This window comes from Nostoc sp., from assembly GCF_036917815.1.
Classification (GTDB): domain Bacteria; phylum Cyanobacteriota; class Cyanobacteriia; order Cyanobacteriales; family Nostocaceae; genus Nostoc.
The window spans coordinates 230,687-288,357 of record NZ_JBALEK010000065.1; the positions used below are offsets into that span (position 1 = coordinate 230,687).

Below are 57,671 nucleotides of genomic sequence, written 5' to 3' on the forward strand. Positions count from 1 at the left end.
TATGTTTGACTGGTATTTTTGCTCGTGTTAGTATCAAGCCACAGTGACAGACAAACAGGGAAAGCTAGTTTATGACTCAGGCAATCACAACCCAAACCCAAACCAGCACTGCCTACTTTCAAGCCTTGAAGTGTAAGGAATGTGGTGCGGAATATGAACTCAAGGCCAGTAATGTTTGTGAATTATGTTTTGGACCGTTAGAAGTCAAGTATGACTACAACGCCTTACGCCTGACTGTCACTCGTGAAACAATTCAAGCTGGTCCCAATTCCATTTGGCGCTACCGTCCCTTTTTGCCCGTCGCCACTGACAACGTTATAGATGTGGGAACGGGTATGACTCCCTTGGTTCGTTCCCACCGTCTTGCCCGTCGCCTGGGTCTAAATAAGCTTTATATAAAAAATGATGCCGTGAATATGCCCACCCTGAGCTTTAAGGATCGGGTGGTGTCAGTTGCTTTATCGAGAGCGCGAGAGTTAGGTTTCACTACTGTTTCTTGCGCTAGCACTGGTAATTTGGCAAATTCTACAGCTGCGATCGCAGCTCACGCAGGTTTAGACTGCTGTGTATTCATCCCCGCAGATTTAGAAGCCGGTAAAATTATTGGTAGTCTGATCTACAGTCCCACCCTGATGGCCGTCAAGGGCAACTACGATCAAGTAAATCGTCTCTGTTCGGAAGTTGCGAATACATACGGCTGGGGTTTTGTCAATATTAATCTGCGTCCTTACTACTCTGAAGGTTCTAAGACCTTAGGTTTTGAAGTTGCGGAACAACTAGGCTGGGAACTACCCGATCATGTTGTTGCTCCTTTGGCATCTGGTTCACTATTTACAAAAATTTATAAAGGGTTCCAAGAATTTGTCGAAGTTGGTTTGGTAAAAAACAAGAGCGTTCGTTTTAGCGGCGCTCAAGCTGAAGGTTGTTCACCCATCGCCCAAGCTTTCAAAGAAGGACGCGACTTTATTAAACCAGTTAAACCGAATACAATTGCGAAATCGCTGGCGATTGGTAATCCAGCAGATGGGATTTATGCTGTGGAGTTAGCTCAGAAGACTGGTGGTAACATTGAATCAGTCAATGATGCCGAAATTATTGATGGCATCAAGCTACTGGCAGAAACCGAAGGCATCTTCACAGAGACGGCTGGTGGTACAACCGTTGCCGTGCTGAAAAAACTGGTAGAAGCTGGCAAAATTGATCCAGATGAAACTACCGTGATTTATATCACTGGCAATGGTTTGAAAACCCAAGAAGCAATCCAAGGCTACGTTGGCGAACCCTTGACTATTGATGCCAAACTCGATAGTTTTGAACGTGCCCTAGAGCGATCGCGTACTCTGGAACGCTTGGAATGGCAACAAGTCCTCGTTTAGTTATGAGTTATGAGTTATGAGTTTTTTTTATTCCTAACTCCTAACTCCTCATTCCTCATTCCTCACTCCTCACTCCTCACTCTTAACTCTCTACTTCTATGGCTGTAAAAGTTTTAGTTCCTACGACTCTTCAGAGTTTTACTAATAATCAAGCTACTCTAGAATCCACCGGTAGCACTATTGGTGAATTGTTGGAATCCTTAGAAAAAAGCTTTCCTGGTATTAAATCGCGGTTGTGCGATGAAGAAGGTAAGCTACGTCGGTTTGTAAATTTTTACGTCGATAGCGAAGATATCCGCCATTTAGATGGTATAAACACAACTCTTAAAGATGGCGATGAAGTAAGTATTGTCCCAGCTGTCGCTGGTGGTTAATACCAAATAAAATATAAGCCTGACTAGTACCGCAGGGCGGAAGTCAAAAGTCAAAATGAAGACAGCATAAGTTTTTCGGGGATTTAGAATGGTTGGTTTATTTACGCCGTGCTGTACTAGGCAAGTCTTTGAGAGATTGCCTCGTTCCCAGTATCACACTGGGAACGGGCAAATAGAACAAAGTTAATGTGCTTCGTAAGTTTGACCTGATCCCAGATATTTTAGGCAATGCCCACCCTTCAAGAACAGGCGATCGCACTTTGTTTGAGTAGAGTAAATCTTGAGTTTGCTAACATTAACTCAACCTAAAAGATTATAGCGATCGCACTTCTCCCAGATTTGTTGAGTAATCTCCACCGTTTAAGAACAGGCGATCGCACTAATGGCAACGAATATAAAAGGTAAGTAAATCCTAGTAGGCTTAACCTTATATAGAGAAGGGAGATAATTCCCCAATTATCTTGCCCCTGCTTTGGTGCGATCGCCAATATAAACTCCGATAATTTATCTTGTCTATCGAGCGATTGTTAACCACACCCACTCCCCTTTGTTGGGTTGCGCTGTTTTTTAAAAGCAGCCACCTAATATCCCCAAGATTCCACCAGCAATACCAGTCCAGACCCATATTGGTAATTTTTGCATAACAGGCTTTAGAAACACTCCTAATAGACGGATAAAACGGTCGGTTCCCTCACTTTCAAAAACTTAGTGTCTTTTACAGTTCTGTAATTGCTTGATTTATCTTATTAGTAAACTCTAGAGCTTTTTCTTTTTCCCAAACTGCAATGGAGCATGGTAAACTCTTCGCGCCAGCACTATCAACTCTGATTAAGGTTTGGAAACTTGCAATTGCAAGAATAATTCCGTATAGAAATGCAATGAAGCCGAATAGAGAACTTAAATTACCAAAACCAAAAAATATCAGTATCCCAGCCACAAAAAAGCCCCATAGCTTATACTCTGTCGCAGTTGCGATGGTAGATATGTTCCGCAATGGAAATGTTATCAAATTTGTTCCAAGGGGTATCACAAAGAGAACTACGTTGGGTATGCGAGCAATAAAACGTTTATTTGTTACACATACCTTCCATTTGATAAAATTCAATAAAATTGAATAAGAAAATGAAGATTCAGCGATAACTTGCTCATCTTGTCCTAGAGAAATTCCTAAATCTGTGAGACTCATATAGCACTCCTAAATTACTGATCCGAAAACCCTATACCCATCTATTTCTGGAAGATAAAGACTTATGCAAGTGTGGAGAAAATACGCTTTTGAATTTTTGTAGGCAATTTTGCATGAGTTACTCTTCGTCAGAAATAGTAAGCAAATAGGATATCTTGCACTCTGGTACTGGAAGTTTCAGCTATACAGACAAAACTTGTCTGTGCGGGTTTCAAACCGTTGATTTTAGTTAGTCCGCAGACTTAGCTTGTATAACCGCGATTTCTGCCAAGGCTAGATGCAAGATCCGATCTGAAAATTATTTTTAGCTTCATGCTTTTACTACTCTGTCAATTGGTAAACCCTAATTATGCTGAAGAAATGCTTGAATATTTTTGCTTGGTCTACTAGCTTGTTGATTTTCTGGAATAGTTCAGTACTATCTAATACTTCTACTTCCAGTAATTCAGCAGAAGTTACAGATAATGACATAGATGTTGTAGTAACTCAAGACTTGCGTTATCAAAGTACCAAGCCTAGCCAACAGATTGCCCAAGAGATAACAAATAATCGAAATATTAGCGGTCTGTGGATTGGGAAGTTAACTTGTGGACAAACAGACTTTCCTACCTCTGTTACATTTCGTCAAGTTCCACGAGATCCTTTTAATATTAACGTCTTGGCTGATATAGGTCCGAATCCTCCAAATGAAAAGGATATCAAGACTTTCAAAGGTGCTTTTGACCCAAAAAGTTTAGGGATGAGTCTTACAGCACTTATTGACAATCAAATATGGGTTATTTCAGGGCATTTTGACTCAGAGTTAGGCAATTTTACTACTGATAGGGCTATGCCGTGTTCACTTACACTTTATTCGTCAGATAAACGAATAAAGAGTCCAATGATCGTTTATCCTCAAGCCTCTTCCTCTACTACAGAACCTACTCAACCCTCCACCACAGAACCTACTCAACCCTTCATCACAGAACCTACTCAACCCTCCACCACAGAACCTACTCAACCCTCTAAACCCTCGTCATTTCGTAATTCCACTCCATCAGTATCGCACTCAGCAAGATCAACTAATCGGCAATCAAAAGTTTCATTTGCAGGAAAGTGGCAATCAGATTGGGGACTGGTAGTGTTCAATTCAGATTTGACAGGCTATTGGAATCAAGGGAGTGGAGTTGGACAGATTAAAGATGGTACTTACAATCCCAAAACACGCAAGCTCATATTTCACTATTACCAACCTTGGAATGATATGAACGGCACTGCAACATTAATTCTCTCTAAAGATGGCAATCATCTGTCGGGAAATTGGACACAACAGAGGGGTTCTAATCTACCAGGATCGGGTGGTTCAGGTGGATGGACAATGACACGCGATCGCTCTTAATAGTCTATGACTAAATGAGTAGATACTAATGTGATTTATTTTGGAGACAAAGTTTAAACTTTAAACTAATGGCTGAAGAAGTTGCTTTTGTTTAAAGTAAGTGAAAAAATTAGGAATAAACAGCTTTAAGCAAAAAATCTGTGGCTGATTCATCAAGATATTGGAAATTTGTCAAGTTAAATTCCCAAAATAAATGCAGAGTTGAAGTGAGCGTCGCTGCTCAAACTTATTTTCACTCATTATTTACAAATCCAGTTGAAATTGCTGATGCAAAAATTCAGCAGCAACTTTGGCAAAGAATGCATCTGAGTGAAGAAATTGACATAGATGCAGCATACTTGTCTGGAATTTGTCTTCGCTGTTATATATCACATAAAATCGCTCAAGTTTGTTTCGATTTGGGAACAAAGTTTGGTAGTGACAATGGGTTTACTCGTGAAGATTTGTTACCGTATATATTAGATGATGAGGTGCTTTTGACAGCAACAACTCAAAAACCAAGACCTGTATCTTCTTATCAATCCTTAGCGACTACTGTTTTAAAAACATTTGATCCAGCAAGAGGATCGTTAAATACATGGGTAAGTCGTTCTGTTCAACAACATCCAGAAATCAAAAAATTTCTCCTCCAGCATGGCGTTTTTATCATAACTAATTGGGCACTTTTGAATGATACAAACCTCAAGCAGGTAAAACGAATTCTGACTGATATGTATCGTTTAGCAAGTATTGAAATTCAACAAGCCTGTGATTTGTTAGTAAGTTACCACGCAGTTTATCGGGAAGACCGCATAGAACAAAGACTTAGGGGAGGAACTTTACCCTGTCAAGAGCCAACTCCTGAGCAGTTAACTCGCATTGCAGATGACTTACAAACCCGAACTGGTAGAAAACTTCGCACAGAAGTAGTGTTGAATCAACTGAAGGCGATCGCATCCAAACTCAGACAATATCGCATTGCAGCCCAAGGCGGTTATGTTTCGTCTGTTTCTTTAGATGAACCGGATATTCAACCGATTGTAGAACAGCAGCAAATTACTGCCGAGGAGTCAGAACAAAATGAATTTATTACTTTATATCAAAGTCAATTTATTGCCAGTTTAGACGAAGCTATTTCCCAAGTTGTGAATAATTGGATGCAGGAGATGCAACGCAAAAATTCTGCTGTTGCAGATAGTTTTGTTAGTGCTTTATATCTTCATTGCCAAGGTCAATCAATGACTCAAATTGCATCCCAAATTGGGTTAAAAAAACAATATGAAGTGACGCGGTTATTAAAGCTTAAGGAATTGCGTGCCGATATTCGCCAAAAATTCTTACTGATTTTGCGCGATCGCGTTCTCGATATTGCCCAACATTTTGCTAATTCCCAACGCTTGCAAACCCTGGATCAGCAGGTGGAATCGATTTTAGACGAGCAGATTTCTACCATGATTCAAGAAGCAGAATCTGAAGTCAAAATTCCCATTCGTAATCAACCATTACGAAGTTTGTTAGCTCGTCGTCTTGGCTATTATCTCAATTCTCGGAATACTACACTATGTTAAATCAACCGCCACCTCAAGACTTTAGCGATTTCCTAGATTGGCGATCGCTCAACGAATCACGAACAGAACTATTACCACAACATTTGCAACAGGCTGCACGGGTGAGTAAATTGATACACCTGTCAGAACAACGTTGGCAAGTTTATCTTTATAGTTTGGCAGTTTTGGGATTTGAGCAATGGCTCCAAGAACGCGCTCCCGATTTGCGCTTGCAGAGTGATTCTGCCTCAATTTGGCAACCTGCACTGGCAAATTTGCTGGCAGTAGCGTGTAATATCCAAGTTAGTGATTTCAAAATCTGCCTGATAACTGCCAGCAGTTTAACAGATCAACATAGCGTTCCTTTCGCAGCTTTGGATATCCCCCGTTTTGTCGCACATTTTTACATACTGATACAGGTTGAAGAGGAGCAGAAGCAAGTTGCTGTATCTGGGTTTATGAACTACGAGGAGTACCATCGCTATCAACAAACAACGCAACTGAAGATAGACGCAGATTGGACATATACTTTACCCTCAACTTGGTTTAACTCCGATCTAAATACCCTACTGCTGAATCTGCGCTGTCTGCAAGCAGAGGCAATTCAAATGCCTAAAATTATACCAATTACCGAAAATAATCCAATCAAAGAACTGAGACAAAAGCTAACCAAACTAGGATCTCAACTCAAAACTCGGCATCCTTGGGAATTACTAACAGTAAAAGAAGGCACAACATTGTTAAGTAACCCAGAATTAGTGAATTTGGCCTATGAGGGTGCATCTACTAGTGTGACGCAACCTGCAATTAACGTCAGTTTGTGGTTACGCGATCGCATTGATGAATTATCTCAAGAATTAGGATGGATTTTGATCCCATTTCCAGTATTGTCAGCCATGCGATCGCTACAAGAAGAGTTTGACAATATTCGAGCCGGATTAGAACAGCAAGGAGTCAATATTTCCCCAGCTGCGCGGGGTGCTTACCGCAACTTGGAATCGGAACGCGGGTGTTTACGAATGTACGTAATTACCTGGATGCTAACTGAAACCCCAGAAAAACCTGAATGGGTACTGTTAGTTGCCTTGAAACCTCAGCTACAGGCGCAAATCCCGAAAAAATTGAAATTGGAGGTACGCGATCAAACACAGATATTATTTGAGGAATCGCTGCAAGATACAAACCAGAGTATACTTTACGCCCAAGTTGTTGGCGATCGGGATGAGCGGTTTTGGGTGAGTGTGAAGGTGGATGATACTGTATTTGATTTTCCACCATTTGGTTTGGAGTTGGAAGCAGCTATATAAAAGTGATTTATGAGGGTTTTTTAGTATAACCCATACCATTTTTACAACCTTCTAATTGAACTAGCGAAAGTGACACAGGAGCAACATCAAATCGGTGCTGTATTCCTTTCGCGTAGACTATTTAATTCATTTCGTCGTCCTATCAGGTTTTCATCATGCGACAATTGCGTTTTATTTTTATTGGTGTTATTACTTTTCTATTTGTTACAAGTGCAGTTTTTCTGAAAAGGACTGTCTCTGTCCTGCTCTGTGGCGTTCTGAGCTTTAACTCAGCCAGTTGTTATAGTTTCTTGGGCAATTACGGAAAAGCTGATGCTGCTGCACCTCCTAGTACTGCTGTTGTAACCACTAAGGATTTCAGTGTTGTTCAGAAAGACAAACAAAAAATTGCGGGTTGTCTATTTGGAGTCTGTGTAAAGCTACCCAAAATTCCTGGTGTTACTGGTGGAGATCCTTTAGAGGTAGCTAAAGCTGCCATTGTCAAACAGATCGGGGAATCAGTCGGAGTTGGTTCACCACTGCTGTTAGACCAAAAGACAGCTTATCCAGATGTTTCCGATCGAGTCAAAGATTTTCACCCACAGAAATTAACGATTACTTCTGCTGAAGACCTGCAAAAGCCTTTACCTCCAGGGGATTACAGTCTTGATGTGATAGCTTATTGCACCCAATTCTCGATCCATGCACCAGGGCGAGGGCTACCATATAAACTTGCTCCTTTGAAGGGAAAACAAGCACCTGCTATTAGTGCTTTGCTGTCTCGTGGTACTCTGCAAGGTATTGCTCCCGCTACACTGAATGCCGATGCATGGCGGATTCAGGCAGGTTTGCCGTTGAAACAATGGCCACCACAAGATCAAGCCTTAATTCACAAGCTGATTCCTGAGTATGAAAAAGGACTGGAAGGGGACTACCTACAACAGATTGAGAGTACCTACAACCAATTCCGCTTAGTTCCTGGTATCCCATCATTAAATGACCTTCTCACACAATCGGGAGCGCCAGGACAACTTGTACTGCAACTGCGACAAGCACGCCAAACCCTTGCTAATCAGACGATTTCCGCCGAACGATTACCTGATCTGCTTTACGAGCCAACAGGTGATGGCTTACCGCGTGTGCTTCCGCCTTCTCAAGATTCGTCACTGTCGCCTTGGGCAGAAATTAAACCTGGTATTTTTGCTCGATTCACAGTTATTGAAGGAAATCTTGGACGAAACTTGTTTGAGTTTCGAGTTACGCCAAGAGCAAATGCAGCGATAAATAATTCTGATACAGTCGCTACGAAAGGTTTGAATAAGAATCTGCAAGTAAGTGATACTACTACAAATCAAGCAGTTGTCACATTAGCAAAAATATTTGATTACGGGGCAGATGGTGTACTCTTCATTGGATATGCGATCGGTCGTGCAGCACAAGCTCTTATTTCTTTTATTATTCCCGATGCTAAGGCTGATAAAGGAAACTCAAATAATTATTCTAAATATAAATTGACGATTTACGTAGTTGGAGTAGACTATTTTCCAGGAACTCATATTGCAGAACCTGGTGGACATGCGTGGATTAGTCTGTCCGATGGAGAAACTACTAATTACTACAGTTTTACTCCTTTAAAATTCTCACAAGTTCTTTATATACCAATTGCTGTTGCAGGTATTTTACGAGATGCTAAAGGAAGAAAGTATGATGTAGTCAAGGAATATATAATTACTGAAGAAGGTTTTAAGAAGGCACGTCAGGCAATTGTAGATTGGAATGATATCTATAATTTAGAGATACATAATTGTGCAACCTTTGCCGTTACAATTGGAATTGCTGCTGGGGTATTACCTGAAGATATTGGTGTAATTATAAAGAATAATCCTGCCAGCTTGGGTAAATATTTGCAAAATTATTAGGTGTCGAGTAAAGAGGATAAGACAGTCAAAGTCGTAGCTGTAAGTTGGGTTGACGTAAGAAAACCCAACATTCATTAGCTAAAATAAATTGCGATCGCTCTCAACAATGGTTTGTTCAAAGGAGCGATCGCTCTGATACTCGATACCTGTAGAATTAAGTGCGATCACTAGAATAACGAAAAATTTGCCCAGGCGATCATCATCGAATTATCAATCAATTAGCTCAAACAAAGTGCGATCGCCTCCTCTTGCACGGTAGACATCGTTACTTGATTTTGCAGTTATGGATTATTATTCAATTTTTTAACAAATTCACGAGGTTAGTTATGGCATCGCTTCTCGATACCTGTAAAATTAAACAAGAGCGATCGCCTAATATCATAGCAACTATCTTAAATTTCAATATTTCTTTGTTTCCAGTAATTCGGTTTGCGCTTCCCATGCGCGATCGCAATAATCCAAATCACCTCTTCAAGTTCTGTATAAAAAATCAGATAGGGAAAACGTTGAATAGCATAACGACGTATTCTTTCAATCTTGTGTGGGGTTCCTAAACTAGGGTTTTGCTGAATTTTCAGAATAACTTTTTCCACTTCAGAAAGTAAATCTAGTCCCAAGCCTACTTTTTGAGCTTCATAGTAAGCTATTGCAGCATCAAGCTCCTTTTTGGCTTCGGTGTGGATAACAATAAATTTCACGAATACTTTTCTCGTAACTCAGAAAAAACTTGAGATGATGGTTCTCCAATAGCTGTTTGGCGATTAATATCCTCTAAACGTTGGGTTAATTCCGTATCCCAAGCAGTATCTAGATTATCATCTATACCCTCATCTAGAGAATGAATTAAAAAGTAGGCAATTTCAGCACGTTCTTTTGCAGAAAGCTGAGAAAGTTCGAGTTTAAGTTTTTGGGCAGTTTCACTCATGCTTTGGAGTCTCTCCAACAATTCTAATTATTTATCTGATCGTAACTGCTTTACAGGTAAACTGCGATCAGCAGCGATGTCAGCTAAAGTTGCTCTGCAACCGTAGACAATTTTGTCAAAATTCGTTTTCCTTCAGCCCCATTGCGGCGAATCAGACTCAGGTGATCTGTATCTAAAATGTACATTGCTTTTATTCAGCAGTTCTACGCCATTCCCGCCCTAGTCTTTCTGCTTCATCAAAGGTTGGATCATCAGCAGCACTGCCCACGATTTTTTCCCACCATTTCTTTTGTGCCTGGACGGGTGAAGACTGGGACAACTGCAACAGAACTTTAATCTGCGCTATGTCCTGCTCTAGGGTGATGAGGCGTTGTTCGATCTGTTGGGATGTCATAGTTTTACGTCGGAAAATATATGCTTAATCATCAAGCCCACGTTGGATTCCCTTTAAAGCCGCAAAAAAATCTTCATCGTCCAAACTCAGCCCTCAAGTCAGAACCAAGAGTGCCATTTGCGAAATATCTTGTCCAGTGCTTTCAGATCGCTGTCGCAGCAGTGCCTCAACTTTCGGTGGCAGATCGGGCGTAATGGACATTGTTAGTTTTAGCTCGGTGATAGTGGTTTTATTATAGCGATGTCTACGACGATGCTCCCCCTACGCACCTCCTTTGTCTTGCATTGGCTTTGCAGTTGCGCTCTGCGCTAATCTTAGAGAGAATTCATACATCAAAATTAACAATATTAGGACTTACGCAAAAGTAAACGCTGTAGGGGCAATTCATGAATTGCCCCTACGTGAAAATAAGGGTTTTGGCTATTGTTTGCGTAAGTCCTGAATATGTAGATGTGTTGCAGCTTAGTAGTTAGACATCACCCTGATTTTTGATATCTGTCAAATTTAGTAAGAGCGATCGCCTCATCTTGTATAGTAATCCGTGTAGGATATACAAAAAAATCTGTTCCCTATTCACTCTATTGACCAGTAAGTTGATAAATTAAATAGAATGACTAGAGTTGATTAATTATGATTTCTTCTCGTATTTTTAATCTCAAAATTCAAAAAATTGAACAAATTTGTTTATTTGATTTATCTTGGGGAGAAGGCCAAAGATTGACTGTACAGGTTAATTATCCCAACATATTAACGCAACTATATCAAGAGTGGCGACAGGCATATATCAACTTTTATCAGTCCGAACAGATGCGGGGACGGAGAATTGGCGGTGGAATTGCAACTATCACTATAGATTGGCACGCGGAACTTGTGAAGGCAGAAAGCAAGTTGATGTATGAGTTTCATCGTTGGTTACGTAGTGCTGAATTATATGATATTCGTTTATTTATTGCTCAAGCGAGTCAAGAACTTGTAAAAGCGAATTTAGGAGCGAGTGAAGTTGTAAAAGTTTTTCTTACTTGTGCGCCAATAGAGTTAGGCCGTTTCCCTTGGGAAGCCTGGGAAATTGGTACGGAATTTGCTACAACTGGGACGATTCAACTAATTCGCGCACCGTTAAATATTGGCACTGATACAGCAAATGATGGCAAATTCAAACCACGACGCGCCCGTATTTTAGCAATTTTGGGCGATGATACTGGGTTGAATTTTCAAAAAGAAAAAGCAGCGCTCAAGTCTCTACTACGAATTGCAGACGTTACATTTACAGGTTGGCAACCAAAACAAAAAGCAGCCCAAGTTATCCAACAAATTACTGATATAATCACAGATGAACAAGGATGGGATGTGCTGTTTTTTGCTGGACACAGCAACGAAACGGACATGACAGGAGGTGAATTGAGTATTGCTCCCGGTGTGTCTATTTCTATTAATGAAATTGCTCCTCAATTAAGTGCAGCCAAAAAACGCGGTCTTCAGGTAGCAATATTCAATTCATGCAGTGGTTTAAATATTGCTGATTCCTTAATTGATTTAGGTTTTAGTCAAGTTGTGGTGATGCGCGAACCGATTCACAACCGCGTCGCTCAGGAATTTTTGGTGCTATTTTTACAAGGATTGGGGAAACATCTAGATATTTACGAATCAATGATGGCGGCGCGACAATCTTTACGCAGTCATACTTATCCTTCTGCTTACTTAGTACCTTCCCTATTTTGCCATCCAGGAGCCAAATTATTTCGTATTTCCCCTTTTGGCTGGAAACAACAACTGCGGCAGTTATTACCAAGTTATTTGGAAGTTATTGTGCTGTCAGCCGGTCTAATTCTGAGTGGACTTCCCCCTTTTTCAGCAATATTTACTCCTATCGAAGACCAATTGATAGATAGGCGAATGTTTGTCCAGTCAGTTTACCGCCAAGCCACTAGCCAAATTCCATCAGATAAACCTCCAGTTGCATTAATCGAAATTGACAGAGAATCAATTTACCATGCCAATCTCCCTAATTCTCAGTTAATCCCGCTTAATCGCAGTTACATCGCCAACTTAATTGATCGGGTGAAGAATTTGAATGCTGCTGTTGTAGGGGTGGATTTTCTCTTTGACTCACCACAAACAGATCCCCCATCAGGAGATAAAGATTTGAGTCAAGCAGTGCGTCGTGCAGTTGCGGGGAATATGTGGTTAATTTTTGCGGCAGATATGATATCTAATAATAAAGAATTGGGTGTTAATAGTTCAACAGCGATCGCTCAACCCAATTCGACATTACAAGGATATCTCAATGTCATTGGTAGTACTGACAAATATGCTAAGATTGTGGAATTACCTGAATATTATTGCCATCAAAATTGTCCCATTGCATATTTAATGGCACTTGTGCAAACAGCAAAGCACGAGACAAGCGGATTACCCCAGCCGCAAACTCTAGGAGCAACAAGAAATTTACGCACACAATTAATAGATACAATTCAAAAACAACAACCCAAAAAGGGCAATTTATCAGTCTTATTCCAGCTAAGTTATCCTTTGGGATTACAACCTGCGATCGACTACTCCATTCCTCCTAATCGCATTTATACCAAAATTCCCGCTTGGAAATTACTCGAAAACTCAGATCCCAACAAATTTCCGGCAATTTCTCAACAGGTAGTTTTAATCGCTACAGGAGACGACAACCGTTTAGGAAGCGCACTTGGAGAGCATGACTACTCACCAGCACCCTTGGCGATTGAATACTGGACACAGCAATCTTGGCTGACAGGTGGTGAATCATTAGCATACATGATCCACCATTTTCTCAAGCACCGGTTAGTTGTTATCATCCCCAATATCTGGATGATCTGCATAGCAGTGATATCGAGCAAAATTGTGATATTTACACTTAAAAAACCATCATATTTGAGTCCCCAATTACATCAGCAAATCATGCTGACTTCTGTTGGTGGAGTTATCGCCTACGGTATTGCAACGCTGCAAATTTATATATCTGCGGCGATTTTACTTCCTTGGCTTTTACCTTCATCAGTTTTCTTATCTTACATTTTTACTGCTACTAAGAAAAAGCATCATGGATAATCGCCAACCTTTATTTAGTTTGCTACTTCTTCCCCTGGTTGTATCTTTCGGAGGTATCCCACAAAGAGAAAATATTAATATTTCCCATCAGAGTGGTTCTGGACAAATCATTGTGCAAAACACATTGATTGGTTCAATCAACTCATTTTGGCAAAGCAAACCACGCAGAAAACGATTGGGTTCTCGTGGGGGTATATGTCCAGTATCACCAGGTTTGGTTGATACATATTTTATTTGGAGCGATCGCCCCTTATTTTTGTGGTACAGTCCAGAAAAAGAAACTGTCCAAGCCCAATTAATTGTTCGTGACGAAACAACAGAACAAGTGGTGTGGATGCAAATCGTCAACCTCACAGACCAAAAGGTTTTTTATAGCGGTGAAAAATCTCTCGAACCTGGTAAACGCTACCAATGGCAACTATTGGGAAAGGATAATTTTAACATTACATTACCCTCCACATTTGAAATCATGGCTGCAAGCGATCGCAACCAAATCCAAGCAGACTTGCACGGATTAGAGCAAAAACTCAAAGGAAATAAAGCTTCACAAGAAGAAATCGCCCTGCAAAAAGCCGATTACTTTGCCAATTACAAAATCACCCATAAAACTGAAGATGGAATCTTCCACCTTTGGTCTGATTCCTTCGAGTCTCTCTACAAAGTAGACCAACCATCTCCCTCCTTTGTTGCGAAACGTCAAGCAAGTATTGAAGATTTATGTAATTGATATCTTACTACAGCTTTAATACAAACCTCATCTAAGTAAGTGGGCGTGAATAATTCGTAATTAAGTTTTGTAATGGGGATTTAACCCCAAGACAAAACTTGCCGATTATAGAACTGGGGGATTTAAAGGTTCGTAGTAAGGGCTTTAGCCCTGTTTTAACAGTTTGAGCCACTTATACCAATTCACTATGAAGATGCACTTAATATTTATAGGACTTACGCACGGGTTACGGAATAACGAACCGCAGAGGCGCAGAGGGCGCGGAGAAATGAGAGTTTGAGAGATATTTTGCGTAAGTCCTAATTTATTAAACGAACCGCCAAGTACGCCAAGAGAGAAGGAGTAATTATTAAGTGCAAGCTTACGGAGAATTGGTATTACTACGAGCAAATTTAATTAATTTTACATTTTCAAGGATTTAATTAATAATGCCTTTGATACAGAACTTAGTGTCTAAATTTTTCATATCCAGCCTTTTAATACTTGTCACCATACCAGTCAAAGCACAAATTACCCCCGATAAAACCCTTGGCGCAGAAGCTTCCAGACTCACTCCAAATATCTTAATTAACGGACTTTCTTCAGATAGAATTGATGGCGGCGCTCAACGTGGTAGCAATCTTTTTCATAGTTTCACTGACTTTAACGTTGGTAATAGACAACGCGTGTATTTTAGCAATCCATCTGATGTCACAAATATTTTGACACGGGTAACAGGTGGCAATGCGTCAAATATTTTGGGAATTTTGGGTGTTAATGGAAATGCAAATTTATTTTTGATTAATCCCAATGGAATTATTTTTGGCAGCAATGCCAGTTTAGATGTGCGGGGTTCCTTTGTGGGGACAACTGCCAATGCTGTAGAATTTGGCAACCAAGGGGTTTTTAGTGCGACAAATCCCCAAACGCCCCCTTTATTAACAATTGATCCTTCGGCATTATTTTTTAATCAGGTTAACCAAACAGCAGCAATTACCAATCAATCACAAGCACCCGCAGGAGTTGACCTTACAGGTTCTAATGTTACAGGTTTGCGAGTACCTGATGGCAAGAGTTTGCTGTTAGTTGGCGGGAATGTCAATTTAGATGGAGGTGGGCTAACAGCTAATGGTGGCAGAATTGAATTAGCTGGGTTAGCAGCACCGGGGATGATTGGCTTAAATCTTGCGGGTGACACCTTGAGTTTGAGTCTCCCCAACGATGTACAGCTAGGAGATATTTCTCTGAACAATCAAGCTTTAGTTGTTGCCTATGGTGCTGGTGGGGGAGATGTTGTCATTAATGCCCATAATTTAGATATATCTAATTCATATCTGCTGGCAGGAATAGTTGCAGGATTGCCTGATGGTAGTAGTAAAGCCGGAGATATTAAGATTAATGCTGATTCAATTTCTTTATTTAATGGTGGTGAAATAGCTAATTTTACAGCCGCAATAGGAAATGCAGGTAATATTTTTATTTCAGCCCGTAACGCAATTTCTTTAGATGGAGGTTTTATTAACAGTAATATATTACCAGGTGCTGTGGGACGTGGTGGGGATATTAACATTCAAGCCGGAAATATTTCTTTAACAAAGAATGGGATAATTGGCTCTAATAGTGCTGGTAATGGAGATTCTGGCAATATCTTTATTAAAGCCTTGAATGCAATTTCTCTAGATGGAGGTTTTATTACCAGTGGTGTATTAGCTGATGCTGTAGGACGCGGTGGAGATGTTAACATTCAAGCGGGAAATGTTTCTCTCACAAATGGTGGAGCAATCAGTTCTAGCATCTTTGGTCAAGGTAGTAGCGGTACTGTAAATGTTAACGTGGGTGATGCCTTGACAGTTTCTGGTACAGGTAGCCTGATTGCGGCTTTTCTAGATACGGGTGCTGTAGGAAGTGCTGGGGATATTAACATTCAAGCCGGAAATGTTTCTCTTCTAGATGGTGGGGTGATAAATTCTAACAGTTATGGTCAAGGTAATAGCGGTAATGTAAATATTAACGTGCGCGATGCGTTGACAATTGATGGTATATATAGTGGCATCTTTGCTAATTTTGAAACTAGTGCTGTAGGACGTGGTGGGGATATTAACATTCAAGCCGGAAATGTTTCTCTCACAAATGGTGCAGGAATCACTTCTGCCACTTTTGGTAATGGTGATTCAGGGAATATTTCTATTACAGCTCGTAATGCAATTTCTCTAGATAATGTAAATATTTCCAACAATGTTCAGGGTGATGCTGTAGGTAATGCTGGGAATATTGACATTACCACTGGTTCACTTTCTGTAACGAATGGCGCTCAAATAAATTCCTTTACTCGAGGAACAGGAAATGCAGGGAATATAACGATTATTGCCAGTGATGCAGTCACTTATGATGGAGTAAACAGTAATGAATATCACAGTGGCTCATATACTACTGTCAACCCTGGTGCAGTAGGTAATGGTGGAAATATTAATGTCACTGCTAGGTCATTTTCCTTGACTAATGGTGGAGAATTAGTAGTTAGTGTTATTAATGAAGCATTTAATACTCTTCCTAGTGGTCAAGGGATTGCAGGCAATATTAACATCAAAGCCGATACTTTACGCCTCAGCAAAAGTATAATAGCTGCTCAAGCAGTCTCTAGCGATGGTGGTAACATCAATTTAAACCTTTCTGACTACTTACTTCTACGCCACAATAGCCAAATCTCTACTAATGCGGGCACAGCCCAAGCAGGTGGCAATGGCGGTAACATCAACATTAATACACCCTTCATCGTCGCTGCACCTAACGAAAATAGCGATATCACTGCCAACGCCTTCTCAGGTAAAGGTGGCAATATTGACATCAAAGCTCAGAGTTTTTTCGGTATTGAAGCCCGTCCTCAGACATCAAACCAAACAAATGACATTACTGCAAGTTCTCAATTAGGTTTACAGGGACAAGTTGCCATTACACTACCTCAAGTCCAACCAACTCAAGGAATCAACAAACTACCAAGTCAAGTAATTGATGCCAGCAAACAAATTAACCAAAGCTGCCCCAGAAGCCTCAACGCCAAACCTTTGAGTAAATTTATTATCACCGGACACGGTAGTTTACCACCTAGCCCTCTGGAATTAATGGTGGGTACAACCACCCGCATTCCCTTAGCGACTTTAGATGATAAAGCCTCTGGGAATCCTTCACCGCAAATATCTTCAATACCCTCCATCCCTGCAACTTCTCCGACTGCAATGATTGAAGCGCAAGGTTGGATGAAAACTGCTGATGGTAAAATTCTTCTTGTTGCCTATGCACCAAATACTACTCCATCATTCCGCCCAACAGTTGCTGGATGTCCAGTGCCTAACTAGTACTTTGTCAATTTATTTTTCCGGGTTTGTAGTAAGGACTTTAGTGCTTAGAAAAATCAGGACTAAAGTCCTTACTACGAAAAACGTCACCCTTAGTGTTTCGTAGAGAAGCAATGCCAACTTAACAACCATGAGTAAGGTTAAAATCAAACGTTCCCGAAAATATCACCAGCAGTTGTTTTGGTTTGCCATACTGATGATTTTGACAGCTTTGCTTTGTATTTCATCACCTGGCTTGACTCAAACTCCTAATACACCCCAAAGTTTCGATAATACCCGAAACCAATCGGGGCGATCGCTAGAACAGCAAGCACGAAGGCTATATGATGAGGATAAGTTTGCTGAGGCAGCAAAGCTTTTTCAACAAGCGGCGCAGATTTATCAAGCCTCATCAGAACCTATTCGTCAAGCTTTGAATCTGGCTAACCTCTCACTTTGCTATCAACAACTGGGGCGGTGGGATGAAGCTAACAGTATAATTACTAATTCTATTGCTATATTAAATACTGGTAAAAAGGCAAGTCAAGAGAGATTATCCGCACTGGCACAAGCACTCAATATTCAAGGTGGGTTACAACTAGCACGCGGACAAGCTGATATGGCACTAGAATCTTGGGAAAGTGCTACAGCTATTTATACTCAGCAAAACCAGCTGACTCGCGTACTTTCAAGTAAAACCAATCAGGCCCAAGCTTTGCAAAATTTGGGTCTTTATGGACGAGCCGTTTCTTTACTGGCAACTGCCCTAAATTTGCCATCAAATAATATCATAGATCCGGGAAAACTCAAACCTTTTGTCCAAAGGATTGCTGCTTCTGGCGAAAGTGCGATCGCACTGTGTAATTTAGGAGATTCGCTGCGAGTGCTTGGTAACTTAGATTCAGCGATGTTAGTCTTAAAACACAGCTTGGTTTTAGCTAATCAGTTACGTTTAGTTAATATAGTTGCGTTGGCACAACTTAGCCTGGGTAACACTGCTCAAGCTCAAGCTGATTCTCAAACAGCACTTAGTTTCTATCAACAGGCTGCCGCATCATCTCTAGACGCTAATATTCGAGTTCAAGCACAGCTAAATCAACTGAATTTACTCGTTGATACTAAGCAGCAAAATGCAGCTAAAACCTTGTTACTGCAATTAAAACAGCAAGTGCAAGCATTATCTCCTAGCAAAACAGCCATTGAAGCACGGGTAAATCTTGCTCATACAATGATGCAGATGGCGGAAACAACCGAATATCAGATATCTTGGCGTGACATAGCTCAACTCCTGGCGCTAGCAATTCCACAAGCCCAAGAATTAGACAATCCTCGCCTCCAAGCTGATACATTGGGAAGTCTGGGTAGCGTTTACGAGGGAGCCAAACAGTGGCAAGAATCAGAAAAACTGACAGGGCAAGCAGTAGAATTAGCTGAACAAGCTGATGCCAAAGATATTGCTTATCGTTGGGAATGGCAACTGGGAAGGGTAAGGAAAAAACAAGGCAAAATCGAAAGTGCGATCGCTGCTTATAAAACAGCTATCAGTACAATTAAATCATTAAGGATAGATTTAGCATCAGCAAATCCTGATGTGCAGTTTTCTTTTCGCAGTGCAGTTGAGCCAATTCACCGCCAACTCGTTGAGTTGCTCGTGCAATCAAATCAAAAAGATCGTCTGAAGACAGCGCGAGATGTGATTGAAGGATTGCAACTAATTGAACTGGATAACTTCTTTCGAGAAGCTTGTCTCAATGCTAAACCTGAACTTGTAGACCAAGTTGATCGACGAGCAGCAGTAATTTATCCGATCATTTTAAAAGATCAATTAGCAATAATTGTCAGCTTCCCCAAATCTAGACAAAACCCCCAAGGGAAAGCAGATAACACAAAAGAGGTGGATACTCGTGATTTTCGTTACTACAAAGCTGAAACTTCTCAGGAGGAAATCGAGCAGGTAGCATTACATTTGCGAAACTACCTCAATCAATCAAATACCTTTGAATTATTATTGCCCCTACTCCAACAAATGTATGATTGGGTCATCAAGCCTGAAGCTCCAGACCTAGCCGCCAGTAAAGTTGAAACCCTAGTATTTGTTTTAGATGGTGTTCTGCGGAATATTCCTATGGCGGCATTATACGATCAACAACAAAAACAATTTTTAGTTGAAAAGTATAGCATTGCCCTGACACCAGGACTGCAATTATTAGCGCCGAGATCGCGTCAACTAGAGCGACTGGGAGCCTTAGTTGCTGGAGTTAGTCAAGCTCGTCCTGGGTATTCAGCATTACCTAACATCAAGCAGGAAGTGCAAAAAATTGCCTCTGATATGCCTACCCAAATTCTTTTGAACGAGAAATTTACAAGTTCCGCGTTTAAAGATAAAATGTCAACTCTTTCTTTCCCGATTGTACATTTAGCAACTCACGGTCAATTTGGCTCCACACAGGAGCAAACATATATTGTCGCTTGGGACGATCAAATCAAGGTTAAACAACTTAGCAGTTTGCTCAATACAGTCGAACTTTTACGGGGTAAAGCGATTGAACTCCTCGTACTCAGTGCTTGTGAAACAGCTTCAGGTGATGCAAAATCTGCATTGGGATTAGCAGGTATAGCAGTCCGCTCTGGTGTTAGTAGCACTGTGGCTACCCTGTGGCGCGTCAATGATGAAACTTCTGCATTACTAATGAGCCAGTTCTACGACCAATTAGTACAAGCTAGCAAAACAGGTATCTCAAAAGCCGAAGCTCTCCGCCGTGCCCAGATTTCTATTTTACGAAACTCTGAATATAGATCGCCATACCATTGGGCTGGATATGTTTTGCTTGGTAACTGGACTTAGTACTGCTTTTCCTCAAATCGTAGTGTTTTTAAAGGCAGAGGGGCGCAAAGGACAGCGCAGAGGTACGCAGAGGCTTGCTAAATTTATTCGCTAGGAATTAATTAAATGGTGTACTTATGTGGTGTGGGTAGAACAGACTTCCGCAATCTGTTAAAATCTGATTAGGCTTTTGCGATCGCACATCTTTGATGACTTTCGACCTTCCCGACTCTCTCATTCTCGATACAGCCCTTTCGGTATCTGGATTAACTGACTATATCCGCTTGCTGTTAGAGCAAGATGAACAATTGCGGCAAGTTTGGGTAACTGGCGAAGTTTCCAGTGCTAACCACCATCGCAGTGGTTTATTTTTCACACTCCAAGATACCGATCGCACCGCCGGAATTAAGTGTGTGGTATGGAATAGTCAATTGCCAAAACTTGCCCAGATACCCGTTCCGGGTGAGCAGATAATTATTTTGGGCAGCATTCGCGTGTATCCGCAACGGGGAGAGTATCAGTTATCAGTTTGGCAAACTCTACCTGCTGGTGTTGGTTTACAGGCGCTACGCTATCAACAACTAAAAAATCGCTTGCTGGCTGAGGGGTTGTTCGACGCGCAAAGAAAGCGATCGCTCCCCACTCACCCCCAAACCATCGCTGTCGTCACTTCACCAACGGCTGCTGCTTGGGGTGATATTCAAAAAACCCTGAAGCAAAGGTATCCCGGTTTACACGTTTTATTTTCTCCGGCGACAGTGCAAGGTGAGCAAGCGCCAGAATCTATCGTCAAGGCAATTGAGCGAGTGGAAAGAGATGGACGTGCCAAAGTGCTAATTTTATCGCGGGGTGGTGGCGCGGTGGAAGAGTTAGCTTGTTTTAATGATGAACGAGTGGTGCGATCGCTTGCTAGTTGTTCTATTCCGGTAATTACTGGTATTGGCCATCAACGGGATGAATCTTTGGCAGATTTAGTTGCAGATGTATGTGTGCATACACCCACTGCGGCGGCGGAAATGGTTGTGCCAGGACTTTCAGAGTTGTATACTGAACATCGGCAGCGAGTTGTGGTTTTACATGAGGCGGTGCATGACTTTAGGGAAAATGCTGAGAATAAATTGCAAATATTGCGGAATCGTTTGCGACGTTTGCGGTTAGATCGACAAGTGCAGCAAGAGGTGGACAAGTTAGCTTGGAAGCGTCAGCATTTGGTGCAAATGACGACGGGGCGATCGCAGCAAGCAACCCAGCATTTAGAATTATTACGGCAAAAGTTGGCTAGTCTTGATCCGAAAGCGGTGTTACAGCGTGGTTATGCGGTGGTGAGAAGGGAAGATGGGGCGATTGTTCGTTCGGCGGCTCAGTTGGCTGTGGGACAAGATTTAGTGATTCAGTTGGGGCAGGGTGGGGTTAAAGTAAAGGTTATGGAAGTAAACGAACCGCAGAGGCGCAGAGGACGCAGAGAGGTTGATGATTAAACATAAGAGTGCTTCTAGTTCTGAAGAAGGTTGGAATTATGAGGCGAAGGTTGCTGAAATAGAGGGAATTATTACTCGCATTGAGGCGGGTGAGTTGGAATTGTCAGCTGTGTTTGATCAATTTGCAACTGCTGTGGAGTATTTGCGTCAGTGCGAAGGTTTTTTGCAGCAGCGACAGCAACAGGTGGATTTGTTGATTGAAACATTAAGCGAAGAGTAGAAACCAGAGACTTTAATGTGATTTCAGTTATTGGGCAAGTATGTGGAGATTACAACCGCCTTCAACAGATCCTTTGGAACTTAGGTTCAATTTCCGCTTGCTTTGAGTTTTGGGCAATACGAACTGACATTTACAGTATTTTTTTATACTATATATTTAAAGATAAGTATCTGCTCAAGACAACTTGAATCACAAAATGAAATGTCCCAGGTGCGAATCTACTTTATATCGTAAAAATGGTCGTCGGAATGACAAGCAGAATTACCTCTGCAAAAGTTGTGGTAGACAATTCCTTGAGCCTACATTCCCTCCTTCCTTGGAAAGTGACTTGCTTGCTAATAACAATGGGCATACTAAAGCATCTACGGCTGAAGGGACGGAACTTTCTTTGGTAGAAAACCTGCCAGAAGAAAAAGTTACAGAGAAAAGTCTTGGCTCTTTTAGTTTGACATTAGCTGAAGAACTGCTGCAAACGATATTATCGCCTGATTGCCTAGAATCTGCCGCCTTTGGTCAATTGCTACTGAAAATTCAGCAAAAAAACGAAATTCAACACAAGTTAGAAACAGGAATCTCTCTTCTACTTTTGGATGCAGAAAACTTAAAATTAGATATTAATTCCGAATTATTTTTAGCTAGTATATGTGAGTATTCTCTCCAAGTTAAAATGGCATTTGCTAACTGGAGAAATCCCAATATTGGAAAGCAAGATATTGAACTATATAACCGTGGCTATCAACTTATTCATGTACCTGGGGGTAAAGATAGCGCTGATGCCAAAATGATCGCACTTGGTGCTTGTGTTTTACGCTACTATCCAACAGTTAAAGAAATCTTGGTCTGTTCTAGCGATGGAATTTTGATGCACCTCTGTAACGAACTCCAAAATCAAGGATTAATTGTCTATTGGGTACGTAGACAAGGACAAAATTTGCATATAGAAAATCGGAATACTGGCAAATTAACTCATTATTCTTTAGCAATGGGAACAGAAGTTCCATCCTTTGAAAAAGTGGTTGAGCAAATTCAAGATTTAATTAAAACTGAACAAGATTCAATCAATGCTAGATTAAACAGTTTAGTGGCTATTGCCAGTTTATTTCAAGAAAGATGCAATATCAATATCAAAGATAATCCCAAACAACCAGAAATTGAGGAAATAATCCCTGCTCTAGATAACTCATCTATACAATCCATTCAAGAGGAAGAAAAAAAAGAAGATTCTGTGGAAATTTTTAATGGAAAAACATTAGATAAATTACTAGTAAAAATTATTCAAGATATAAATATAAAGTCTCCCAAAACTCAATTATCTGTATCCAAGCTAGGTTCAGAGTTACAGAAAATAACCGGAGAATCTCCTAATTCAATTATCAAAAAATTAAAGTTAGGTTCCAATTTTACCAAATATCTAGAATCATCTCCTACGTTTACATTAAAGGCGAGTGGCAAGGAATATGAGGTAACAGCGCTACTCTGCGAGTAAATATAGCGTTTCTCGACCTAGTTAGGTACACTCCTTTAGGGCACGGCACTGCCGTGCCCCTACACCTAGCGATATAATGTTGTACCGCATCTGAATGGGAACCGCTATAAAATACTTTCTGGATATCTACGTACAAACTAAGCCTGTAATTCAGTATTATGTAAAGAGATGTAAATAAATGTAAATAGTACGATGCAGGATAAAGTCGTTGTGATTGTCGGTGCTACTGGTGGTATTGGTTCAGCTTTAACACACAAACTTGCGCCGACTGGAGTCCGATTGGTACTGGCTGCCAGAGATGGGGTTCGTTTAACAACACTGGCTGCTGATTTACCAGGTGAAGTTTTGAGCGTTCCCACCGATATTACTGACCCCCAACAGGTAGATACTTTAATTCAAAAGGCGATCGCTGAGTTTGGTCAAATTGATGTTTTAGTGAATGCAGCCGGTGCTGGTATCCTCAAGCCCTACAACAGTCTAGAACCTGCTGATTTAGACAAAATGCTAGATGTCAACTTAAAAGGTAGCTTTTACACCACTCAGGCGGCGGCTGAAGAGATGCAAAAGCGTAAGTCTGGTCATATCTGTAACGTGGTAGGAATTCTGGGCAAGCATTCGATGGCAATGGCGGCGGCTTATTCGGCTTCTAAGTTTGGTGTTGTCGGTTTCAGCAAGTGCATGGCAGAGGAACTCAAGCGTTTTGGTATCAAGTTCACGCTATTCTACTTTGGTGGGGTAGATTCTCCTTTCTGGGATAACGTCAACCTAAAAGTAGACCGGAAAAAAATGCTCAGTCCTGAAACTGCTGCCAATGCGATTTTCTTTGCCCTTTCTGCCCAACCGCAAGCTGTGCCAATGGAAATTAACATTCAACCTGATAGTCATCTGTTTTTTTAAAGTGAGAGCACGCCTAGATAATTATTGCTTAGGAAGGACGTGAAAATCTAGCAAAAAAGACAAAATTTACAGACATATAAACTTTTATGCCGGATTTTCAGTAGCTATGAAAATTGATCACGTTCATTTCTATGTAGAAAACGCCAAAGTATGGCGGGATTGGTTTGTCCACCATCTTGGTTTTCAATCAGTAAGCGATCGCATCATTTCATTTCACACTTGTACAGAAGTGGTGAAAAGTGGCGATGTCTGCTTTTTTCTGTCTTCACCACTATTGCCTACAAGTCCAGTCGCTGAGTTTCTGCGTCAATATCCACCTGGTGTGGCAGATGTCGCTTTTGCTGTGGAAGATGTGGAAGCGGCGATCGCCCTAGCTCAAATGCACGGTGCTACAATTTTACAACCCATCCAGGAACGCCACATAGGTACGGCATTCCTCAAGTGTGCCAAAATTGCCGCCTGGGGTGGACTGACTCATACGTTGATAGAAAGGTCATTGGTCATTTGTCCGTCATCATTTGCAACTAACACAAATGACAACAGTATTACCGCCATAGATCACATCGTGCTAAACGTGGCAGTTGGTGAATTAGAGTCTGCTGTCGCTTGGTATGAAAAGATCCTAGATTTTCAACCCCAGCAAGCATTTAAAATTAAAACCAATCGCTCTGCTTTACATAGCCAGGTGATGGTTTCGCGCAACGGTAGCGTCCAATTGCCAATTAATGAACCGGCTTCCAGGAATTCTCAAATTCAGGAATTTCTCGATGTTAACCGGGGTCCAGGAATTCAACATATTGCCTTGCGGACGACTAATATTGTGAGTGCGATCGCTAAATTTCGGGCAACTGGTTTATCCTTACTCTCAGTTCCCCAAAGCTACTACTCGCAGCTAAAACAGCGTCCCGGACTTACCCTATCATCTTTAGAACTGGATGCGATCGCTCAACAGGAAATTTTGGTAGACTGGCAAGAATATACTCCCATAGAAGTACAACAAACCGCGCCCCTACTACTGCAAATTTTCACCCAGCCCATTTTTGAACAGCCGACATTTTTCTTTGAGTTTATTGAACGTCGTTACCAAGCTCAAGGTTTTGGCGAAGGTAACTTTCGCGCCTTATTTGAAGCCATTGAAAGCGAACAAATCAAACGCGGTACCCTGCAATGATGCCTGAGTACAAAATATCCATTGAAATTCAGCCAGACTCCAAAGAAGTTGATTTTGTAGACAAGCAACTTCAAGAATTCAATATAGGCAAAATTGGAGATTACCAATATACGCCACTGTTTCTATTGCTTCGTGATTCCCAAAAAAAGGTAGTGGGTGGCTTGGAGGGTTTTATCGGCTTGGGATGGCTTCATATCAGTACTCTCTGGATTGCAGAGGAGTTAAGAGGTTATGGATATGGAAAAGCACTTCTTTTGGCGGCAGAGCAAGAGGCTGTTAATCGTGGCTGCTTAAACGTATATGTTTTTACTTACAGCTTCCAAGCCCCTGAATTTTATCAGCACTTGGGGTATGAAGTTTTTGGAGAGTTAGAAGATTTTCCTCCAGGTCATCGTCGATACTTTCTTAAAAAGAATTTACAAAAAATCTCATAAACTTAATCTTGGCAACTTCAAAGGCAACGGGTACGCCACCTCTTGGTAGTCCTAATACCAGAACATCTGGGCGATTAGCATAGACAGCTAACTCCCTAGCCAAAACTTGACCCGCAAACCTCCGATCTTTGAAGAGCATGGTGTGACATTCCTGATTTGTTTACAAAAAAAAATAAATATTTACACACATTTTTCCCTGACTATCTATTCACCTTAAACGAACAATGGAGCAAACTCCAAACTTGTTGTTATGGTGATGTTTTCTAAATTAATCTTAGAAAGCTAAATATTCTGTGTCCTCTGACTAACGGAGCGATATCTTTGATCTACAGCTATATCAAACGGATGATTTAGTTTTAATGGACAAAGATTTTGCCTCTTGGGGTGATACCATTTCACCACACAATTGAAAAATGCTATCAGTTTTTCCCACTTCCCAATCTTTACTGTTAAACTTTTACTGAGTATTTTTTTAACTTGATGTTCAAAAATAATTACTTAATTGCTGACAGATACAAAAATCTATGAAAATATAGTGATCATTCAATTGCCAATTCTTTGCCTACCCCCTTTTGCTTACATGTGTTGATACTATCTTTGCATTATCCCTTAATTGTAAATATGAGATAATGCACGATATGTTTATTCGACATATACTACTTAGTAGTACTGAAAAAACATCATCAAAGTTACCCAATTAGCACTTTTGAATAAAATTAATAGGGTATAATCACGGAATATTGCTCAACTCTTTTTGAAACCAAAAGCAGGATTTTTTAATGATTAGCTTAAGTAATTCGGAAAACAGTACAGTTAGCACCATAGCGGCCACTAAGAGGCTGGCAAGGGCGATGATGGTTTCTGGTGGAGAGTTTTCACTGTTATTGGCGTGTTGTAACTGTGTTCAAAGGCAGCAGCAAGTGCTGAATTTGTTAACAGAATTTTCATCAGCAGATATCCACGAAATTTTGCTCTCACCTGGGGCTGACAAACTGTATACAGCTATTACAACTGAAATTGGTGCTACTCAACCTGAAGCTTTGATGGTACGGGGTTTAGAATCTGTAGTGGCAATTAATCAACTAATCATTAGTACCAATATCATGCGAGATGAGTTTCGCAAAGAGTTTCGGTTCCCCTTGGTGTTGTGGGTAAATGATGAAATTCTGCGGAAGCTCATCTGGTTAGCACCCGATTTCAAAGACTGGGCAGCTAGTACTATTAGATTTGATGTACCTAACAATCAGTTAGTTGAATCTGAACAACAAGCCATCAGCGCCTAATATTGCCTGAGATTACTTTCAAAATTTTGTATACGCTAGGTTCAACCGAGCAAAACCTAAGCTATAGTTCTGTAGCGTTCTCTTTTATAATTACTTTTATTGAATCCTCGCTTACGAAAGTGAAGGAAAATAGCTTGCAGGTTATTTTCTCAGATAGGGGTGTGGATTTTTCTCTCCAACAAGCTTCTCATCTAATAAAGCCTTAGCTTCTTAGTTCTTACTTGATTGCTGTCAGGCTATAGGGTGTTGTAATTGAGTGTATTTTCACCCAGTATTTGTATAGCTATTCCCATTCAGATGAGGTACAACATTATATCGCAAGGTGTAGGGGCACGGCAGTGCCGTGCCCCTACGGGTGTACCTTACTAGCTTGGGAAATGCTATATAAGGAACAAATAATTACTATATCAGCGTCTGTCTTTATATATGTTTCAAAAGACAGATATTAAATTAATTCCAACTAGTGAATTTCTGGAATTATATATATTATTATGAAATTTATGCTTAAAAACTACTTCAACAACAATCAAGCGCGAATTTTCACGGCTTTAATTTTGACTGGAATTTTGTCAGTTGCTAGTGGTTTAACACTTGTCAAAGATGCTACGGGTGCTTCTGCAAACTTCTCGCTAGAAACAAGCAACGAATCGATCAAAGACAATATTAAACCAAGCCGCCTGCCGCGTCCAGTAGCTAACGCAGTACTGCAAGATTTAGCCCGCACACAGGAAATTTCTGCCACAGAACTGCAAATTATTGATTATAATCAACAGACTTGGCGCAATGGTTGCTTAGAACTGGCTCAACCTGATGAAATCTGCACGCAAGCGTTAATTCCGGGTTGGCGAATTGTGGTATCTAATGGCAAAGAAAACTGGACTTATCATACTAATCAAACAGGTTCTGTACTCAGGCGGAATCAAAAGGCTAATGAAAGTACACTAGCCCCTGTGCAAATTCCAGTCAGCGAGTTACCACCACCATTAGATCGAGATGTAGTGTTTCGGCAAATCTCCAGTGGTGGCTTGGCTGGCAGAACTTATGAGACTGTTTTACTCAAAGATGGCCGATTGATTCGCGTGCGGATTGGTGATGCCAATGATTCAGAGCGTAGTGTTCGCCGCGTTTCTGTGCAACAGGTGCAACAATTTGTGCGATCGCTAGAACGTTCCAAATTTAGTAAATTCCAGAATTTGAGTTACCCAGCGCCCAGTGGTGCTGCTGATTATATCACCTATACTCTCACCAGCCAAGAGGGTACAGTTCAGTACAACGATATTTCTCGAAATAACCTGCCAAAGAATTTACAGAAAGTAGTCAAAGCCTGGAATCAGCTTGCAGCCAGCGCACAATCATAAACCTCATTAAAGGAGAAGTCAGAATTCTCAATGCAATCAGTGGGGGATTTATACCCACCATTGATAGATAGCGTAGCGTTAGGGATTTCCAAGAAATAAATTATCCAAATCAACGAACCACAGAGACGCAGAGAACACAGAGAGAGGATAAATAGAGAGGGTTTTGTGTCGGTTTTGGGATATTTTTTTATTTGGAAGTCCCTTAGCGAGTCGCACAGAATTCAATTCTGAATTCTGGCTCCTGAATTCTGTCTTGTGATTCTGTCTTGTGATAGTAACTTTTACAAAGTTTGCCCAAACAGGCTTGTATATTGATCAAACATTTGAAAGAATAGCTAAAAGAATCATCAGTGGTACTGAATTGTTAAGTCTTAATTATCAGTGTGATAGTAGAGTGAATGAAAATAATCTGCTATCAAGTGCTTTAATATCATCCAAAAATTACATGGAACAAGTAATTACTTCAATAGCAGATGCTTTGTTAGTAACGAGTCATACAGGAAAAATTAAAAAAGTCAATCGTGCTGCTCAAGAATTATTTGGTTTTCGGGAAGAAGAATTAATTAATCAACCAATATCACTGATTATTGATAATAATCAAGTATTAATAGAAGCTATTTATCAGCATTCTTATTTGAAGCGAAACTTACAGAATTTAGAAGTAGTTTGTCGAACAAAAACTAGAGAAAAGCTGTTGATTGCTTTTTCTTGCTCAGTGATTGTGAAAAAAACAGAAGAACTAGAAGATATTGTCTACATTGGTCGGGATATTACTGCTTGGCAGCGTCGGGAACAGCGTACAAGTGCCCAGTATGCTATCACTCGTATATTATCAGAATCCCAAACTATAAAACAGGTAATTCCGCAAATTTTGCAGTCGATTTGTCAAAATTTGGGATGGGATTTAGGCGAACTTTGGACACCAAATCAATATATTGGCACTTCAGTACAAGGACATAGCCTAAATGCAGTACTAAGATGTGTAGAAATTTGGTCAAGTCGAGTAGTTTCTGTCCGAGAATTTAAAGCAATCACCTGGCAAACTACCTATATACCCAGTGTTGGCTTACCTGGTAGAGTTTGGATCAGACGTTTGCCCTTGTGGATTAAAGATATCGCAGAAGATGAAGACAAAAGGCGATCGCAACCTGCGGCTGAGGCTGGATTGCACGCAGCTTTTGGTTTCCCCATCTTAGACGATAGTGAAATTTTAGGAGTGATGGTTTTCTTTAGTCGGGACGTACAACCAAAAGATAAAGACTTATTGCAAATGGTAGGTTCTATTGGTAGCCAAATCGCCCAGTTTATCAAACGCAAACAAGCAGAAGATGCTCTTGTAGAAAGTGAAGAAAGATATCGAGATTTATTTGAAAATGCTAATGACTTAATTCAATGCGTCAATGCATCTGGTAATTTTTTGTATGTCAATCGTGCATGGCGAGAAAGTTTGGGGTATGGCGAAGCTGAAATTGCGAACATGAGTCTTTTCGATATTATACATCCAGAGTTTAAACAACACTATTTGCAAAGGTTTTATCGCGTGATTTCAGGAGAAAAGCTTGGGGAAGTAGAAGCCGCATTCGTTACTAAAGATGGTCAAACAATCTTTCTAGAAGGTAACATTAACTGTAAATTTGTCGAAGGTCATCCAGTTGCGATTCGCGGCATTTTTCGTAATGTCACCCAGCGACTAGCAGCAGAAGCAGCGCTGCGCCATCAGCAGGAAGAAACCGAACGTTTATTGCTGAATATTTTACCAGCAGCAATCTCAAAGGAACTGAAAGAACAACCAGCTAACATTGCTGAAGACTTTGCTGATGTCACAGTTTTATTTACAGATATCGTCGGCTTTCCCGAAATTGCTGCTTCTATGAGTGCAATTCAACTAGTGAACTTACTCAACGGAATTTTCTCAACTTTCCATCGCCTCACTAAACGATATGGTTTAGAGAGAATCAAGAACATTAGTGATGCTTATATGGTGGTTGGTGGCTGGCCTACACGCCGCTCAGATCATGGTCAAGCGATCGCGCTGATGGCACTGGATATGCAAACTGCGATCGCTCTATTTAATACCGAGAATAATCAAAACTTCAGCATCCGTATCGGCATCCATAGCGGTTCGGTAGTGGCGGGAGTAATTGATCTGAACAAGTTTACTTATGATCTCTGGGGAGATACGGTAAACATCGCTAGCTGCATGGAATCCCAAGGTATTGCTGGTAAAATCCAGGTTACAGAAGAGACTTATAAGTGCTTGTGTGATGAATTTTTATTTGAAAAGCGGGGTGACATTGAAGTTAAAGGCAAAGGGAAAATGACAACTTACTTGTTGATTGGAGGGAAGTCAGAAAAGGGGAGTAGGGAGTAGGGAGTCATGTATATTACAGCAGTTTTCATGTATTTGAACCACAGATATCGTAGGGGCACAGCATGCTGTGCCCCTACAGCGTGGTCTATTTACCTGAAAATAGCTATAAAATTCCCTATTCCTTATTCCCTATTCCCTATTCCCTATTCCCTATTCCCTATTCCCTACTCCCCTAATGACTATTCGGAATCAACCGACCACAAGGATAAGTAGCTGTTTGCTGTGAAGCACTTTCAGCAACGGCTGTGGGAATCTGATCGGATGGTTGGGTTTTAGCTGCTAGATAGTCTTTTTGCAGTTTATCGAAAATGGCTTCTCGCTTGTCGTATATCCGCTTCAGGGGACGAGGCTGGCATTTGTTCAAAACGTATGCTGTCACCAATGGTAGAGCGATGGTGCTATCGGTATAACAAACGATTGTGTTAGGTAACTCATCTGGGTCAATCTTACCCCAACTGACAGCTTCCGATGGGGTTGCTCCAGACAAACCGCCTGTATCTGGACGCGCATCAGTAAACTGCACAAAGTAATCGTGTCCTCGTTCTTCTAACCCCAAGACTTCGTGAAGTTGCGGTTGAGTTTGTAGCAAAAAGTTCTTAGGACTACCGCCACCAAGAATTACAGCCGCACTTTTACCACCTGATTCACGGGCATTATATGCGATCGCTGCTGTCTCATTTACATCAATTGATGGATCTATCACCAATTGCGAACCTTCTAAAGCTAAAGCCGCCACGTTCATCCCAATTGAGCTATCTCCTGGTGAAGACGTATAAATGGGTACGCCATATTCATAAGCTGTAGCAAGCAAGCAGGAATGCTGCACACCCAATTGCTTTTCTACTTCCCGGACATATTTACCCAGTAAATGGTGAAACTCAGCCGTTCCCATCCGCTTTTGAAACGCTTCTCCTTGGAGAATCTTGCGGATGAACGCATCAGTTTCTAATAGCACATCGTAACCAAAGATAATGTCATAAATGCGGATGGTTCCTTCCTGACGCAGTTTCACATCATCCAAAAACGGATTACCAGCAAAGAGTTCAAAACCCAATCCGTAGTGCATATCGTGGTAAAGATTTGCACCAGTGCTAATCATCCAATCAATAAAGCCATTGCGAATTAAAGGTGCAAGGGCTGAAACCCCAAATCCGGCTGGCGTCATCGCACCAGAAAGGCTAACTCCCACGGTGACACCTTCCGTTAACACATCACGAGTCAGTAGTTGGCAGATTTCGCGTAACCGCGCTGAGTTGTAAGCGGTGAAGTATTGATCGATCAAATCCACCACATTGATATCATTTGATATAGGTGTGGGTGCGATTTTTTGACCAAGCTGTTTAGACATTTCGGCACTCCTGAACAGTTAACACGAATCTAATGTTAACTATCTTTCAGCAAATTCTCTCGTCATCTTTAATCGGACTTACGCAAACAATAGCTAAAACCCTGATTTTTAAGTAGGGGCAATTCATGAATTGCCCCTACAGCGTGTAGTTTTGCGTAAGTCCTACCTCAGATGATGAAATTACTGAACCATTGGCACGATAGCAGAGGCTATATTGAACGCACCACCAACTAAGCCTGACGGCTATAGTTGGGGAAACTTTGCGCTAAAAATAGCGTTACCAGAAAAACTGGCGTTCTCAGTGTGTCGTTGGAACTTTTGCCTACGTTCACTCTAGTAAAAAAATTAGTAATATAGCAAATCACTAATAATTACTAATAAAAATTGGTCGTGTCTCTAGGTGGTTTACCTTTTACCGTACCAACTGCATTGTACCACGTACACTGGGTTTCGCTCTCACGAAGTGTAGCGAAGCTTCACCCTACCCATACTGAAAGTTGGGTAGGGACTGCGCTCAACATTTTTTGTTAAAAATCACATCATGGATATGAGTGCATCTACTGTTGATTATGAATCAGCCTACAACAAAATCTTGGCAAGAAGTTCGCGCCGCTTTTCAAAAAATCTGGGGTTATGAAGATTTCCGTCCGCCACAGGGAGAAATTGTCAGCAGTTTATTAGCACAAAAAGATGCGCTGATTATTATGCCCACAGGTGGCGGAAAGTCCATTTGTTTTCAACTTCCTGCACTTCTACAAACAGGATTAACTCTAGTAGTTTCGCCCTTGGTGGCGCTGATGGAAAACCAAGTACAGGAACTACGAGAAAGCCACCAAAAAGCAGCACTTTTGCATAGTGAATTATCTTCATCCCAACGCCGTGCAACTCTGCAAGCTTTGGAACGTCAACAGCTAAGATTACTGTATTTATCGCCAGAAACTTTACTCAGTCCGCCAGTGTGGGAAAAATTATCTCAGCCAGAATTGCAAATTAATGGCTTAATTTTGGATGAAGCCCATTGTTTAGTGCAGTGGGGTGATACTTTTCGCCCAGCTTATCGCAGATTAGGGGCGGTGCGTCCGGCATTGCTAAAATCAAAACCACCAGGAACAAAAATCAGCATTGCTGCTTTTACTGCGACTGCTGACCCGTTAGCGCAAAAAATTATTCAAACAGTTTTACAATTACACCAACCAGAGATTTTCCGTTTGAATCCTTACCGTCCGAATTTGCATCCCAGCGTTCGCATTGCTTGGACACCACGAGGTAGAAAACAACAATTATTAAAGTTTATTCAAAATAGACCGCAACAATCGGGATTAGTTTATGTTCGTACTCGGAGAGATAGCGAAGATTTAGCCCAATGGTTAGCAGAGATGGGTTATGCAACAGCTAGTTATAATGCGGGATTGGGTGCAACCGAACGCCGTGCAGTAGAAGCAAGCTGGTTAGGTGGTAAAATACCTTTTGTGGTATGTACCTGTGCCTTTGGTATGGGGATAAATAAATCAGATGTTCGCTGGGTCATCCACTTTCACGCGCCACATTTGTTATCTGAATATGTGCAAGAAATTGGCCGGGCTGGAAGGGATGGGAAACCGGCAGAGGCGTTAACGTTAGTGAGTGAACCTACGGGATGGCTAGATCCAGAGGATAAGCAAAGACAGGAGTTTTTTCACGAACAAATGCGATCGCAACAACAAATAGCGCAGCAACTTGTGAAAAAATTACCAAAACAGGGAGAAGTGAATGCAGTAACCCGACAATTTCCTGAAGGTGCTACGGCGCTAGCTTTACTCCATAGCAGTGGTAAGTTAAACTGGGTTGATCCTTTTCATTACACCATTGCTCAAAAAGCGGGAAATCAGCCACCGACGCAATTACACGCCGCTAAACAAATGCATCAATATTTGACTACAAAGCAGTGTCGTTGGCAGTTTTTATTAAATGCCTTTGGTTTTGACAAAGAAGCTGCTAACTGGCGTTGCGGACATTGCGATAATTGCCGTCAATAAAGCAGCCTCCTCTTTCTCTGTTGTCTGAACAAACCTGACATTTAGCTAAAATAATTAGATTAATAGTTGACATTGTTAGATGCGATCGGCTAATTTGAACATAGAATCAAGCTCTGAGCTTTAGAGGTCAGATTATGCCTGACGGAGATAAATATCACAGTAAGCTTTCGTGGCGTTATCAGGAGTCTTACCGAGAACTCTGTGAAAGAAAGTGCGATCGCAGCGAAATTGTATGGACTTTGAAAAAGGCGCTTTTGCTGGATATCAAGAAAAGCTACGGTGTCCAGCCTGTTAAACACGCCAAGCGGCTGGGAAAAATTTTGCAAGGGGCTATGGAAAATGCTGGTAAAAATAGCTCTATGGATTGGGCTACTTTAAGTAAAGAGATTCATCGACAGGTAAGACAAGCCGAACTTACAGCAGTTTTCATGTATTTGAACCACATCTATCGTAGGGGCACAGCAATGCTGTGCCCCTACCGCGTGGTCTATTTACCTGAAAATAGCTGTAAGTATTATGAGGAAGAACTACTTCTTCGTAGTTGTAAGGGTATCATTCATGAGTTTCGTTACAACCAAAGAGTAGATACTAGCAATTTGCCAGTAGTTGTAGTAGAACGTTTATTCCAAGAAATTTACAAGTCAAATTTTGAGGAACGTATTCCTCTAACATCCAATCATTATGCTGGTCTTGATCGCATTACCGTTATGGAATGCGTTGAGGCAATCAATCCAGATATTTTGGCTGAGATCAGCAAATGGGCGAAGAAGGCTACTTTGGATGAAGATGTAAAAAACCTGCGACGTTCTCCACGCCAGAAGGTGAAAGAGATAGACCTTGAGGAGAATCTGCTATGAACTATAAACCTTCAACTGAGCAGAAACTTCAAGACAGCGATCGCAACACTTACACCTTAGAATTCAGCCCTGTGTCAAACAGTAACGGATCTGTACGCTTCATTGATCACTCTCAAGGTAAGGAACGAACTGTTGCTCGGCAGGAAAAGGTAGCAAATGAGATTGAATCTATCTTCACTCAACGTTGTCATCTTCTGCGTCTCCGAATTGACATCAGTATGCAGCAGCAGAACAAGTTTTCCCGTGCGCGAGGTGTGGTGTTCACACTACTTGGTACTGCGTGTGCGTATCTTATGGGTCAACGGATTCTCTGTGTTTATGAAAATGGGATCGGGGCTATTAACCTGTTTTACCGCGCATCTGCTGTAGGGCTGGATCACACACGATCTGTTCACCCACTAACTTTGCTTATGGTAGGTGACCTTGTTTCAGAACTTTTAGGGGAAAAATTCCAGGTACAAAACCCATTTCTCTTCTGGACTAAAGTCCAAATGTGCAAAGCATTGGCTGAAGATGGAAGAAACGACCTCGCATCGCTAACTATGTCATGCGATAGTCCACATCGTAAGTCTCAGCAGCCCACACAGTGTGGTTATTGCTCCTCGTGTCTTTTGAGGCGACAAGCCCTTGCCGCAGCTAACATAGAAGATAAGACTCCTTATATAGTGCTTTATGAAAAACGCTCAGATAAGGATCGGAGCGAGGCTTTCCTGAATATGCGTGAGCAAGTCCGCATCCTCAATAACCTGCTCAGTATCTCAGGTGAAACTAGCGATCGCTGGCAAGCTTTGACAAGAAGGTTTTCAGATTTGGAAGATATAGTTGATCGAACTACTGCTGCTGAAAACCTATTACCCTTGGATATGCGGAGTCGGCTGATTCAGCTTTATCAAACTTACGTTGCTGAATGGGATACTGTAGAATCCCGAATTTCAGGCGGTCTTTTGAATAATGCTTAGTCACAGATCAACACGCTTGAGGGAAAATGTTATGACTACCAATATCCTAGATAATATAGACCTGCGGACGTTGGGGGAACTCCTAGAACAGGCGCGTAAAAAGTGCGGCATGACTCAGGCTGATGCAGCGAAGGTCATTGATGTTTCACGTACAACTATGGTTGCTATCGAGAAAGGGGAGCGCCGTATTAAGTCAACTGAACTGGTTAAGCTTGCCCGTGCCTACGGATTCTCTGTTAGTGACTTTGTTAGTCCGCGCCCTGTAGTGCAACCATTTGAAGTGCAGTTCCGCGCAGTTTATCAACGCAGTGAGAAGGAAGAGGCGGAAATTAAACCATTCATTCTTCAGCTAGAGGAATTGTGCCAAAATTATCTAGAACTTGAGAAGATTATAGATGCACCACTACCGCAGAACTACCCTTTGGAATATGAAGTGAAAAATCTGCCGATCAAGGCTGCTGCGGAAAACATAGCAGTTGTCGAGCGTCAACGTCTTGGACTAGGGGACGGTCCCATTCCACGTTTTCGGGACATTCTAGAGCAAGATGTGGGATTCCGTATTTTCTATTTAAAGATGCCCACAAAATACTCAGAAGTGTATAGCTACAACGAAGAAATCGGCGGTTGCATGGCTATTAACGCTAATCACCCAGAAGAGCGACGACGTTGGTCAATGGCTCATGGATACCTTCATTTTTTAGCACATCGGCGCAAACCTGAGTTCCACTTTGATGGACAGTATCAACGAGTTCCAGAAAGCGAGCAATTAGCGGAAACTTTCCCAAAATATTTCCTGATGCCGACCAGTGGATTGCTTAAACGTTTTAATGATATGTGCCGTACACATAGTGAATTTAAATTCACTACAACTAATCTATTTACACTGGCACATTACTATGGTGTTTCTGTGGAAGCACTCGTTCGTCGTTTAGAAGAAATGGAACTTCTGCCTTCAGGAACTTGGAATAAATTGCAATACCGGGGTTTGAAAGTCAGAAAGGTGCAAAAGGAACTTGGCTTAGAGTCAATCCCACAGCGCCCTGATATGATGCCACTTCACTATCAACGTTTGGCAATTGAGGCACTAGATAAGGGACTCGTCACTGAAGGGCGCTTTGCAGATTTTTTCAATATTGACCGCTTAGAAGCCCGCTCTATTGCAGAGAAATTGCGAGATAAATTCCAGGAGGATTCAAGTGCAATGTTGCAGGAAACCATTGATTTCGACCTGCGTCAGATGCAGGAATGATGGAAGTGAGAAAATATGTATATTGCTCACTCCCATGTTCTTCTTGATGCCTGTTGCGTTCTAAACTTTTGTGCTTCGGGCAAATTTCTTGACATCTTGAAATCAATTTCTGCTGAAGTTGTAGTCACAACAGTTGTGCAAGAACGTGAGTTAAAGACGCTCCAACGACTGAAAGATGAGGAGAACGAGGGTGCGACTCAATTCGAGGCAGCCATTGCACAGGGTTTACTTACAGTTGTGGATTTCGAGTCAGAAGAAGAGGTGGAATCTTATGTAAACTACGCTGCAATTCTCAAAGATGATGGCGAGTCCGCAACCTGTGCGATCGCCATTCATCGAGGATGGGCGATCGCAACTGACGACAAGCGGGCGATCGCCTTTTTTCAACAGACGGCACCATACCTTCAGGTTCTATCAACGCCAGGTATAATTAAACATTGGTCAGAGGAAGCAGGTGTTGATTCCTTGGCACTACGCGATGTGCTTAATGCAATTCGGGTCAAGGGGCGGTATTCACCGGATAGAAGCCATCCTCTGCGGAGTTGGTGGGAAGGGTCATTCAGGAATAGTTAAATAACTAATGAAGTATCTGGGCCAATCGGAATACCTAGCGTTTGACCATCTTGACTATTTCTCAAAATTTTATCAAGATTATTTCCCAAAAGAGTCATGTCATTTCTCTGTTGTTTAGCCAATGATTTTCCATGTATTGCCCAGGGAATACTATGAGTGTAAATAGATTGATAAAATCGAGAAATGTCTGTATGTAATATATATCGCCCGGCTATCCTATTTTTAGCTCTTTCAACAGGAATTAAGTAGAAATCGAGTACAGGTGAAATAGAACGTTCACGTTGTGGATGAGGAGTATGAGTAGGCTTACTTTTTGAAAAATTAGAACGTTTTGTTATTTGATTAACTGTAGACCAATGAGTATTTAATAAATTAGAAAGTTCTAAGAAAAATACTGGATTTGTAACACCTAAGTTTCTTCTTAATGAGTTGTATCTAACATGATTATGGCTATAAATTTTTGCAGTTTTCTTAGGGTAACGTGGAAACGTTATTTTACTAGAAATAGCAAAGTCAGCTAGGGAAATTGTATTAAAAGGAGGAGGCAGTTCTTTTGGGAAATATCCTCTAGCTATTAAATCTCTCCTATTCATCTTTAATATCTTAGGTTTACAGTATTAACTATAAGATATGTTGCCTTGAAATCTAGACAAAAGCAATGGTAATTGCAGTTAATAGAATGGGGTAACTGTACTCAAGCAAAGTTTTTGTATGTTAAAGAAGCTCCTTCAGCCGCAACTACGCAAGAAAACTGTGCGATCGTCATATTTCAAATATTCCTCAAGCGTTAGACGTTTGCCACGTTGTTGAAACCTTTCAGTAGGTTTGCCACCAACCCGTAGCACCGCTTGCTTCATTTGTTCTTCAGTCACTTCTGGAATGTCAGAAAGATCAATATCCTCATCTTGCATTGCATTAATCCTCTCCCAATCAGTTTGAGATGCTTTGAAAGAAAATGATTTGCTCACATTTAGCTTAAACTCAGTACACTTCATCATGAGTGCCGATATCAATTAGCAAAAGTTCCTCTTCATCAGATTCGATATTTTGCACAAAGTTAAAGACAATGCGACAATCATAATCCACTGAACACGCCCAAGCTCCAGACAGTTTGCCTTTAAGTTTATGGATCTGCAACAGTGGATCAAATGGATCGGCGGTTAGTAGTGCTAACCGCTCTCCAATCCACTCTTGTAATTCTGGCTGTCGTCGTACTAATCGCTTAAATGCTCTTTTAAACGATGATGCCAAAACTACAGTTCTCACTGGCGTAACTCATCCATTATTTGAGTAACGGTTCCCCGGAACACTTTACCCGTCTGATATTCTACTTGTGCTTGAGCAATATTAGCAGCAATTTCAGAACGCCGCCGTTCTGCCAGTCGATGACGTATCAGATCAATTAGTGTTTCTTGTTCATCTACCGATAAGTTTTCGATGCTTTCTAGAACTCGATCTAACCTGGAAACTGAGGTCATTATCTATTGTTACCTTGCTTGCAGTACATAACTATTACATAAATCCTAAAATTGCTGCAAAAACCGCAAATCGCTAGCATACAAGCGACGAATATCATCTATTTGATGTAACACCATTGCAAAGCGTTCTACACCAAAACCAGCAGCAAACCCTGTATAAACTTCTGGGTCATAACCCACAGACTTAAGTACATTTGGATCGACCATACCGCAGCCCATCACCTCCAGCCAGCGCCCATTCCACTGCAAATCTACTTCAGCCGATGGTTCAGTAAACGGAAAATAACTGGCGCGGAAACGAATTGGTAAATCGCCAAATATTGCTTGTAAAAATACCTTAATTGTGCCTTTGAGGTCTGTAAAAGTTAGTCCCTCATCAATGGCTAAAAGTTCTATTTGATGGAAAACTGCTGAGTGAGTCGCGTCTACATTATCTCGCCGATAAACTCGCCCTGGAGCCACAATCCGAATGGGTGGTTCTTCTCTTTCCATGTAACGAATTTGCACTGACGAGGTATGAGTCCGTAAAAGATTACCGTCTGGCAGGTAGAAGGTATCCTGCATATCACGGGCGGGGTGATCAGGTGGAGTATTAAGAGCCTCGAAATTATAGTAATCTGTTTCCATCTCTGGTCCTTGAGCCACGGTGTAGCCCATACCAACAAAGATATCCAGTGCCCGGTCGATAATACCATTGAGGGGATGAATCCGACCTTGGGGGCTGTAAATTCCTGGCATAGTTACATCGAGAGTTTCCGCCTCTAGCAAAGCTTGAATTTGGGCGGATTCTAAGGTAGCACGTTGCTGGTCTAGACTAGTTTGCAGGGATTCTTTAACTGTATTGGCGATCGCTCCAATTTTCGGTCGTTCCTCTGCACTCATTTGCCCCATACTTCGCAACAGTGCCCCCAGTTCCCCTTTTTTACCCAGATAGTTAACTCTGAGTTCCTCCAGACGTTCTAGGGTGTCGGCGGCGGCGATCGCTTTTTCTCCTGACTGCCGCAGTGCTAAAAGTTGAGCTTCTAAATTGCTAGTCATTAGTTATTAGTCATTGGTCATTAGTCATTAGTCTATAGTCAAAAGCTGTGAACTGGTCGATAAATAAACCTCTCAATTAACCAGACAAGCGGCTAGACTTGGGGATTGAGTGACTTGTCTTCAAGGTAGGCAAACTTCTCCCACGGTGTACTAGTGAGTATGTATGTTTTTTGCTGCCTGTGACCTGCGACATTGACAAATGGCTAATAACAAATAACAAATAACTAATGACCAATGACCAATGACTATGAAATTACTAGTTAGCAACGATGATGGCATTTCTGCCTTGGGGATTCGTACCCTAGCCAATTACTTGGCAGAAGCAGGTCATGATGTGAGTGTAGTTTGTCCAGATCGAGAGCGATCGGCAACTGGACACGGGTTAACTTTACACCAACCCATTCGCGCCGAAATTGTTGAAGGGATTTTTCATCCCACGATCAAAGCTTGGGCTTGCGATGGTACGCCTTCAGATTGCGTCAAATTGGCACTGTGGGCTTTGCTAGATACTCCCCCCGATTTGGTTCTCTCTGGTATTAATCAAGGTGCGAACTTGGGAACTGAAATCTTGTATTCCGGTACTGTTTCGGCGGCAATGGAAGGTCTCATTGAAGGCATTCCCAGCATAGCACTGAGTCTTATTAGTCACACATCTAAAGACTTTCAACCTGCTGCTAAGTTTGCCAAAATTCTCGTAGACCAGTTAGCCCAAAAGCCTCTGCCAGATTTAATGTTGCTCAACGTCAATATTCCTCCGGTCAAATGGTCAGAAATTGCCGGCGTTACTCTCACCCGTCAAGGACTGCGGCATTACATTGATGTATTTGATAAACGAGTTGATCCTCGTGGAAAAACTTACTACTGGTTAACCGGAGAGGTAATTGAGGATGTAGAACCGCCAACCGGATTAAATCTGCCTCAAAATGTACCGACAGATGTAGAGGTTGTACGTAACAACCACATCAGTATTACCCCGTTACAATACAATCTAACTTACGCAACTGGGCTAGATAAATTGTCGGACTGGGAATTCAATTTTTCGTGAATTATTTGATTTATCAGGACAAAACTGGAGTAATTCAAATGCATCACAGAAAAATCTAGGCTATAACGTAGGGGCACTCTTGAAATAACTGATACAGAACCACCCCAAAACCGGGAAAATTCTAACTGATAGTATTTCGTCCACATTTACACAATCAGCCAGAAACAGGGTATGCTGTTTTACCAAGAAATTCTCCCTCTACCAAAATCGGTGAGAGAGCATAAACTTAGACAAAATAAGTAGCAATTTTTCCAATTATCGCCCGCTCAGTCCAGCAAGCAATACCATGTCTAGGATAGAGAACCAGTTTAACGTACAATTTTGGGGCGTTCGCGGCAGCATCCCCAGTCCAGGGCCAAACACCGTTCGTTACGGCGGTAATACCCCTTGCATATCAATGCAAGCGGGCGATAAACGCTTAGTTTTCGATGCTGGCACGGGACTACATGTTTTAGGGCAATCTTTGTTGCGCCAAATGCCGTTAGAAGCTCACATATTTTTTACCCACTCTCACTGGGATCACATGCAGGGTTTTCCCTTTTTTACCCCAGGGTTTGTGAAGGGGAATGACTTTCATATCTACGGGGCGATCGCACCTGATGGTTCTACCATAGAACAGCGCCTCAACGATCAGATGTTGCACCCGAACTTTCCCGTACCCTTGCAGATTATGCAAGCCAATTTAAATTTCTACGACATTCGGCCAGGGCAACCAGTCCACATTGATGACGTTACCGTAGAAACAGCACCTTTAAACCATCCAGGTGAAGCTGTAGGATACCGCGTCAATTGGCGTGGTGGTGCTGCTACTTACATCACTGATACCGAACATTTTCCCGACCGACTCGATGACAATGTGCTGTGGCTAGCTCGTAATGCCGACATCTTGGTTTACGATTCTACCTACACAGACGAGGAATATCATTCCCGAAAATCCCCGAAAATTGGCTGGGGACATTCTACCTGGCAAGAAGCGGTGAAAGTGGCACAAGCTGCTAACGTGAAAACTCTGGTGATTTACCACCACGATCCCGCCCACGATGACGACTTTTTGGATGGTGTCGGCAAAGAAGCAGCTGCGAAATTTCCGGGCGCTATTATGGCACGGGAAGGATTGGTACTTCAGATTGCCACCTCAGTAGCTTTATCAGAATCTTTTCCTGTTAGCAAGTTTTCTACCTAAAATTGCGATCGGAGGAATTGGAGATTTTAGATTAGATTGGTGATCAGAGGCTTTCAGCGCGAGAGCATACCTGTTGGCTCCACAGTAAGACAGCGCTGCCCAGAGTTGTCAACCGATTTTGGATTTTGGATTGAAAGAGACCACTGTCTTCTCTACGAGACGCTCCGCGAACTTAGCAAGACGAAGTTCGGGTACTTGGCTCTGACGATTTGAAATTGAGGATTTTGGATTTTTTCGGTCCTAATATGGCGGGGCATGAACCAAAAAATCTAAAATCTAAAATCTAAAATCTAAAATTCGTAGTCAAGTTGATAGCACAAGAAATAAACCATCTTGGGCAACTTCGTGTGGGTTAGGCTTTTGGCTGATAGCTAAAAAGGGTGGCATCAATACCCTAGCTGATAGCACAAGACCTGATGGGCAGTTGGTGAATGTCCTCCTGAAGGCGGTTTACCATAGGGTAGCTTCCTGCTGATAGCTAAAATAAACCTAAAATCTCAGAATCCACGTGCTAAATTTGTCTAAAAATGGGTGTTCTGTGCGAGTTGCTTCTTCGAGCGAAGGGCTACTAACGCCGACTGCTGTTGCCCTTGGCAAGTTTGATGGTGTTCATCTTGGTCATCAAAGGGTAATTCAACCAGTCTTGCACGTTGGTAGTCAGCAGTCAAAGGAAAATCAACAACTCACAACAGACAACGGACAACTGACAAATCAAGAGTATACCTACTCAACAGTTGTCACCTTTGACCCCCATCCACAGGAGTTTTTTACGGGTCAACCCCGGACCTTGTTAACGCCACTGGATGAAAAAGTTCAACAATTGCGATCGCTAGGGGTAGAACAACTGGTACTACTGCCTTTTGACAAAGAATTGTCTGCTTTGACCCCCGAAGAATTCGTCGAAAAAATTCTCGTGCAACAACTGCGATGCCAACAAATTAGCATCGGGCAGGATTTTTGTTTTGGCGAAAAGCGCAGTGGCACTGCCAAAGATTTGCAATTAATCGCCGCCAAGCACAATATCCCTGTTACCATCGTTCCCTTACAAACTTATACAGGTGACTCGCCCATCGAAAGTAGTTGTGTCAGTACTACTCCGACTCAAGATGCCCGCATTAGCACTTCATTGATCCGCGAAACCCTTGAGCAGGGAGACATCGAAAATGCAAATCTACTGCTAGGACGCTCCTACACCCTCCTTGGTGTAGTTGTTCAAGGTCAACAGTTGGGCAGAACAATTGGTTTTCCCACAGCCAACCTGCAACTACCAAAAGACAAGTTTTTGCCCCGCCAAGGAGTTTACGCTGTCCGCGTTTTCACTTTCGGTGAAACACCAGATGCCGTTCCTAGTGAGAGCTTAGGCGTAATGAATATCGGTAATCGCCCAACTGTAAATGGTACTTATTCATCTGCGGAAGTACATTTATTGGATTGGTCGGGTGATTTGTATGGTAAAAAACTGGCTGTGGAACTAGTTAAATTTTTGCGCCCTGAACAAAAATTTCCTTCTCTAGAAGCCCTGAAAACACAAATTCAACTTGACTGCGTTGTTGCTAGAGAAGTTTTGAGTGCTGGAGCGCAAACTTAAAAGTTAGGAGTTAGAAGTTAGGAGTTCTGAGTGGGAACAATGTATTTAGGGAAATTGGGCATTGGGCATTGTGAAAACTCTTCCCTCATTTCCCCAATCCCCAATCCCCAGTCCCCAGTCCCCACTCCCCACAACCAATGAGAGAAAAAATCGACGCCTTAACACAAAATCTAGCTCTTGCGATCGTTGGCAAAGCTGAGGCAATACGCTTAGTGCTAGTTGCCTTGTTAGGTGGTGGTCATGCTCTCCTCGAAGATGTCCCTGGTGTTGGTAAAACCCTCCTCGCTAAATCCCTAGCTCGTTCACTGGATGGCAAGTTTCAACGGCTACAATGTACCCCTGATTTACTGCCAACTGATATCACTGGTACCAACATCTGGAACCCAAAAAGCGGCGAATTTACTTTTCTTCCTGGGCCAGTCTTTACCAATGTACTATTAGCTGACGAAATCAACCGCGCTACACCCCGCACTCAGTCAGCGTTGCTGGAAGTTATGGAAGAGCATCAGGTAACTGTCGATGGTGTCTCTCGTGCAGTTCCCCAGCCGTTTTTTGTCATTGCCACTCAAAACCCCATCGAGTATCAAGGTACTTTTCCCCTGCCGGAAGCGCAAATGGATCGCTTTATGTTGTCGCTGAGTTTGGGCTATCCTTCCGAGGCAGAAGAACTCCTGATGCTGCAAAATCTCCAAAAGGGTATGAAGGTTGGCGATTTGCAGCCTTGTCTTACCTTGGTAGAAGTACAGGAATTGCGTTACTTATGCTCTCAAGTAAAGGTGGCGACTTCTTTGCAACAATACATCCTCGAATTGGTGCGGGCAACACGGCAAGATGAGGAAATCGCCCTTGGTGTTAGTCCGCGTGGTACATTAGCATTACAACGGGCAGCCAAAGCGCTAGCTTTTCTATTAGGGCGTGATTATGCCATCCCCGATGATGTGAAATTTCTCGTCCCTCACGTTCTTTGCCATCGCCTTATTCCTAGAGGAGGACGCAACGCTAGAACTGTTGTTGAGCGATTATTGCGATCGGTTTCTATTCCTTAAGGTGTCGCGGAAGTCCCCACCTTCAATGTACTCATAATACGAAGACAAGAGAGGCTGTTCCCGATGAATTGGGAAGCGTTGCGGATATGAAAGATGCGTTGCTTGCCAAAACTACTTACGCAAAATCACAAAACACTGCCAATACTCCGTAAGTCTTATGATTAGCACAAGCGCCACTTTTAAATATCTGGGAATGTGAGGAATGTCAATTTTTGTTAAGCGCAAAACCCGCGATGGGCTACGCCAACGCCAAACGCTACAGCAAAGTGCCGAACGTGAATTCAAACGCCAATTTTTCGGTTTACTTTTGGTAATTATCACCTGGAGTTTAGCTATGGGCTGGCTTCTAGCTTTGGCAACTAACGCCCAAAGTGCTACTCCTTCCGCCGAAATTGGCACTGTTGATGTCGTACCTGCACAATACAAACTAGGGCAAGAACTGTATTTAGAAAACTGCTCCACCTGCCACATTGCCATACCACCAGCCGTTTTACCTACCCAAACTTGGAAAAATCTTCTGGAAGACTCGCAGCACTACGGCGCACAACTTAAGCCTTTAGTCGATCCGCCACGCATTTTGGTGTGGAAATATCTTTCGACTTTCTCCCGTGTCAAACTAGACGATGAAGAAACACCATATCGCCTCAGCAACTCGCGTTATTTCAAAGCTTTGCATCCAGGAGTTAAGTTATCACGTCCCGTCCAGCTTGGCAGTTGTGTCAGCTGTCATCCCAGTGCTAATGATTACAATTTCCGCCGCCTGACAGCAGAATGGAAGTGAAGAGAGAGAAGTTAGGAGTGCGAAGTTAGGAGTTAGGAGTTGAAAAATTCATAACTCCTAACTCCTAACTCTATTCCCCCACTCCCTCTCCGGCATCATCTGGGGGCAAAATGATACTATGAAGAAAGAGTAAATATAAGATAAGAGTTAAAATCAATCATTTAGTAAACTGATTGACTAGTTTTTCTCCTGTTTTTGAGGTAATTCTCATTTCAGACCCATCCACAACCAAGACGTTTGGGCTGGGTTAAATGTTTATACATCAATGCCGACCCTTTAATTCCCATCCCCCTTGATTCAGTTCTATAACCTGCCATGCTAAAACTTTTGTTGGGCGACCCCAACGCTCGTAAGCTTAAAAAATACCAACCTTCTGTTACGGAAGTTAACCTTTTAGAGGAAGAAATTAAGCCTCTTTCCGATGATGAGTTAAAAGGTAAAACCGTCGAATTTAAGCAACGCCTCGCCAAAGGCGAAGCCTTGGATGACATCTTGCCAGAAGCTTACGCCGTTGTTCGGGAAGCAGCACAGCGTGTATTAGGCTTGCGGCACTTTGATGTCCAACTCCTTGGCGGGATCATTTTGCACGTAGGGCAAATTGCTGAAATGAAAACCGGTGAGGGTAAAACACTAGTCGCCACCTTGCCGAGTTATTTAAATGCCCTAACTGGTAAAGGTGTACATGTCATCACTGTGAACGATTACCTCGCTCGTCGTGATGCTGAATGGATGGGACAGGTGCATCGGTTCTTGGGGCTGACTGTAGGGCTAATTCAGTCAACCATGACTCCCAGTGAACGCCAGAAAAACTACGACTGCGATATCACTTATGTTACCAACAGTGAGGTCGGCTTCGACTACCTGCGGGATAATATGGCGACATCAATGGCAGATGTGGTGCAACGCCCGTTTAATTATTGCGTAATTGACGAGGTAGACTCGATTTTAGTTGATGAGGCGCGGACACCGCTAATTATTTCTGGACAGGTGGAAAGACCGACAGAAAAGTATCTACAAGCTGCGGAAATAGCATTCACACTCAAAAAAGACGAACATTACGATGTAGATGAAAAAGCTCGTAACGTTCTATTGACAGATGAAGGGTTTGCTGAATCGGAAAATCTTTTGGGAGTCACAGATTTATTTGACCCAGAAGATCCTTGGGCGCACTTTGTTTTCAATGCAATTAAAGCCAAAGAACTTTTCCTCAAGGATGTAAATTACATCGTCCGCAATGGTGAAGTAGTAATTGTAGATGAATTTACTGGTCGGGTGCTAGCCGGTCGGCGTTGGAGTGATGGATTACACCAGGCCATTGAAGCTAAAGAACACGTAGAAATTCAGCCAGAGACTCAAACTCTAGCGACAATTACTTATCAAAATATGTTCTTGCTGTATCCCAAACTGGGTGGAATGACAGGAACGGCAAAAACCGAAGAACCGGAATTTGAAAAAATTTACAAATTAGAAGTTGCGGTAATTCCCACCAACCGCGATCGCAGACGAGAAGATTTTTCTGATATGGTCTTTAAGACAGAAGCAGGCAAATGGGGTGCGATCGCTAAAGAATGTGCCGAAATGCACCAACTCGGCAGACCTGTATTAGTCGGAACCACTAGTGTAGAAAAATCCGAGCTTCTGAGCCGATTGCTGAAACAACTAGAGATTCCCCACGAATTACTCAACGCCCGACCGGAAAACGTGGAACGGGAAGCGGAAATCATTGCCCAAGCCGGACGCAAAGGTGCTGTTACCATTGCGACTAACATGGCTGGTAGAGGTACAGACATTATTTTGGGTGGTAACTCCGAATATATGGCACGTCTGAAGCTGCGGGAATACTTTATGCCCCGAATCGTCATGCCAGAAGATGAAGATAGTTTTGGCGTGCAAAGACCAGCCGGATTACCCACAGGACATGGCAGTGGTCAAGGCTTTGTCCCTGGTAAAAAAGTCAAAACTTGGCGGGCTTCACCAGAAATTTTCCCCACCCAGTTGACAAAAGAAACAGAAAAACTACTCAAAGAAGCAGTAGAAATTGCGGTGCGGGAATATGGCGATCGCAGTTTACCAGAATTGGAAGCAGAAGACAAGGTAGCTGTAGCGGCAGAAAAAGCTCCCATCGATGACCCTGTGATTCAGAAATTGCGGTCAGTATATAATCGCATTAAGCAGGAATATGAACAATTTACAACCCGCGAACATGATGAGGTAGTGGGAATCGGTGGTTTGCACGTAATTGGTACAGAACGCCACGAATCGCGGCGGATTGACAACCAGTTGCGCGGACGTGCGGGAAGACAAGGCGACCCTGGAACTACGAGATTCTTCCTTAGTTTAGAGGATAACTTACTGCGGATTTTTGGTGGCGATCGCGTGGCTGGGTTAATGAATGCCTTCCAAGTGGAAGAAGATATGCCCATCGAATCCGGGATGCTTACCCGTAGTTTGGAAGGCGCACAGAAAAAAGTCGAAACCTACTACTACGACATTCGGAAGCAGGTATTTGAGTATGACGAGGTGATGAATAATCAACGTCGGGCGATTTATGCTGAACGCCGCCGGGTGTTAGAAGGTCAAGACTTGAAAGAACAGGTAATTAAATACGCCGAAAAAACGATGGATGACATCGTTGACTTTTACATCAACATAGACTTGCCCTCGGAAGAGTGGGAATTAGAAAAGTTGGTTGAGAAAGTCAAAGAATTCGTCTATTTGCTAGCAGATTTGCAGCCAAATCAATTAGAAGATATGACAGTCGGCGAGATTAAAGCCTTCCTCCACGAACAGGTGCGAATTGCTTACGATCTTAAAGAAGCGCAGATTGACCAAGTTCAACCCGGACTGATGCGCCAAGCTGAACGTTTCTTTATCTTGCAACGCATTGATACGCTGTGGCGGGAACACCTGCAACAAATGGATGCCTTGCGCGAATCAGTGGGATTACGTGGTTATGGGCAAAAAGACCCATTGATTGAGTATAAGAGCGAGGGGTATGAATTGTTCTTGGATATGATGGTTAACATTCGCCGAGACGTTGTGTACTCGTTGTTCATGTTCCAGCCGCAGCCTCAGCAGATGATGCAAGCTTCATCTGAGATGGTGTAAGTAGGGAATATCTCACGCAGTGACGCTAAGAAATCGTTGTGTCTTAGCGTCTTTGTTTTATGCTAATAGTGCATTCGTTACGTAGGAGAATCAGTTGAGTATTGTTGCTGAGAGGGTGAATTGCTTACTTTTGTTCAAAGAAAAAGCATTTATTTGGCAGTTTGTTCTGCAACAATCAGTCTTCTTGATTGAGGATGTTGTCTAGTCTAGTATCTTGTAAGCTAATGAAAAAGGATTAGGTCGAGCTTATATGCTAGAGTCCTTCCAAATACATAATTTCAGACTTTTTCATCATCTTGAGGTTAAGAGATTAGGTAATGTTAACCTCATTGTCGGCAGGAATAATGCTGGTAAAAGTACATTTCTGGAAGCAATAGAACTTTATGCCAGCAACGCTTCACCTATGAATCTCCTTGAACTTGTAGATTCAAGGCAAGAGTCTTGGGTTAGTGAGGCACAATCATATTCCCAAACTTTTCTTGATAATCCCATACGCCATCTCTTTTTTGGTCATAAATTACCCGATATAGGAGAACAAGGCATCATTCTGGGAGAAGTTTCATCAAGGGCAAAGATTCATATTGGTGTTGCTGCATATCAGATTAAATCTGATGACGAAGGAACCACGAAAAGAATCCGCGTCACTGATGAGCACTTTCATGAGGATTTATCCGATATTGAAGTTACTCTCGTAGCAGAAGAAAGTCAAAGAACTCGGAGACTCTTCAGATTAAATCGTGATTTGAGAGATATGAGGCTCACATCTGGAGTTTTTTACGAACGACAAGAGTCTGAATTTAAATACACATGGCAGTTTGTCTCTACAGAGAATATGCCTAATCGGAAATTAGCCGCTCTTTGGGATTTGACAAGTTTAACTAATTTGGAATTAGAGGTTATTTCTGCCCTAAAACTTATTGAACCTAAAGTATCTGGAGTTGCTTTTGTAGAAGATATTAGCAAAGAACGCGGAGACAATAATCGTCGGCAGGGAGGCGATAATCGTATTCCACTGGTAAAAATTGAAGGTATAGATGAGCCATTAACTCTAAAGAGTATGGGTGATGGGATGACTCGTTTATTCCATATAATTGTTGCTCTCGTAAATGCTCGAGATGGCATCCTTTTAATTGATGAATTTGAAAATGGATTGCATTGGACAGTGCAGCCTAAAGTTTGGGATATTGTTTTTCGTTTCTCCGAAAGGTTGAACGTTCAAGTATTTGCAACAACACATAGTCGAGATTGTGTCAATGGTTTTGAAAGTGCATGGAATAACTATCCTTCACTTGGTGCTTTCTTTAGACTTGAAGCTAAAGATAATCTTATTAAGGTAACAGAATACACTTCTGACACCCTTACGGATTCTCTTGAAACAGATGTTGAAATACGCTAAATAATATGAGTGATATCTGTAAGCAAGACATAGTTTTGGGGTTGTCTGTGGTGCGATCGCTAATCGTTGAATAATCTGAAGACTTGTCTGTAGAGCGATCTCATCTCATAGAACGTTTATATAAGGTCGTGCTATGCTATTGGAGTGTCTAATGAAGAGAGTTATGACTGCTCCAGCGGAAGAATTGTTAAGCACCTTTGATCGTCTGCCAGAGTCAGAGAGACTGGAAATAGCTCTAGAGATTTTAAAAAGGGTCAGACATTTGGATTTTCCATATTTGTCAAATGAAGATTTGGTTTGGAATGCAGAAGAACTTTTTTTGGAGTTAGATCGCCAAGAAGCTTTCTATGAGTAGCCCCGATCGTGGAGAAATTTGGCTTGTCGATCTGGGCTATACAGCAAAAGTCAGACCATGCTTAATTATCAGTATTCCTGCCTTAGATCAAGATCGAGCATTAGCAACCCTAATTCCTCATACGACTAGCTCACGCGGTTCAAGATTTGAGGTGGCGGTAAAGGTAAACTTTCTCCGAGCCGGAGTGTTTGACGTACAAAATATTATTACAATTCCACATGCAAAGTTGCTCCGAAAGTTGGGAGACTTGACACCAGAACAACTAGTTGAAGTTGAAAAAATATTACTCTTTTGGCTGGGATTGGAGGAGAGAGATTCTGAGAGCGATGAGTAGCAACTAAAGATAGGTGAATATCTCCGATTCAAAGGCTTCTAAAATCCGATCGCTTCATATTAATTAATGAAAAAGCTCTTATTTATCTGTAGTAAGAATAAACTGCGAAGTCCCACCGCCGAGGCTGTGTTTTCTGAATATGAAGAATTTGAAACAGACTCAGCAGGTTTAGATCGCTCTGCCGAAGTGCCATTATCAACGGAGGCGATCGCATGGGCTGATACGATCTTTGTAATGGAAAAATCCCATAAAAACAAACTATCGAAAAACTTCCAGCCTTTTCTCAAAGATAAAAAAATTATCTGTTTAGATATCCCAGATGAATATGAGTATATGGAACCAGCTTTAATTGAGTTGTTAAAACAGAAAGTTCTACCTTTATTAAAAATAAAAAAATGAATATTCAAGAAGCTTTTAATTCTGCCGCAGTAGATTACGATGACTTACGTCGGATTCTCATTCCCTGTTTTGATGACTTTTACAAAACAGCCGTTGAAATTATCCCGGGCAATCACACTGCACCTCTGAAAATTTTAGATTTAGGTGCTGGTACTGGACTTTACTCAGGTATGGTTCAGTCCGTCTTCCCTAATGCCGAGTTCACCTTGCTAGACTTAGCCCCGGAGATGTTAGAGAAAGCTAAGTCTAGATTTAGCAAAATGGGTAAATCTCCCAAAATATTAATTGGTGACTACGTTGAGACTGATTTAGGTGATTCTTATGACCTGATCATCTCAGCCTTATCAATTCATCATCTCTCAGATTTGGACAAAGAACGTCTTTATCAAAAGATTTATGATGTTCTCAATCCTGGAGGGATATTTATCAATGCCGATCAAGTTCTCGGCAAAACTCCTGATTTAGAACAACTTTATCGCCAACACTGGTTAGATTCTGTCCGGGCTAAGAATATCTCAGAAGAGGATCTAAAAGCTGCACAAAAACGGATGGAATACGATCGCATGGCAACCCTTGATATTCAACTTCGCCAGCTTGAAGCGGCTGGGTTTCACAATGTTGATTGTTGGTACAAAAATTTTAGCTTTGCTGTTTTTGGTGGTTATCGACCAATAGAGTTCAGTTAAGCCTAAAACTCAACTTCACTTTAGATAGTTTACTTAGTAGGTTGGGGAGCCACTGCGCCCTTGCGGTCTCCCCAAGCTACGCGTAGCGTCTCCCTTTGGCACAAGCAAGTGGCGTTTGAGGAACGAAACCCAACATTTTTATGGGTTTGTTGGGTAACACGAATGTTCAACCCAACCTACAAATTTTCTTAACCTACGCAGTATTGTTTACTTTCCCAATTGTGGAATTAACTTCAATGTTGCAGTACTATTTGCTGTAACATTCTTTTGTTCCCATAACATGGGGTGGTATTCAATTTTCCGCCAGGGATCAATCATGTCGTTGTAGTGCTTATGGAAGGCATGGACTGATTGTCCAGGGGTATGAATTGCTACTGAATTGCCCAAATTTCCCAAATCTACAATCATCCGTAGGGAAGGAATGTCAGTCACCTCAAAGGATTTATTTGCTCTCCATCGATTAGCATTCACTGTTTCACCATTACCAGCCGTGGCAAAAGCACCACGATTAAATAAAGCTTCAATCGGTGCAAGTCCAGATTTACCCAAGGTGGCATTCCGAAAAGTAATGGTATGTAATTTGCCCCAATTCCAGTTTTTCGGATCTTGGCTTTGAATACGTTCTAGTTCATTCACCGCTTTTGTAAAGGATTGCTGGAGGATCTGGTCACGGTTCTCAACTTTTGGGGTGTTGCGATTATCCCACCAAGAACTATTGGGCTGTTTGACCAGATTTGCTACCACAGCATACCAGCGATCGCCTCCATCAGGAAAGTAGCTTTCAGGCAACTGATCGTGAAACGTATCTGCTAGCAAGTGTTTCCAGAATACTTCAAATAAAGCAGCAGCAGGCGATGTCATTGCCAACTGCAAATTCCAATCTCGCAGCAGTTTTTGGGCTGCTTGCAACTGAGGAGTATCAACAGTGATAGATTGCAGTAGTGGCACTAGTGTTTGTGCATTCAGATTGCGATCGTCACCCTGTATCTGCTGCACATCCTTCAGGGAAATCGCTTCGGTTTGTTGTGAAATCATTTCAACAATCCGCTTTGCCCGGTAGCCATAAACCCAATCTGCGGTAATTAGGTAAGGATATTCACGCATAACTAAATTATTGGCAGTCGCAATATAACCTTGGGGTGGATTGAAGCTTTTGGGTAACTGCTCAAAGTCAATATAGCCCAACCACTCATATTCATCCGTCCAACCAGGAACGGGATAACGCCCATCTCCCTTAGCTCGGATGGGGAATTTACCAGGCATTTGGTAGCCAATATTGCCATCAATGTCAGCGTAGACCAAATTTTGAGCCGGCACATCATAATTGCTGGCAGCAGCGCGGAATTCCTGCCAGTTTTGGGCGCGATTGATTTGGGGAATTGCATACCCTACTTTAGAAGGTGCTAGGGCTGTCCAGTGCAGGGCTACGGCGTAATTTTGCGGAATTTCTAAAGGCTGACTTGGCTGGAATTGCTTCAGATTGAGTGAAACATCAGAGAGAATTGGCCCATGTCGGGTATAGCGTACCGTTTGGACAATCGGCTGATTCCCCGCTACTTGAATTGTCTCTTGCACGAGTTGCATATCAACCCATTTGCCATTTACCTCATACTGATTGGGGTTTTGTGGGTTGATTTTCTCAATGTATAAATCCATCACATCAGATTCTACATTGGTGACACCCCAGGCAATGCGATCGCTATGACCGATAATCACCCCAATCATTCCCGCAAAGGAAAAGCCAGTAACGTTGTAGGGACATTCTGCACTCTTCGGTGTGCAGTGCAAACCAACCTCATACCAAATAGAGGGAATTTGCACACCTAAATGGGGGTCATTCGCCAAAATTGGCTTACCTGTGGCCGTCCGTTGACCAGATATTACCCAGTTGTTCGAGCCAATACCTATTCCTGTGGGCCCAATGAGTTGTTCTAAAGCCATCATCGGCTGAGTAATTGACTCTAAAGCAGGTAATACATCTGAAGAATTGAGAAGTACTTCAACGTTATTGTCCCTCCCTTCCCCTGTTCCTTGCTGGAACTCAGGTAAAATAACCGGCAAGTCTTTAGGGTATGGTGGAAAAAGTTCCTCTACTTGAGTAGGGGTAAGAGTTTTGAGCAGTATGGCACGTTCAATTTCGCTCTGGAAATTTCTGCCCAAGTCGTAAGCCATCACCTTCCCCCAAGTCAGGGAATGCAGTATTTGCCAAGGTTCTGGCTTATACCCAGGATTGAGAAATTTTAGCACAGCGTATTCTAGACTCAGGGCGCTGCCTTGATGTTCTGTCAAATAGGTATTAACACCATCGGCATAAGCTTCCAGGTATGCTTTCATCTCTGCATTAAGTTCCTGAATTTCTTGCTGCGCCACTCTCGCCCAACCCATTGTCCGCAAATACTTATCAGTGTCAACCTGAGAAGAACCAAACATTTCTGCCAATCGCCCAGAACCAATGTGTCGCCAAAAGTCCATTTGCCAGAAGCGGTCTTGGGCGTGGATATAACCTTGCGCCATAAATAAATCGTGGGAGTTGGCAGCCCAAATGTGCGGAATTCCCCATTTATCACGCTGGATTTGAACTTCAGCTTTCAATCCAGATAGTTGAATTGTGCCACTCTCTTGCGGAAAGGATTGGCGCACAGTGTAGATGGTAAATCCCACTAACAATAGCACCAGCACTAACAGCACAATCAAAGTTTTTTTGAGAATTTTCGGAAACCAACATTTCCTGGAGCTTTTTCTTTGGGCTTGCCGTGGCATTGTTTAGTGAAATCACGCGATGTTACAAGGTTGATGATATTACAGTAGAGGGAGCAACATTGATTTGTTCAACGGGTCGCGCCAGGAAAAAGACGACTTCAGCGCCATTTCTCAGTCCCTTTTTCAAGAGGATGCTTAGGGATAGCCTGTTGTAGGCATTCACTTACACAGCTAAAATGATTTCAAGGAAACTTTTCAGCAGAACATCAAATGCTGAGAATTAGCCTAAAAATATCATCAGGTGCGATCGCAGGAGGCAAAAAATGAGCTTGGCTGGATTAAGAATTGTGTTGGTAGAACCAGCCGGGCCGATAAATCTCGGCGCGATCGCCAGAGTCATGAAAAATTTCGGGCTATATCATTTAGTATTAGTAAATCCCCAATGCGATCCGCTATCGACGGAAGCTTTGATGATGGCTGTTCATGCTAAAGAAATTTTAGAATCTGCGGTATTAGTGGCGACCTTACCAGAAGCATTGCATGGATGTGTCAGGGCGATCGCTACCACAGGTCGCGCTCGCAGTTTGGAAACACCCCTAGAAACCCCCCGCACTGCACTACCCTGGTTACTGGAGGAACCAGAAAAACCCGCCGCACTGATTTTTGGCAGGGAAGATCGGGGATTAACCAATGAAGAATTAAATTATGCACAGAGGTTTGTTGGTATTCCCACAAGTCAAGATTATCTAATCCTAAATTTGGCTACTGCCGTGGCAATCTGTTGTTATGAATTGTCACAATGTGCCCAGCAACCGGGTACTCAGACCTTACCCCAAGCTGAACTCGCACCCTTAGATGTTGTGGAAGGATATTACCAACAATTAGAATCACTATTACTGAAAATTGGTTATGTATATCCCCATACGGCAGCTAGTCGCATGGGAAAATTTCGCCAACTGTATAATCGCGCTCACCTCAAAACTGGGGAGGTAGCCATGCTGCGAGGAATTTTGCAGCAGGTAGAATGGGCGATGAAAAACCAGAGTGATGGTGAAAACTTGTAATTATTCGTTTACTATATACGCAATCATCCCCCCAAAATATTTAATATCGCTGAAACTAAACGCAAAAATGCTACTTAGTGGCAAAGTAGAATTTAAGTATTAATATTGCTTAAAGATTTAAGTTTTGGGTCAGGAGTCTGCAAGAAAACAGTCAAGTGGGTCACAAGGAGTAACAGTGTCAGAGTCAAGTGACGAACTAACAGCTTTCTCGCGGCGTCAACCCTTAAATCGCCGCCAACGGCCACAAAAAGTTCAAAAAGTGGCACAGAAGAAAGTTAAAACTAACAGCCAGCAGCCAGCAGCCAATGGACAGAAAGGGGCACTAACACGCCCAAAAAATCAAATCAGTCCTCCCCCAATCCCTGGTGCTACACGTAGGGTAAAATCAGGGTTACTCATGCCAGCAGCAGTAAAACCAATACCGCCTAGTGTAAAGAGGAAAATTCCTCCCTTGCGATCGGGTGCTGTGATGGTCAAAACAGTGCGGATGGAAAAGCCAAAAACAGGCAGACGCTCATCCCGGAAGACGCGGTTAAAGCCAATGGCGAAAACCATATTGTATGTTTTGCGGTTATTGATTGTAGGTGTTGGGATGGGTGCAATTGTCGGCACGGCGTTGTCAGTATTAGACCCGGCTAATCGCATCACCACAACTGCGCCGCCATCTAATAGTAATGTGGTGCGATCGCAGCCGCAACCTGCCCAAACTCCCCCAGCCGCAGCTTCTAGCTTATACCTATCTCAAGAAATTACCCCATTGAAAAGTGCCGTGCAAAATTTGGCGGCCACTAACCCAAATCTCACACCTGGAGTTTTCTTAGTAGATTTAGATACTGGTAATTATGTAGATGTCAATGGCTCAACCAGTTTTCCGGCGGCTAGCACCATTAAAGTGCCCATTTTGATTGCCTTTTTCCAAGATGTGGACGCGGGTAAAATTCGACTGGATGAAATGCTGACCATGCAGCAGGATATGATAGCTGGCGGATCGGGAACTCTGCAATATAAACCAGAGGGAACCCAGTACGCTGCTCTTGATGTCGTCACCAAAATGATTACAATCAGTGACAATACGGCGACAAATATGCTGATAGCCCGACTGGGAGGCATAGATGCTTTAAACCAGCGTTTCCGTAGTTGGGGATTGACAACCACAGTAATTCGTAATCAACTCCCGGATTTGCAAGGGACAAACACCACTAGCCCCAAGGAACTAGGGAATTTGATGGCGATTGTGAGTCAGGGAAATTTAGTGAGTATGCAATCACGCGATCTCATGCTCGATATCTTGCGTCGCACCCAGAGAGACACTCTGCTACCATCAGGTTTGGGAACAGGCGCGAGAGTATACCATAAAACGGGCGATATCGGCACAATGTTGGCAGATACAGGTTTGATTGTCGTTCCTACTGGCAAGCGGTACATCGCCTCTGTTATGGTACAACGCCCCGAAAACGATCCTCGCGC

At 42.2% G+C, this 57,671-nt stretch carries 49 protein-coding genes and 1 pseudogene (1 of these 50 cut by a window edge); 37 read left to right on the forward strand and 13 right to left on the reverse strand.

The window, feature by feature from the left end; translation table 11 throughout:
• The first annotated feature begins 71 nt into the window (after positions 1-71).
• Positions 72-1,376 carry a threonine synthase gene (thrC, locus tag V7K97_RS21005; RefSeq protein WP_334802930.1) on the forward strand — a complete coding sequence of 435 codons (1,305 nt, stop codon included), beginning with the start codon at positions 72-74 and terminating at the stop codon, positions 1,374-1,376.
• Positions 1,377-1,474: 98 nt separating this feature from the next.
• Positions 1,475-1,750: a ubiquitin-like small modifier protein 1 gene (locus V7K97_RS21010; protein ID WP_334802931.1), complete on the forward strand. Its 276-nt coding sequence runs from the start codon at positions 1,475-1,477 to the stop codon at positions 1,748-1,750.
• Positions 1,751-2,055: 305 nt separating this feature from the next.
• Here the strand turns inward: V7K97_RS21010 and V7K97_RS21015 are convergent, their stop codons facing one another.
• Both V7K97_RS21015 and V7K97_RS21020 read right to left on the reverse strand, forming a co-directional pair.
• Complete coding sequence (locus tag V7K97_RS21015; protein WP_334802932.1) at positions 2,056-2,238, reverse strand: hypothetical protein; 183 nt, start codon at positions 2,236-2,238, stop codon at positions 2,056-2,058.
• Positions 2,239-2,465: 227 nt separating this feature from the next.
• Positions 2,466-2,936 carry a hypothetical protein gene (locus V7K97_RS21020; RefSeq protein WP_334802933.1) on the reverse strand — a complete coding sequence of 157 codons (471 nt, stop codon included), beginning with the start codon at positions 2,934-2,936 and terminating at the stop codon, positions 2,466-2,468.
• Positions 2,937-3,285: 349 nt separating this feature from the next.
• Between V7K97_RS21020 and V7K97_RS21025 the strand changes: the two genes are divergently transcribed.
• The 4 genes from V7K97_RS21025 to V7K97_RS21040 all read left to right on the forward strand — a co-directional run bounded on the left by V7K97_RS21025 (position 3,286) and on the right by V7K97_RS21040 (position 9,045).
• Positions 3,286-4,314, forward strand: coding sequence for a hypothetical protein (locus V7K97_RS21025; protein ID WP_334802934.1), 1,029 nt, complete (start codon positions 3,286-3,288; stop codon positions 4,312-4,314).
• Between the two features lie 206 nt (positions 4,315-4,520).
• Positions 4,521-5,861 (forward strand): hypothetical protein, encoded by a 1,341-nt coding sequence (locus V7K97_RS21030; RefSeq protein WP_334802935.1) that lies wholly within the window; start codon positions 4,521-4,523, stop codon positions 5,859-5,861.
• Complete coding sequence (locus V7K97_RS21035) at positions 5,855-7,147, forward strand: DUF1822 family protein (RefSeq protein WP_334802936.1); 1,293 nt, start codon at positions 5,855-5,857, stop codon at positions 7,145-7,147. The genes V7K97_RS21030 and V7K97_RS21035 overlap by 7 nt, the downstream gene beginning before the upstream one ends.
• Before the next feature lie 155 nt (positions 7,148-7,302).
• A complete protein-coding gene (locus tag V7K97_RS21040; protein ID WP_334802937.1) occupies positions 7,303-9,045 on the forward strand; it encodes a hypothetical protein in 1,743 nt (580 codons plus the stop codon).
• Positions 9,046-9,437: 392 nt separating this feature from the next.
• Here the strand turns inward: V7K97_RS21040 and V7K97_RS21045 are convergent, their stop codons facing one another.
• From V7K97_RS21045 to V7K97_RS21055, 3 genes are all read right to left on the reverse strand, one after another.
• Positions 9,438-9,743, reverse strand: coding sequence for a type II toxin-antitoxin system RelE/ParE family toxin (locus tag V7K97_RS21045; RefSeq protein ID WP_334802938.1), 306 nt, complete (start codon positions 9,741-9,743; stop codon positions 9,438-9,440).
• Positions 9,740-9,970 carry an addiction module protein gene (locus V7K97_RS21050; protein ID WP_334802939.1) on the reverse strand — a complete coding sequence of 77 codons (231 nt, stop codon included), beginning with the start codon at positions 9,968-9,970 and terminating at the stop codon, positions 9,740-9,742. Before V7K97_RS21050 ends, V7K97_RS21045 begins: the two co-directional genes overlap by 4 nt.
• A 190-nt stretch (positions 9,971-10,160) precedes the next feature.
• Complete coding sequence (locus V7K97_RS21055) at positions 10,161-10,364, reverse strand: hypothetical protein (protein ID WP_334802940.1); 204 nt, start codon at positions 10,362-10,364, stop codon at positions 10,161-10,163.
• 630 nt (positions 10,365-10,994) lie between these two features.
• Between V7K97_RS21055 and V7K97_RS21060 the strand changes: the two genes are divergently transcribed.
• From V7K97_RS21060 to V7K97_RS21110, 10 genes are all read left to right on the forward strand, one after another.
• A complete protein-coding gene (locus tag V7K97_RS21060; protein WP_334802941.1) occupies positions 10,995-13,442 on the forward strand; it encodes a CHASE2 domain-containing protein in 2,448 nt (815 codons plus the stop codon).
• The gene (locus V7K97_RS21065) at positions 13,435-14,169 is read left to right on the forward strand and encodes a hypothetical protein (protein ID WP_334802942.1); all 735 of its coding nucleotides are present in this window, start codon (positions 13,435-13,437) and stop codon (positions 14,167-14,169) included. Before V7K97_RS21060 ends, V7K97_RS21065 begins: the two co-directional genes overlap by 8 nt.
• 428 nt (positions 14,170-14,597) lie before the next feature.
• Positions 14,598-17,501 carry an S-layer family protein gene (locus tag V7K97_RS21070; protein ID WP_334802943.1) on the forward strand — a complete coding sequence of 968 codons (2,904 nt, stop codon included), beginning with the start codon at positions 14,598-14,600 and terminating at the stop codon, positions 17,499-17,501.
• A 130-nt stretch (positions 17,502-17,631) separates the two neighbouring features.
• Complete coding sequence (locus V7K97_RS21075) at positions 17,632-20,325, forward strand: CHAT domain-containing protein (RefSeq protein ID WP_334802944.1); 2,694 nt, start codon at positions 17,632-17,634, stop codon at positions 20,323-20,325.
• 188 nt (positions 20,326-20,513) lie between these two features.
• Positions 20,514-21,782 carry an exodeoxyribonuclease VII large subunit gene (gene xseA / locus V7K97_RS21080; protein ID WP_334802945.1) on the forward strand — a complete coding sequence of 423 codons (1,269 nt, stop codon included), beginning with the start codon at positions 20,514-20,516 and terminating at the stop codon, positions 21,780-21,782.
• A complete protein-coding gene (xseB, locus tag V7K97_RS21085) occupies positions 21,775-22,002 on the forward strand; it encodes an exodeoxyribonuclease VII small subunit (protein WP_334802946.1) in 228 nt (75 codons plus the stop codon). Before xseA ends, xseB begins: the two co-directional genes overlap by 8 nt.
• A 196-nt stretch (positions 22,003-22,198) precedes the next feature.
• Entirely contained in the window at positions 22,199-23,488 is a 1,290-nt protein-coding gene (locus V7K97_RS21095) for an IS1/IS1595 family N-terminal zinc-binding domain-containing protein (RefSeq protein ID WP_442936921.1), read from the forward strand.
• Between the two features lie 192 nt (positions 23,489-23,680).
• Positions 23,681-24,385: an SDR family oxidoreductase gene (locus tag V7K97_RS21100; RefSeq protein WP_334802947.1), complete on the forward strand. Its 705-nt coding sequence runs from the start codon at positions 23,681-23,683 to the stop codon at positions 24,383-24,385.
• Between the two features lie 106 nt (positions 24,386-24,491).
• Positions 24,492-25,556 (forward strand): 4-hydroxyphenylpyruvate dioxygenase, encoded by a 1,065-nt coding sequence (gene hppD, locus V7K97_RS21105; protein ID WP_334802948.1) that lies wholly within the window; start codon positions 24,492-24,494, stop codon positions 25,554-25,556.
• Entirely contained in the window at positions 25,553-25,990 is a 438-nt protein-coding gene (locus tag V7K97_RS21110) for a GNAT family N-acetyltransferase (RefSeq protein ID WP_334802949.1), read from the forward strand. Before hppD ends, V7K97_RS21110 begins: the two co-directional genes overlap by 4 nt.
• Before the next feature lie 7 nt (positions 25,991-25,997).
• On the opposite strand, the pseudogene V7K97_RS21115 reads toward V7K97_RS21110, so the two are convergent.
• Positions 25,998-26,129, reverse strand: a pseudogene (locus V7K97_RS21115) (phosphoribosyltransferase); the annotation flags it as partial.
• A gap of 640 nt (positions 26,130-26,769) precedes the next feature.
• On the opposite strand from V7K97_RS21115, the gene V7K97_RS21120 reads away from it, so the two are divergent.
• From V7K97_RS21120 to V7K97_RS21130, 3 genes are all read left to right on the forward strand, one after another.
• Positions 26,770-27,273 (forward strand): hypothetical protein, encoded by a 504-nt coding sequence (locus V7K97_RS21120; RefSeq protein ID WP_334802950.1) that lies wholly within the window; start codon positions 26,770-26,772, stop codon positions 27,271-27,273.
• Positions 27,274-27,764: 491 nt separating this feature from the next.
• Positions 27,765-28,631: a hypothetical protein gene (locus tag V7K97_RS21125; RefSeq protein WP_334802951.1), complete on the forward strand. Its 867-nt coding sequence runs from the start codon at positions 27,765-27,767 to the stop codon at positions 28,629-28,631.
• Positions 28,632-29,076: 445 nt separating this feature from the next.
• Positions 29,077-31,002 carry an adenylate/guanylate cyclase domain-containing protein gene (locus V7K97_RS21130; RefSeq protein WP_334802952.1) on the forward strand — a complete coding sequence of 642 codons (1,926 nt, stop codon included), beginning with the start codon at positions 29,077-29,079 and terminating at the stop codon, positions 31,000-31,002.
• 172 nt (positions 31,003-31,174) lie between these two features.
• On the opposite strand, the gene V7K97_RS21135 is transcribed toward V7K97_RS21130, so the two are convergent.
• Positions 31,175-32,350: a homospermidine biosynthesis protein gene (locus V7K97_RS21135; protein ID WP_334802953.1), complete on the reverse strand. Its 1,176-nt coding sequence runs from the start codon at positions 32,348-32,350 to the stop codon at positions 31,175-31,177.
• A 569-nt stretch (positions 32,351-32,919) separates the two neighbouring features.
• Between V7K97_RS21135 and V7K97_RS21140 the strand changes: the two genes are divergently transcribed.
• The 5 genes from V7K97_RS21140 (at position 32,920) to V7K97_RS21160 (ending at position 38,003) form a co-directional block, all read left to right on the forward strand.
• Entirely contained in the window at positions 32,920-34,365 is a 1,446-nt protein-coding gene (locus tag V7K97_RS21140) for a RecQ family ATP-dependent DNA helicase (RefSeq protein ID WP_334802954.1), read from the forward strand.
• A gap of 134 nt (positions 34,366-34,499) precedes the next feature.
• Positions 34,500-35,222 (forward strand): hypothetical protein, encoded by a 723-nt coding sequence (locus tag V7K97_RS21145; protein WP_334802955.1) that lies wholly within the window; start codon positions 34,500-34,502, stop codon positions 35,220-35,222.
• Positions 35,219-36,181, forward strand: coding sequence for a 7-cyano-7-deazaguanine synthase (locus tag V7K97_RS21150; RefSeq protein WP_334802956.1), 963 nt, complete (start codon positions 35,219-35,221; stop codon positions 36,179-36,181). Before V7K97_RS21145 ends, V7K97_RS21150 begins: the two co-directional genes overlap by 4 nt.
• 31 nt (positions 36,182-36,212) lie before the next feature.
• Positions 36,213-37,430, forward strand: coding sequence for an XRE family transcriptional regulator (locus V7K97_RS21155; RefSeq protein WP_334802957.1), 1,218 nt, complete (start codon positions 36,213-36,215; stop codon positions 37,428-37,430).
• 15 nt (positions 37,431-37,445) lie between these two features.
• Positions 37,446-38,003, forward strand: a complete 558-nt coding sequence (locus tag V7K97_RS21160) for a hypothetical protein (RefSeq protein ID WP_334802958.1) — start codon at positions 37,446-37,448, stop codon at positions 38,001-38,003.
• On the opposite strand, the gene V7K97_RS21165 is transcribed toward V7K97_RS21160, so the two are convergent.
• The 5 genes from V7K97_RS21165 to pheS form a co-directional block, all read right to left on the reverse strand.
• Positions 38,000-38,596, reverse strand: coding sequence for an RNA-directed DNA polymerase (locus tag V7K97_RS21165; protein WP_334802959.1), 597 nt, complete (start codon positions 38,594-38,596; stop codon positions 38,000-38,002). The genes V7K97_RS21160 and V7K97_RS21165 overlap by 4 nt on opposite strands.
• A 135-nt stretch (positions 38,597-38,731) precedes the next feature.
• On the reverse strand, positions 38,732-38,914 hold the full coding sequence (locus tag V7K97_RS21170; protein WP_334802960.1) for a hypothetical protein: 183 nt from the start codon (positions 38,912-38,914) through the stop codon (positions 38,732-38,734).
• Between the two features lie 70 nt (positions 38,915-38,984).
• A complete protein-coding gene (locus V7K97_RS21175) occupies positions 38,985-39,269 on the reverse strand; it encodes a type II toxin-antitoxin system RelE/ParE family toxin (protein WP_334802961.1) in 285 nt (94 codons plus the stop codon).
• Entirely contained in the window at positions 39,266-39,481 is a 216-nt protein-coding gene (locus V7K97_RS21180) for a hypothetical protein (protein ID WP_334802962.1), read from the reverse strand. Before V7K97_RS21180 ends, V7K97_RS21175 begins: the two co-directional genes overlap by 4 nt.
• 45 nt (positions 39,482-39,526) lie before the next feature.
• On the reverse strand, positions 39,527-40,519 hold the full coding sequence (pheS, locus tag V7K97_RS21185; RefSeq protein ID WP_334802963.1) for a phenylalanine--tRNA ligase subunit alpha: 993 nt from the start codon (positions 40,517-40,519) through the stop codon (positions 39,527-39,529).
• Positions 40,520-40,766: 247 nt separating this feature from the next.
• On the opposite strand from pheS, the gene surE reads away from it, so the two are divergent.
• From surE to V7K97_RS21240, 11 genes are all read left to right on the forward strand, one after another.
• Positions 40,767-41,564 carry a 5'/3'-nucleotidase SurE gene (surE, locus tag V7K97_RS21190; RefSeq protein WP_334802989.1) on the forward strand — a complete coding sequence of 266 codons (798 nt, stop codon included), beginning with the start codon at positions 40,767-40,769 and terminating at the stop codon, positions 41,562-41,564.
• A 286-nt stretch (positions 41,565-41,850) separates the two neighbouring features.
• A complete protein-coding gene (locus V7K97_RS21195; protein ID WP_334802964.1) occupies positions 41,851-42,747 on the forward strand; it encodes an MBL fold metallo-hydrolase in 897 nt (298 codons plus the stop codon).
• 508 nt (positions 42,748-43,255) lie between these two features.
• Entirely contained in the window at positions 43,256-44,335 is a 1,080-nt protein-coding gene (locus V7K97_RS21200; RefSeq protein ID WP_334802966.1) for a bifunctional riboflavin kinase/FAD synthetase, read from the forward strand.
• A 137-nt stretch (positions 44,336-44,472) separates the two neighbouring features.
• The gene (locus V7K97_RS21205; RefSeq protein WP_334802967.1) at positions 44,473-45,381 is read left to right on the forward strand and encodes an AAA family ATPase; all 909 of its coding nucleotides are present in this window, start codon (positions 44,473-44,475) and stop codon (positions 45,379-45,381) included.
• A 202-nt stretch (positions 45,382-45,583) separates the two neighbouring features.
• Positions 45,584-46,162 (forward strand): cytochrome C, encoded by a 579-nt coding sequence (locus V7K97_RS21210; RefSeq protein WP_334802968.1) that lies wholly within the window; start codon positions 45,584-45,586, stop codon positions 46,160-46,162.
• Between the two features lie 315 nt (positions 46,163-46,477).
• Positions 46,478-49,270, forward strand: a complete 2,793-nt coding sequence (secA, locus tag V7K97_RS21215) for a preprotein translocase subunit SecA (RefSeq protein ID WP_334802969.1) — start codon at positions 46,478-46,480, stop codon at positions 49,268-49,270.
• A 250-nt stretch (positions 49,271-49,520) separates the two neighbouring features.
• Complete coding sequence (locus V7K97_RS21220) at positions 49,521-50,666, forward strand: AAA family ATPase (RefSeq protein ID WP_334802970.1); 1,146 nt, start codon at positions 49,521-49,523, stop codon at positions 50,664-50,666.
• A gap of 163 nt (positions 50,667-50,829) precedes the next feature.
• Positions 50,830-51,021 carry a hypothetical protein gene (locus tag V7K97_RS21225; RefSeq protein ID WP_334802971.1) on the forward strand — a complete coding sequence of 64 codons (192 nt, stop codon included), beginning with the start codon at positions 50,830-50,832 and terminating at the stop codon, positions 51,019-51,021.
• The gene (locus tag V7K97_RS21230) at positions 51,014-51,355 is read left to right on the forward strand and encodes a type II toxin-antitoxin system PemK/MazF family toxin (protein WP_334802972.1); all 342 of its coding nucleotides are present in this window, start codon (positions 51,014-51,016) and stop codon (positions 51,353-51,355) included. Before V7K97_RS21225 ends, V7K97_RS21230 begins: the two co-directional genes overlap by 8 nt.
• Positions 51,356-51,421: 66 nt before the next feature.
• Positions 51,422-51,754, forward strand: coding sequence for a low molecular weight protein tyrosine phosphatase family protein (locus V7K97_RS21235; protein ID WP_334802973.1), 333 nt, complete (start codon positions 51,422-51,424; stop codon positions 51,752-51,754).
• Positions 51,751-52,440 (forward strand): class I SAM-dependent methyltransferase, encoded by a 690-nt coding sequence (locus V7K97_RS21240; protein ID WP_334802974.1) that lies wholly within the window; start codon positions 51,751-51,753, stop codon positions 52,438-52,440. The genes V7K97_RS21235 and V7K97_RS21240 overlap by 4 nt, the downstream gene beginning before the upstream one ends.
• 207 nt (positions 52,441-52,647) lie before the next feature.
• Here the strand turns inward: V7K97_RS21240 and V7K97_RS21245 are convergent, their stop codons facing one another.
• Positions 52,648-55,200 carry a penicillin acylase family protein gene (locus V7K97_RS21245; RefSeq protein WP_334802975.1) on the reverse strand — a complete coding sequence of 851 codons (2,553 nt, stop codon included), beginning with the start codon at positions 55,198-55,200 and terminating at the stop codon, positions 52,648-52,650.
• Positions 55,201-55,463: 263 nt separating this feature from the next.
• Here V7K97_RS21245 and V7K97_RS21250 point away from each other — a divergent pair, with 263 nt between their 5' ends.
• Together V7K97_RS21250 and V7K97_RS21255 are read left to right on the forward strand one after the other, a co-directional pair.
• Complete coding sequence (locus V7K97_RS21250; RefSeq protein ID WP_334802976.1) at positions 55,464-56,204, forward strand: RNA methyltransferase; 741 nt, start codon at positions 55,464-55,466, stop codon at positions 56,202-56,204.
• A 175-nt stretch (positions 56,205-56,379) separates the two neighbouring features.
• On the forward strand, positions 56,380-57,671 hold the 5' portion of the coding sequence (locus V7K97_RS21255; RefSeq protein WP_334802977.1) for a serine hydrolase. The gene runs 274 nt beyond the window's last position; 1,292 of the gene's 1,566 nt are visible here — the first part of the coding sequence; the start codon lies at positions 56,380-56,382; its stop codon lies off the right edge, out of view.

What these genes read in the sequence shown, in the direction of transcription:
- V7K97_RS21245 (WP_334802975.1), bottom strand. Translation starts at nt 55,200, where the DNA reads ATGCCACGGCAAGCCCAAAGAAAAAGCTCCAGGAAATGTTGGTTTCCG.
- V7K97_RS21100 (WP_334802947.1), top strand. Translation starts at nt 23,681, where the DNA reads ATGCAGGATAAAGTCGTTGTGATTGTCGGTGCTACTGGTGGTATTGGT.
- V7K97_RS21150 (WP_334802956.1), top strand. Translation starts at nt 35,219, where the DNA reads ATGAACTATAAACCTTCAACTGAGCAGAAACTTCAAGACAGCGATCGC.
- V7K97_RS21205 (WP_334802967.1), top strand. Translation starts at nt 44,473, where the DNA reads ATGAGAGAAAAAATCGACGCCTTAACACAAAATCTAGCTCTTGCGATC.
- surE (WP_334802989.1), top strand. Translation starts at nt 40,767, where the DNA reads ATGAAATTACTAGTTAGCAACGATGATGGCATTTCTGCCTTGGGGATT.
- V7K97_RS21070 (WP_334802943.1), top strand. Translation starts at nt 14,598, where the DNA reads ATGCCTTTGATACAGAACTTAGTGTCTAAATTTTTCATATCCAGCCTT.
- V7K97_RS21210 (WP_334802968.1), top strand. Translation starts at nt 45,584, where the DNA reads ATGTCAATTTTTGTTAAGCGCAAAACCCGCGATGGGCTACGCCAACGC.
- V7K97_RS21130 (WP_334802952.1), top strand. Translation starts at nt 29,077, where the DNA reads ATGGAACAAGTAATTACTTCAATAGCAGATGCTTTGTTAGTAACGAGT.
- V7K97_RS21165 (WP_334802959.1), bottom strand. Translation starts at nt 38,596, where the DNA reads ATGAATAGGAGAGATTTAATAGCTAGAGGATATTTCCCAAAAGAACTG.
- pheS (WP_334802963.1), bottom strand. Translation starts at nt 40,519, where the DNA reads ATGACTAGCAATTTAGAAGCTCAACTTTTAGCACTGCGGCAGTCAGGA.
- V7K97_RS21020 (WP_334802933.1), bottom strand. Translation starts at nt 2,936, where the DNA reads ATGAGTCTCACAGATTTAGGAATTTCTCTAGGACAAGATGAGCAAGTT.
- V7K97_RS21225 (WP_334802971.1), top strand. Translation starts at nt 50,830, where the DNA reads ATGACTGCTCCAGCGGAAGAATTGTTAAGCACCTTTGATCGTCTGCCA.
- V7K97_RS21035 (WP_334802936.1), top strand. Translation starts at nt 5,855, where the DNA reads ATGTTAAATCAACCGCCACCTCAAGACTTTAGCGATTTCCTAGATTGG.
- V7K97_RS21180 (WP_334802962.1), bottom strand. Translation starts at nt 39,481, where the DNA reads ATGACCTCAGTTTCCAGGTTAGATCGAGTTCTAGAAAGCATCGAAAAC.
- xseB (WP_334802946.1), top strand. Translation starts at nt 21,775, where the DNA reads ATGATTAAACATAAGAGTGCTTCTAGTTCTGAAGAAGGTTGGAATTAT.
- V7K97_RS21025 (WP_334802934.1), top strand. Translation starts at nt 3,286, where the DNA reads ATGCTGAAGAAATGCTTGAATATTTTTGCTTGGTCTACTAGCTTGTTG.
- V7K97_RS21065 (WP_334802942.1), top strand. Translation starts at nt 13,435, where the DNA reads ATGGATAATCGCCAACCTTTATTTAGTTTGCTACTTCTTCCCCTGGTT.
- V7K97_RS21095 (WP_442936921.1), top strand. Translation starts at nt 22,199, where the DNA reads ATGAAATGTCCCAGGTGCGAATCTACTTTATATCGTAAAAATGGTCGT.
- V7K97_RS21125 (WP_334802951.1), top strand. Translation starts at nt 27,765, where the DNA reads ATGAAATTTATGCTTAAAAACTACTTCAACAACAATCAAGCGCGAATT.
- hppD (WP_334802948.1), top strand. Translation starts at nt 24,492, where the DNA reads ATGAAAATTGATCACGTTCATTTCTATGTAGAAAACGCCAAAGTATGG.
- xseA (WP_334802945.1), top strand. Translation starts at nt 20,514, where the DNA reads ATGACTTTCGACCTTCCCGACTCTCTCATTCTCGATACAGCCCTTTCG.
- V7K97_RS21050 (WP_334802939.1), bottom strand. Translation starts at nt 9,970, where the DNA reads ATGAGTGAAACTGCCCAAAAACTTAAACTCGAACTTTCTCAGCTTTCT.
- V7K97_RS21060 (WP_334802941.1), top strand. Translation starts at nt 10,995, where the DNA reads ATGATTTCTTCTCGTATTTTTAATCTCAAAATTCAAAAAATTGAACAA.
- V7K97_RS21230 (WP_334802972.1), top strand. Translation starts at nt 51,014, where the DNA reads ATGAGTAGCCCCGATCGTGGAGAAATTTGGCTTGTCGATCTGGGCTAT.
- V7K97_RS21145 (WP_334802955.1), top strand. Translation starts at nt 34,500, where the DNA reads ATGCCTGACGGAGATAAATATCACAGTAAGCTTTCGTGGCGTTATCAG.
- V7K97_RS21110 (WP_334802949.1), top strand. Translation starts at nt 25,553, where the DNA reads ATGATGCCTGAGTACAAAATATCCATTGAAATTCAGCCAGACTCCAAA.
- V7K97_RS21040 (WP_334802937.1), top strand. Translation starts at nt 7,303, where the DNA reads ATGCGACAATTGCGTTTTATTTTTATTGGTGTTATTACTTTTCTATTT.
- V7K97_RS21155 (WP_334802957.1), top strand. Translation starts at nt 36,213, where the DNA reads ATGACTACCAATATCCTAGATAATATAGACCTGCGGACGTTGGGGGAA.
- V7K97_RS21195 (WP_334802964.1), top strand. Translation starts at nt 41,851, where the DNA reads ATGTCTAGGATAGAGAACCAGTTTAACGTACAATTTTGGGGCGTTCGC.
- V7K97_RS21160 (WP_334802958.1), top strand. Translation starts at nt 37,446, where the DNA reads ATGTATATTGCTCACTCCCATGTTCTTCTTGATGCCTGTTGCGTTCTA.
- V7K97_RS21055 (WP_334802940.1), bottom strand. Translation starts at nt 10,364, where the DNA reads ATGACATCCCAACAGATCGAACAACGCCTCATCACCCTAGAGCAGGAC.
- thrC (WP_334802930.1), top strand. Translation starts at nt 72, where the DNA reads ATGACTCAGGCAATCACAACCCAAACCCAAACCAGCACTGCCTACTTT.
- V7K97_RS21240 (WP_334802974.1), top strand. Translation starts at nt 51,751, where the DNA reads ATGAATATTCAAGAAGCTTTTAATTCTGCCGCAGTAGATTACGATGAC.
- V7K97_RS21170 (WP_334802960.1), bottom strand. Translation starts at nt 38,914, where the DNA reads ATGCAAGATGAGGATATTGATCTTTCTGACATTCCAGAAGTGACTGAA.
- V7K97_RS21250 (WP_334802976.1), top strand. Translation starts at nt 55,464, where the DNA reads ATGAGCTTGGCTGGATTAAGAATTGTGTTGGTAGAACCAGCCGGGCCG.
- V7K97_RS21135 (WP_334802953.1), bottom strand. Translation starts at nt 32,350, where the DNA reads ATGTCTAAACAGCTTGGTCAAAAAATCGCACCCACACCTATATCAAAT.
- secA (WP_334802969.1), top strand. Translation starts at nt 46,478, where the DNA reads ATGCTAAAACTTTTGTTGGGCGACCCCAACGCTCGTAAGCTTAAAAAA.
- V7K97_RS21235 (WP_334802973.1), top strand. Translation starts at nt 51,422, where the DNA reads ATGAAAAAGCTCTTATTTATCTGTAGTAAGAATAAACTGCGAAGTCCC.
- V7K97_RS21075 (WP_334802944.1), top strand. Translation starts at nt 17,632, where the DNA reads ATGAGTAAGGTTAAAATCAAACGTTCCCGAAAATATCACCAGCAGTTG.
- V7K97_RS21220 (WP_334802970.1), top strand. Translation starts at nt 49,521, where the DNA reads ATGCTAGAGTCCTTCCAAATACATAATTTCAGACTTTTTCATCATCTT.
- V7K97_RS21140 (WP_334802954.1), top strand. Translation starts at nt 32,920, where the DNA reads ATGAATCAGCCTACAACAAAATCTTGGCAAGAAGTTCGCGCCGCTTTT.
- V7K97_RS21120 (WP_334802950.1), top strand. Translation starts at nt 26,770, where the DNA reads ATGATTAGCTTAAGTAATTCGGAAAACAGTACAGTTAGCACCATAGCG.
- V7K97_RS21010 (WP_334802931.1), top strand. Translation starts at nt 1,475, where the DNA reads ATGGCTGTAAAAGTTTTAGTTCCTACGACTCTTCAGAGTTTTACTAAT.